General features: G+C 69.5%; 45 protein-coding genes and 1 pseudogene (2 of these 46 cut by a window edge). 22 read left to right on the top strand and 24 right to left on the bottom strand.

Features of this window, described 5'->3' with window-relative positions; all coding sequences use genetic code 11:
* From vanA-Ao2 to ED92_RS35920, 3 genes are all read right to left on the bottom strand, one after another.
* Positions 1-925, bottom strand: the 5' portion of a protein-coding gene (gene vanA-Ao2 / locus ED92_RS35930) for a D-alanine--(R)-lactate ligase VanA-Ao2 (RefSeq protein ID WP_037346376.1). 122 nt of this gene lie to the left of the window's left edge; 925 of the gene's 1,047 nt are visible here — the first part of the coding sequence; the start codon lies at positions 923-925; the stop codon falls past the left edge of the window.
* Position 926: 1 nt separating this feature from the next.
* The gene (vanH, locus tag ED92_RS35925) at positions 927-1,958 is read right to left on the bottom strand and encodes a VanH-AOV family D-lactate dehydrogenase (protein WP_081976009.1); all 1,032 of its coding nucleotides are present in this window, start codon (positions 1,956-1,958) and stop codon (positions 927-929) included.
* A gap of 121 nt (positions 1,959-2,079) precedes the next feature.
* Entirely contained in the window at positions 2,080-2,805 is a 726-nt protein-coding gene (locus tag ED92_RS35920; protein WP_052121090.1) for an alpha/beta fold hydrolase, read from the bottom strand.
* Between the two features lie 68 nt (positions 2,806-2,873).
* Between ED92_RS35920 and ED92_RS35915 the strand changes: the two genes are divergently transcribed.
* Positions 2,874-3,539 carry a TetR/AcrR family transcriptional regulator gene (locus tag ED92_RS35915; protein ID WP_081976008.1) on the top strand — a complete coding sequence of 222 codons (666 nt, stop codon included), beginning with the start codon at positions 2,874-2,876 and terminating at the stop codon, positions 3,537-3,539.
* Here ED92_RS35915 and ED92_RS35910 read toward each other — a convergent pair.
* Positions 3,460-3,924: a hypothetical protein gene (locus tag ED92_RS35910; RefSeq protein WP_037346370.1), complete on the bottom strand. Its 465-nt coding sequence runs from the start codon at positions 3,922-3,924 to the stop codon at positions 3,460-3,462. The two genes, ED92_RS35915 and ED92_RS35910, sit on opposite strands and share 80 nt — an antisense overlap.
* Positions 3,925-4,293: 369 nt before the next feature.
* Positions 4,294-5,646 (bottom strand): hypothetical protein, encoded by a 1,353-nt coding sequence (locus tag ED92_RS35905; protein ID WP_037346368.1) that lies wholly within the window; start codon positions 5,644-5,646, stop codon positions 4,294-4,296.
* 207 nt (positions 5,647-5,853) lie between these two features.
* Here ED92_RS35905 and ED92_RS35900 point away from each other — a divergent pair, with 207 nt between their 5' ends.
* Entirely contained in the window at positions 5,854-7,017 is a 1,164-nt protein-coding gene (locus ED92_RS35900; RefSeq protein WP_037346365.1) for an AI-2E family transporter, read from the top strand.
* An 8-nt stretch (positions 7,018-7,025) separates the two neighbouring features.
* On the opposite strand, the gene ED92_RS35895 is transcribed toward ED92_RS35900, so the two are convergent.
* Together ED92_RS35895 and ED92_RS35890 are read right to left on the bottom strand one after the other, a co-directional pair.
* On the bottom strand, positions 7,026-9,506 hold the full coding sequence (locus tag ED92_RS35895) for a LuxR C-terminal-related transcriptional regulator (protein WP_152611092.1): 2,481 nt from the start codon (positions 9,504-9,506) through the stop codon (positions 7,026-7,028).
* Between the two features lie 113 nt (positions 9,507-9,619).
* Positions 9,620-10,081, bottom strand: a complete 462-nt coding sequence (locus tag ED92_RS35890) for a hypothetical protein (RefSeq protein ID WP_037346360.1) — start codon at positions 10,079-10,081, stop codon at positions 9,620-9,622.
* Between the two features lie 199 nt (positions 10,082-10,280).
* Between ED92_RS35890 and ED92_RS35885 the strand changes: the two genes are divergently transcribed.
* Positions 10,281-10,787: a DUF1269 domain-containing protein gene (locus tag ED92_RS35885; RefSeq protein WP_037346356.1), complete on the top strand. Its 507-nt coding sequence runs from the start codon at positions 10,281-10,283 to the stop codon at positions 10,785-10,787.
* Between the two features lie 23 nt (positions 10,788-10,810).
* Here ED92_RS35885 and ED92_RS35880 read toward each other — a convergent pair whose 3' ends face one another.
* Together ED92_RS35880 and ED92_RS35875 are read right to left on the bottom strand one after the other, a co-directional pair.
* On the bottom strand, positions 10,811-11,065 hold the full coding sequence (locus ED92_RS35880) for a hypothetical protein (RefSeq protein ID WP_235213462.1): 255 nt from the start codon (positions 11,063-11,065) through the stop codon (positions 10,811-10,813).
* Complete coding sequence (locus ED92_RS35875) at positions 11,062-11,406, bottom strand: hypothetical protein (RefSeq protein ID WP_052121089.1); 345 nt, start codon at positions 11,404-11,406, stop codon at positions 11,062-11,064. Before ED92_RS35875 ends, ED92_RS35880 begins: the two co-directional genes overlap by 4 nt.
* Positions 11,407-11,530: 124 nt before the next feature.
* On the opposite strand from ED92_RS35875, the gene ED92_RS35870 reads away from it, so the two are divergent.
* Positions 11,531-14,173, top strand: coding sequence for a LuxR C-terminal-related transcriptional regulator (locus ED92_RS35870; protein WP_152611109.1), 2,643 nt, complete (start codon positions 11,531-11,533; stop codon positions 14,171-14,173).
* Between the two features lie 9 nt (positions 14,174-14,182).
* Positions 14,183-14,599, top strand: a pseudogene (locus ED92_RS43850) (potassium channel family protein); the annotation flags it as partial.
* Between the two features lie 87 nt (positions 14,600-14,686).
* On the opposite strand, the gene ED92_RS35860 reads toward ED92_RS43850, so the two are convergent.
* Positions 14,687-15,994 carry an MFS transporter gene (locus ED92_RS35860; RefSeq protein WP_037346345.1) on the bottom strand — a complete coding sequence of 436 codons (1,308 nt, stop codon included), beginning with the start codon at positions 15,992-15,994 and terminating at the stop codon, positions 14,687-14,689.
* Between the two features lie 138 nt (positions 15,995-16,132).
* On the opposite strand from ED92_RS35860, the gene ED92_RS35855 reads away from it, so the two are divergent.
* The 4 genes from ED92_RS35855 (at position 16,133) to ED92_RS35840 (ending at position 22,005) form a co-directional block, all read left to right on the top strand.
* Positions 16,133-17,947, top strand: coding sequence for a glycoside hydrolase family 15 protein (locus ED92_RS35855; protein WP_037346343.1), 1,815 nt, complete (start codon positions 16,133-16,135; stop codon positions 17,945-17,947).
* An 18-nt stretch (positions 17,948-17,965) separates the two neighbouring features.
* On the top strand, positions 17,966-18,844 hold the full coding sequence (locus tag ED92_RS35850; protein WP_037346341.1) for an AraC family transcriptional regulator: 879 nt from the start codon (positions 17,966-17,968) through the stop codon (positions 18,842-18,844).
* Between the two features lie 160 nt (positions 18,845-19,004).
* Positions 19,005-21,185, top strand: a complete 2,181-nt coding sequence (locus ED92_RS35845) for an RICIN domain-containing protein (RefSeq protein ID WP_037346338.1) — start codon at positions 19,005-19,007, stop codon at positions 21,183-21,185.
* A gap of 151 nt (positions 21,186-21,336) precedes the next feature.
* Positions 21,337-22,005 carry a hypothetical protein gene (locus ED92_RS35840; protein WP_037346336.1) on the top strand — a complete coding sequence of 223 codons (669 nt, stop codon included), beginning with the start codon at positions 21,337-21,339 and terminating at the stop codon, positions 22,003-22,005.
* Positions 22,006-22,086: 81 nt separating this feature from the next.
* Here the strand turns inward: ED92_RS35840 and ED92_RS35835 are convergent, their stop codons facing one another.
* From ED92_RS35835 to ED92_RS35820, 4 genes are all read right to left on the bottom strand, one after another.
* On the bottom strand, positions 22,087-22,383 hold the full coding sequence (locus ED92_RS35835) for a DUF1540 domain-containing protein (protein WP_016331847.1): 297 nt from the start codon (positions 22,381-22,383) through the stop codon (positions 22,087-22,089).
* Between the two features lie 84 nt (positions 22,384-22,467).
* Positions 22,468-23,424, bottom strand: a complete 957-nt coding sequence (locus ED92_RS35830; protein WP_037346335.1) for an alpha/beta hydrolase — start codon at positions 23,422-23,424, stop codon at positions 22,468-22,470.
* A gap of 10 nt (positions 23,425-23,434) precedes the next feature.
* Positions 23,435-24,331, bottom strand: coding sequence for a PDR/VanB family oxidoreductase (locus ED92_RS35825; RefSeq protein WP_200882793.1), 897 nt, complete (start codon positions 24,329-24,331; stop codon positions 23,435-23,437).
* A gap of 4 nt (positions 24,332-24,335) precedes the next feature.
* Entirely contained in the window at positions 24,336-24,965 is a 630-nt protein-coding gene (locus ED92_RS35820; RefSeq protein ID WP_037346334.1) for an MSMEG_1061 family FMN-dependent PPOX-type flavoprotein, read from the bottom strand.
* A gap of 67 nt (positions 24,966-25,032) precedes the next feature.
* On the opposite strand from ED92_RS35820, the gene ED92_RS35815 reads away from it, so the two are divergent.
* Both ED92_RS35815 and ED92_RS35810 read left to right on the top strand, forming a co-directional pair.
* Positions 25,033-25,650, top strand: a complete 618-nt coding sequence (locus ED92_RS35815) for a TetR/AcrR family transcriptional regulator (RefSeq protein WP_037346332.1) — start codon at positions 25,033-25,035, stop codon at positions 25,648-25,650.
* Positions 25,651-25,691: 41 nt separating this feature from the next.
* A complete protein-coding gene (locus tag ED92_RS35810; protein WP_235213461.1) occupies positions 25,692-25,934 on the top strand; it encodes a hypothetical protein in 243 nt (80 codons plus the stop codon).
* 1 nt (position 25,935) lies between these two features.
* Here ED92_RS35810 and ED92_RS35805 read toward each other — a convergent pair whose 3' ends face one another.
* Entirely contained in the window at positions 25,936-26,751 is an 816-nt protein-coding gene (locus tag ED92_RS35805) for an oxidoreductase (protein ID WP_037346329.1), read from the bottom strand.
* Positions 26,752-26,872: 121 nt separating this feature from the next.
* On the opposite strand from ED92_RS35805, the gene ED92_RS35800 reads away from it, so the two are divergent.
* Positions 26,873-27,547: a helix-turn-helix domain-containing protein gene (locus tag ED92_RS35800; protein WP_037346328.1), complete on the top strand. Its 675-nt coding sequence runs from the start codon at positions 26,873-26,875 to the stop codon at positions 27,545-27,547.
* A gap of 47 nt (positions 27,548-27,594) precedes the next feature.
* Here ED92_RS35800 and ED92_RS35795 read toward each other — a convergent pair whose 3' ends face one another.
* Positions 27,595-28,413: a peptidoglycan-binding protein gene (locus ED92_RS35795; protein WP_037346325.1), complete on the bottom strand. Its 819-nt coding sequence runs from the start codon at positions 28,411-28,413 to the stop codon at positions 27,595-27,597.
* 231 nt (positions 28,414-28,644) lie between these two features.
* Between ED92_RS35795 and ED92_RS35790 the strand changes: the two genes are divergently transcribed.
* The 3 genes from ED92_RS35790 to ED92_RS35780 all read left to right on the top strand — a co-directional run bounded on the left by ED92_RS35790 (position 28,645) and on the right by ED92_RS35780 (position 33,375).
* Positions 28,645-29,430 carry an NBR1-Ig-like domain-containing protein gene (locus tag ED92_RS35790; RefSeq protein WP_235213460.1) on the top strand — a complete coding sequence of 262 codons (786 nt, stop codon included), beginning with the start codon at positions 28,645-28,647 and terminating at the stop codon, positions 29,428-29,430.
* 235 nt (positions 29,431-29,665) lie between these two features.
* Positions 29,666-30,217 (top strand): YbhB/YbcL family Raf kinase inhibitor-like protein, encoded by a 552-nt coding sequence (locus tag ED92_RS35785; protein ID WP_037346323.1) that lies wholly within the window; start codon positions 29,666-29,668, stop codon positions 30,215-30,217.
* Between the two features lie 32 nt (positions 30,218-30,249).
* Positions 30,250-33,375: a BTAD domain-containing putative transcriptional regulator gene (locus ED92_RS35780; RefSeq protein ID WP_037346320.1), complete on the top strand. Its 3,126-nt coding sequence runs from the start codon at positions 30,250-30,252 to the stop codon at positions 33,373-33,375.
* On the opposite strand, the gene ED92_RS35775 is transcribed toward ED92_RS35780, so the two are convergent.
* Positions 33,359-34,102 (bottom strand): ABC transporter permease, encoded by a 744-nt coding sequence (locus tag ED92_RS35775; RefSeq protein ID WP_037346317.1) that lies wholly within the window; start codon positions 34,100-34,102, stop codon positions 33,359-33,361. The two genes, ED92_RS35780 and ED92_RS35775, sit on opposite strands and share 17 nt — an antisense overlap.
* A complete protein-coding gene (locus ED92_RS35770) occupies positions 34,099-35,031 on the bottom strand; it encodes a daunorubicin resistance protein DrrA family ABC transporter ATP-binding protein (RefSeq protein ID WP_037346315.1) in 933 nt (310 codons plus the stop codon). The genes ED92_RS35775 and ED92_RS35770 overlap by 4 nt, the downstream gene beginning before the upstream one ends.
* A 133-nt stretch (positions 35,032-35,164) precedes the next feature.
* On the opposite strand from ED92_RS35770, the gene ED92_RS35765 reads away from it, so the two are divergent.
* The 3 genes from ED92_RS35765 to ED92_RS35755 all read left to right on the top strand — a co-directional run bounded on the left by ED92_RS35765 (position 35,165) and on the right by ED92_RS35755 (position 43,838).
* Positions 35,165-36,379: a cytochrome P450 gene (locus ED92_RS35765; RefSeq protein ID WP_037346313.1), complete on the top strand. Its 1,215-nt coding sequence runs from the start codon at positions 35,165-35,167 to the stop codon at positions 36,377-36,379.
* Between the two features lie 243 nt (positions 36,380-36,622).
* Positions 36,623-37,462 (top strand): alpha/beta hydrolase, encoded by an 840-nt coding sequence (locus ED92_RS35760; protein WP_052121087.1) that lies wholly within the window; start codon positions 36,623-36,625, stop codon positions 37,460-37,462.
* An 82-nt stretch (positions 37,463-37,544) separates the two neighbouring features.
* Entirely contained in the window at positions 37,545-43,838 is a 6,294-nt protein-coding gene (locus ED92_RS35755; protein ID WP_037346310.1) for an SDR family NAD(P)-dependent oxidoreductase, read from the top strand.
* Here the strand turns inward: ED92_RS35755 and ED92_RS35750 are convergent.
* Positions 43,795-44,712, bottom strand: coding sequence for an EamA family transporter (locus tag ED92_RS35750; RefSeq protein ID WP_037346307.1), 918 nt, complete (start codon positions 44,710-44,712; stop codon positions 43,795-43,797). The genes ED92_RS35755 and ED92_RS35750 overlap by 44 nt on opposite strands.
* 93 nt (positions 44,713-44,805) lie before the next feature.
* Here ED92_RS35750 and ED92_RS35745 point away from each other — a divergent pair, with 93 nt between their 5' ends.
* A complete protein-coding gene (locus ED92_RS35745; RefSeq protein ID WP_037346304.1) occupies positions 44,806-45,312 on the top strand; it encodes a MarR family winged helix-turn-helix transcriptional regulator in 507 nt (168 codons plus the stop codon).
* Between the two features lie 10 nt (positions 45,313-45,322).
* Here ED92_RS35745 and ED92_RS35740 read toward each other — a convergent pair whose 3' ends face one another.
* Entirely contained in the window at positions 45,323-47,854 is a 2,532-nt protein-coding gene (locus ED92_RS35740) for a phosphocholine-specific phospholipase C (protein ID WP_037346301.1), read from the bottom strand.
* Positions 47,855-48,167: 313 nt separating this feature from the next.
* Positions 48,168-48,560 (bottom strand): hypothetical protein, encoded by a 393-nt coding sequence (locus ED92_RS35735; RefSeq protein ID WP_235213459.1) that lies wholly within the window; start codon positions 48,558-48,560, stop codon positions 48,168-48,170.
* Between the two features lie 206 nt (positions 48,561-48,766).
* Between ED92_RS35735 and ED92_RS35730 the strand changes: the two genes are divergently transcribed.
* The 3 genes from ED92_RS35730 (at position 48,767) to ED92_RS35720 (ending at position 51,562) form a co-directional block, all read left to right on the top strand.
* The gene (locus ED92_RS35730; RefSeq protein WP_037346295.1) at positions 48,767-49,480 is read left to right on the top strand and encodes a Crp/Fnr family transcriptional regulator; all 714 of its coding nucleotides are present in this window, start codon (positions 48,767-48,769) and stop codon (positions 49,478-49,480) included.
* Between the two features lie 76 nt (positions 49,481-49,556).
* Positions 49,557-49,760, top strand: coding sequence for a hypothetical protein (locus ED92_RS35725; RefSeq protein ID WP_200882790.1), 204 nt, complete (start codon positions 49,557-49,559; stop codon positions 49,758-49,760).
* Complete coding sequence (locus tag ED92_RS35720) at positions 49,760-51,562, top strand: HEXXH motif domain-containing protein (RefSeq protein WP_037346292.1); 1,803 nt, start codon at positions 49,760-49,762, stop codon at positions 51,560-51,562. The genes ED92_RS35725 and ED92_RS35720 overlap by 1 nt, the downstream gene beginning before the upstream one ends.
* Position 51,563: 1 nt before the next feature.
* On the opposite strand, the gene fxsT is transcribed toward ED92_RS35720, so the two are convergent.
* The 3 genes in view from fxsT to ED92_RS35705 are tightly spaced (at most 13 nt apart) and all read right to left on the bottom strand, a layout consistent with a single transcriptional unit that may run on beyond the window.
* The gene (fxsT, locus tag ED92_RS35715; RefSeq protein ID WP_081976007.1) at positions 51,564-55,940 is read right to left on the bottom strand and encodes an FxSxx-COOH system tetratricopeptide repeat protein; all 4,377 of its coding nucleotides are present in this window, start codon (positions 55,938-55,940) and stop codon (positions 51,564-51,566) included.
* Position 55,941: 1 nt separating this feature from the next.
* Complete coding sequence (locus ED92_RS35710; RefSeq protein ID WP_037346290.1) at positions 55,942-57,024, bottom strand: MoxR family ATPase; 1,083 nt, start codon at positions 57,022-57,024, stop codon at positions 55,942-55,944.
* A gap of 13 nt (positions 57,025-57,037) precedes the next feature.
* Positions 57,038-57,671, bottom strand: the end of a protein-coding gene (locus ED92_RS35705) for a hypothetical protein (protein ID WP_037346288.1). The gene runs 1,160 nt beyond the window's last position; only the last 634 of its 1,794 coding nucleotides appear in the window; the start codon falls outside the window, past its right edge — the gene reads right to left on this strand; the stop codon is at positions 57,038-57,040.

Below are 57,671 nucleotides of genomic sequence, written 5' to 3'. Positions count from 1 at the left end.
GGGTGTTGACCTCGTTGAGCACGACACTGCCGTCCTCCTTGAGGAACAGGTCCACCCGCGCGAGCCCGCTGCAGCCCAGCGCGCGGTAGATGACCTTGGCCGTCTGCTGCACGAGGTCGCGCGATTCGTCCGGGATGTCCGCGGGGACGATGAAGGTGGAGTTCTCGGAACCGGTCTCGGGGCTCTCCTCCTGGTGGATCTTGAAGAAGCCGTGGGTCAGCGCGACCCGGTCGACCTCGCCCGCGAACAGGTCCTCGCCGTCGCCCAGGATCGAGCAGCCGATCTCGCTGCCGATGACGGCCTCTTCGATCAGGATCTTCGCGTCGTACTGGCGCGCCTCCGCCAGCGCGGCGGGCAGCTCTTCCTTCGAGGAGACCTTGCTGACGCCGAACGACGAGCCGGAGCGGGCGGGCTTCACGAAGACCGGGTAGTTCAGCTCGTCCGGGTCGACGTCCTTGTCCGGCGTGACGATGTGGAAGGTCGGCGTCGCGATACCGGCACCGTTGACGACGGAATAGGTGAGGGACTTGTCGATGCACATCACCGAGCTCGGGAGGTCGCAGCCGACGTAGGGGATGCCGGAGATCTCCAGCAGGCCCTGCATCGCGCCGTCTTCACCGAACTTGCCGTGCAGCACCGGCAGCACCACGTCGAGGGCGATCGTCTCGTACTTGCCCTCGTCCAGGACGAGCAGACCGTGCACCCCGCGGTCCGGCGACACGACGGCCGGGCGGACGTTCCCGTTCTCCCAATCCTCGGCGGGGCCGTCGCACAGCATCCAGGAGCCGCTCCGGGTGATCCCGATGTAGTACGGCTCGTACTTCTCGAGGTCGAGGTTCTTCTGGACCTCACGCGCAGATTTGATGGAGATAGGATGTTCTTCGGAAAGCCCGCCGAACAGAATTCCGATTTTCAGCCTACCCATACTACTTCCCGCTTTCGAATTGGAGACAATTGATGATGGAGTTTTCAACAGTGTCACTCAGTGCGTGGTCCGTGTAATAGGCGGTATGCGGACTGATGAGCACGTTCGGCAGCTTTTCCAGCCGCAGCAACGTTTCGCTCTCGAGCGGCTTGTTCCGGCAGTCGGCGTAGAAGATCCCTTCCTCTCCTTCGACGACGTCCAATGCCGCTCCGCCCAGTTTGCCGTCTTCCAGTGCCGAAATGAGGGCTTCGGTTTCGATGAGCGGGCCACGTCCGGTGTTGATGATGTACGCGCCGTCCTTCATCCGCTCGATGTTCTTCCGGTCGAGAAGATGATAGGTGTCCGTATTGAGCGGCACATGGAGCGTCACGATGTCGCTCTGCTGGAGCAATTCGTCGAGCGGGACGTAATCGGCCGACGCGGTCAGCAGCGTGTCGTAGGCCAGCACCCGGCAGCCGAAACCACGCAGCCGGTCCAGCACCGCGACCCCGATCCGCCCTGTTCCGACCACTCCGACGGTCAGATCGCGCAGCTCTTTCCCGCGCACCTCGTTCAGCCGGTAGTCGTGCACCTCGGTCCGGCGGACGATGGACTTGGCGTCACGCACCGCCATCAGCATCAGCATCAGCGTGAAATCGGCAACGCTGTCGGGCGAGTAGGCGACATTGCCCACGGTGATACCGACGCTCGCCGCGTATTCCACATCGATGTGGTTGAAGCCGATGCTCCGGGTGGAGATGTATTCGACACCCGCTTTGCCGAGTTCGAGAAGAATGGAGTTCGTGACCTTGGTCTTGTGACCGATACTGATGCACCGATTTCCGGAGACCAGCCCGATATTGGCCTCGGATACCGGCTCGTCCACAATGGTCGGAATCACGCCGAAACGAGGAGCCATCTCCCGGAACAAGGCGGCCTCGTCCGATCCGCAACCATAAATCGTGATTCCCCTCGCCAAGACGGCCGAGGAGGAGGCGGACGCCGGCGATCCGGTGCGGGGGGCAGCTGATCGCGCTGGTTCGCTGTGGGTCATGCCCGACATTGTAGGCAGCGCGTTGTTGCCGCTTCTTATGGGGTTTTCGATGCCCCGACAATAAGTTACCAACTGGTAGCGCCGAGTGCACGTCGTTGTCGCTCACCTGCGCCGCACAGCTCTACCGCAGATCTTGCCCACCTCCCCCGGACGCCGGAACCGCCCCGTGACCGATGCCACAAAGCCATCCGGACACGAGGTCCGCGAGGTGTTCGGGGGCGTCCCTGGCCACCAGGTGACCCGCCGACGGGACGCGGACGACGGTGACCTGACGCCCCGCCGCGCGCAGACGGCCGACGTCGGCGTCGCGCAGCGGCGATCCCTGGCCGCCGTGCACCACCAGGATGGGCAGATCCACGGCCCCGGCCGTGGCGAGCAGGGCGGGACCTGAGCCGAGGACGTCGTCCACCAGGCGGGTGTAGCGGCCGGTGAGCCCGTGGAAGTCGAGCCACGAACGCGCCCTGCCCGGCTCCAGGTCGGGTACGACGTCGACGAGCACGAGCCCCGACGCGCGCGCCGCGACGGCGGGATCCGCGAGCGCCGCGATGGCGGCCAGGCCACCGACCGAGGCGCCCACCAGGACGACCGGCGCGGGCTGGCTCGCGATCATCCCGGCCACGTCGTCGGCCAGGGCCCGGAGCGTGGTCGCCCGGCCGGAGCTGTCGCCGTGTCCGCGCAGGTCGAAGGCCACCGACCGGAAGCCGTTCCGGGCCAGCACCGCGGCGACCGGCGTCCAGACCTCGCGGCGCTCCCCGCCCGCGTGGAGCAGCAGGACCGTCGGACCGGCGCCGGTCACCGTGCCCCGCAGGGTGACCTCGCCCAGGTCGAGGCTGATTTCGGTACGCATGGCATCCCCCTTACCTTGGACCGTCAAGGTAACGCAGATACCTTGGCCCATCAAGGTACGATCCGCTCGTGACGACTTCCCGAGCGCGACGGGCACCCGAAGAGGCCCGGCGGCTGATCCTCGACGCCGCCGCTTCCCTGCTCGGCGAGTCCGGCGTCGCCGCCGTCCAGATGCGCGCCGTGGCCGCGCGGGTCGGCATGACCGACGCCGGCGTCGCCCATCACTTCGGCAACCGCGAAAAGCTGCTCGCCGAACTCCTCCGGCACGGCGGCCGCCGTCTCCGGGACGCGCTTCAGGACCTGCTCACCAGCTGGCTGGACCACGACGCGGACCTGCTGGAATTCGTCGAAGCCCTGCACACGCTGTACCGGGACGGCTACGGCGAGCTCGCGGTGGCGCTGCACGCGGCGGGCTGGCGCGACCCGGGGAGCGGGATGCTCGACCCGGTCGTCGACGCCCTCCACCGGCTCCGGCCGCCCGGCGGCTCACTCGACGACACGCGGCTCGCCGTCGCCGCCCTGCACCAGGCGATGGCCACGGAGCCGCTGTACGGGAGCGATTTCCGGCGCAGCGCCGGGCTCACCGGTGCCGCGGCCGACGACTCGTCCGCGCAAGTGCGCTGGTGGGCGCGTCAGCTCCATTCGGCGCTCGGGCTCAGGCCCGATACGGCCCCTGGTCCCCGAGATCCGGGCTCACCCGAGGCGTCCGGCCCTCCTGCCCCGGCACCGGGGTGACCGTCGGCTCCGGCACGGGTTCGACGTCATCGTCCGCGCGCTTCCGCCGCCGCGTGCCGACCGCCACGTCGTCCTCACGCCGCCGGGCGAGCACGGACAGCGTGAGCACGTGGGCCACCGCCATGAGCAGCAGGAACACACCCAGCCTGCCGACGAACGCGGCCGTCGAACCGGACCAGTCCGGGGCCACGACCGCCAGCAGCGCGAGCATCCCGATCGCCGCCAGATGGAAGACCGTCACCACCATCCAGGCCACCGACCCGCTTCCCTCGCGGGCGTCCGGCGCGGTCAGGAAGCGGCGGGCGCCGCGGTACAGGACCTGGCCGTCCGCGACGACGAAGATCAGGCCGATGATCAGGAAACCCGGAAGTTCGTTGTCGGGCATCGTTGCCTCCTCCGTTTCCCGGGGGATACCCGCGGAACGCCGGGAGACGGGCCTCATGCCTCGATCGTGTGACCGGCCGGGTCCGTGAAGGCCCCCTTGAGGGACTCGTTTTGGCGGGCGAATGTCCCCAATGTGGCATTGGGGACGCTGAGCGTCTCCGATGCCACATTGGGGACACACGCATAAGTCCGTGAAGGCCTCCTTGAGGGACTCTGGGTCCCTCAAGGAGGCCTTCACGGACTTGTGAGGCGCCACACGAGCCCCATGAGCACCAGTAGTCACAGCTGCCCCGCGTGAAGGCCCCCTTCCCCAGGTACATGAAGGCCCCCATCCTTGCGCCTAGGTACAGGAAGGGGGCCTTCACGTACTTCAGCGAATGCCCTGCGCCAGCCGTTCCCCCAGGCCTTCGACGTCGTCGAGCGCTGCTCGCAGCTCGGCGGCGTACTCCTCGGCCCCGGCCCGCAGGCCCCGCTCGACGACGTCTACAGCGTCGAACGCCGAGACGTCCCCTCCACTCAGCGCCGCGACGGATTCCTTGACGACGGCGCCGAGCAGCAGTTCTTCGGGAACCCCCGGCGCCCCTTCCAGCGGCCAGACGAGGTCGTCGAGCACGCTTTGCCCGCCGACTTCGCGGACCAGGCCCGCCGCGGTACTCCCCGGCACCCGGAACCCCTCCGGCAGCACCGCGCGGACGCTCATGTTGTGCGAAAGCCAGTACAGCAGCTGCGCGTTCACTTCCAGCTTGACCGGCTTCGGCGCCAACCACAGCGTGAGGTTCACGTAGTACTCGGTGAGGCGGTCGAGCACTTCGCCGCCCTTTTCGAAACCCCACAGGTTGATGTCGAAATAGTGGTGCCAAGTGGCGTCGGCGACGATTCGCCCGACGCCGGCGGCCGCGCCGTCGTACACACAGGACACGCCGTAGACCTGGCCGTTGCGCTTGTCGGTGCCCTGCGCTACGATTTCGGGTTTCGGCTGCCCCGCACGGCCGGTCGGCCAGACATCCGCCGGGAATTGCGCCGGGATGACCAGCTGCCCCTCGTGCATGTGGTCCGGGAAGATCGTGATCGGCCCCCGCCGTCCCTGGAACAGCGCGTGCGGCCTGCCGAACCGCTTCCGCAGGATCAGCTCCTGCGGGTACGGGTCGAGATCGTTCGGAATCGGGTTGTTGATGTCACTGCCCCACGGATCCGGCTGGTGGGTGTTGTGGCTGAACTCGACACTGGCGTCCGGCCGGTCGTTCCAGACCCGCAGCTCACCCGCGCGCGGGACCCGGTGCCCCAGCGCCCGCCCCAGGTTCAGGTAGTCGGGCAGCGACGGGTCCGCGCCCGGCGGACGCGGATTCGAGTGGTCGCCGCAGATGAGCACGCCGCCACCGGCGTCCATCCACGATCGCAGCGCGGCGACTTCCGCGTCCACGAGTTCGTTTTCCGGTTCCCCCGGCATGTTGGACTGCAGGATGCCGAAGAACCACACCTGCTCGTAGCGGCCGAGCACTTCGGAAGTGAGTTTGTTGGCGGCGTGCCCACCCGCGTGCCGGTTGATCAAATCGATCTCGAACTCGGCGAAGAAAGGCTGATTCCCCAAAAGGAGATCACGGATGATTCCCAAGGAGAAGCCGCCGTTACCCGAGAAGCCGACGACATCGGTGTAGAACAGGATTCTGATCTTCGGTTTGGCGAACGGGCTGACTTGATCAGCGACGAGACGCGCGTCGAACATCGGTATTCCCCCTTGCTTGAAGCGCCATGCCGTCCTCCCCGGCGGCGCCCTCCCTTCCACGTATACCGGAAATTCCGATGATCGTGCAGGTACCGGAGCGCGCCCGAAAGGGCGGCCGCGCGCCACTTTTCGCCCGCGCCGGGTGATCTTCGGAAACCGGCGGCCTGCCACCGTGGAACGCCGATCCGTCCTCCCGGAAGGTGCCAGATGGTGCGAATATCGTTCGCCGCATTCCCCGCGTACCGGTTCCGCCGCCGGAAAACCAGCGGGCGACAGAAAACCCGGAGCCTCACGAAACGGCCGCCCCCGATTCCGGCGCCACCTCCCGCGACCGGCACACCGTTTCCCCGCGCGCTGGTGGTGCTGCTGGGATCCGCCGCCGCGGTCGTCGTGCTGGCCGGGCTGAACGCCGTCGCCTGGCTGGCCGGGCCCGTGTTCCTCGCCCTCGTCATCGTGATCACCCTCGACCCGGTGCGGACCTGGTTGCGCGGCAAGGGTTTCCCACGCTGGCTCACGGTCGCCGTCCTGGTCGTCACCGTCTACGCCGCGTTGCTCGCGCTCTTCCTGGTGGTCGTGGTCTCCCTCGCACAGCTTTCCGCCCTGCTCCCCCGCTACGCCGGGCAGGCCGACGAACTGCTCCGTGACGGGACGGCGTTCCTCGGCCGATTCGGGGTCGGCGAGCCGCAATTACGCGAGATCCTGTCCACTATGGACACCGGTAAGCTGATCGGGTTCGCCGGATCCCTGCTCGCCGGACTCGGCGGACTGGTCACTAACCTGGCCTTCCTGCTCGCCTTGATGCTCTTCCTGAGCACCGAATCGGCGTGGGCCGGGCAACGGCTCGGCCGGATCTCGCGCGATCGGCCGTGGGTGGGCGCGGCGTTGCGGCGGTTCGCCTTCGGCACCAGGCGATACCTGGTCGTGACGACGGTGTTCGGCGGGGCGGTGGCGATACTCGACACGATCGCGCTCGCCCTGCTCGGCATCCCGGCGGCCGTGCTGTGGGGCCTGCTGTCCTTCGTCACCAACTACGTGCCCAACGTGGGTTTCGTGATCGGGGTGGCCCCGCCCGCGCTCATCGCACTCCTCGACGGCGGCTGGCGCGCCATGCTCGTGACCATCGCCGTGTACGTCCTGCTGAACTTCGTGGTGCAGTCGCTGATCCAGCCCCGGTTCGTCGCCGAGTCGGTCGGTCTGTCCACTTTGGTCACCGTACTCGCGCTGGTGTTCTGGACCTGGCTGCTCGGGCCGCTCGGCGCCGTCCTCGCCGTGCCGGCGACGCTGCTGGCCAAGGCGCTGCTCATCGACGTCGATCCGCGGGCGCGCTGGGCCGAGGCGCTGCTGTGCTCGCCGGATCGCCGGAAGGGCTGACCGCCCGCTCAGGTCAGGCCGTGGTGGCGCGCGACCACCACGGCCGACCGGCGGTTGTTCACCCCGAGCTTGCCGTAGATCGACCGGACGTGGGTCTTCACCGTGTTGACCGACACCGTCAGATCCGACGCGATCTCGTCGAGCGAACGCTGGGACGGCAGCCGCCGCAGCACCACCTGCTCGCGATCGGTCAGTTCGCTGGGCGGGGTGTTCGGCACGAGACGCCCGCGGACCGTCTGCGCGAAGCGGTCCAGCGAGCCGAAACCACCGGAATGGTCGATCAGCAGGTTCCTGACGCGCGGTTCGGCGAGCGCGAACGGGCGGATCAGCCGTTGCGGCCGCGCGAGGGTGAGCGCGCGGTCGAGCGCCTGCAGCGCCAGGGTCCGCCGGTGGGAACGCAACGCGAGCGCGGTCTCGGCCAGGCGGGTGTCCACCGGCGTGGCCGGCAGCAACGCGGGAGCGGATTCGGTGGCGCGCAGGACCTTTTCGGCGAGATCGGTCTCCTCGACGGCGAGATGGGCCCGGATCTGCAGCAGGGCCAGTTCGGCGGTGCCGGACAAGCTCTCCTGCGCCCAGGCGAACACTTCGGCCGCGTGCAGCCCCTCACCCACCACGAGCGCCGCGTGGTGCTCGACGACCGTGCACATCCCGGTGATCTCGCGGGGCAGTTCGAGATCCGCGAGCCGCCGCCGGGCCGCCCGCATGGCCTGCGAGCCCGCCGTCCGGTCACCGCCGTCGAAGCGGACCATACCTTCGAAGAAACCCCGCAGTGGCCCCAGAACCGGTGCGGAGACGGGCACTTCCGCCCGCGGGGCCCTGTTCAGCTCGCCCGCGGCCGCCACGGGTTCGAAGCGCATCAGATCGTCGTAAGCGAGCATGAGATGGCATTCGGCGACGCCCGGCGAGCGGCACCAGCCGTGCCGCCGGGCGACGGCGAGCGCGCCGATGCACGCGCGCCGCATCGCCGTGTGGTCACCGAGCAATCCCGTCGCGACGGCGAGCGCGAGTCTGCTGTGCAGGACGAGATGTTCGAGCCGTTCCCCGTGCGCGAGGCGCAGCGCGGCTTCGGCACGGGCGACGGCGTGCCGACGGGCGCCCCGGTGCAGCGCCCGCCAGACCAGGTCGACCTTGTCCCACGCGACCGACTCCGGCGACCGCGTCACCGGGCGTTCGGGCGGCCCGTTCCCGGTCACCAGCGCGAGATGGGGCGCGGCCAGCCGTCGCAGTCCGTCGTCACCCAGATCGGTGGCGGCGGCGGTGAACTCCCCGCGCTGGACGTGTTCCAGCGCGGACGCCAGCCGGAGCCGGGGGCTCGCGCTCAACGCCCCCTCGCCCAGATAGGCGAGCGCGCCCCGGACGAGTTTCCCGTCTCCTGCCAGCACTTGGCGCACCGCGTGGTCACGTGCCAGGCGTAAGGCGCCCTGCCGGTCCCGCCCCGCGACGGCGTGCGTCAGCGCTTCCCCGAACCGCCCTTCCCCGGCGTACCAGCGGGCGGCGATCCCCTGCAGCCGCCGTGCCCGCGCCGGGGACCGGCGCGTCAGCTCCGCCTGCAGGAAACCCCGCAGCGGCGCGGGAAGCCGGTAGGTGTCGGCCGGCGTGCGCACGACCAATCCGGTCTCGCGCTCCAGTTCGTCCAGGGTCACCCCGGCGTCCGGCGAACCGGTCAGCCGCGCCGCGAGCGCCGCGCTCACGTTGTCGCAGACACTGACGCACAGCAGCAGATCCGACGTCGCGGACGGCAACCGCGAGAGCACCTCGTCGGCGAAGAACCGGGCCACGGCGAGCTCGTCGCCCCCGACGGCCGCGACGAGCCCGTCCGCGTCCTCGGCCTCGCGCACCGACACCGCGGCCCAGCCGAGCGCGGCGGCCCATCCCGCGGTGCGCTCGGTCAGTTCGCGGACCCGGTCCTCGCCCACCGTGGCCCCGGTGGACCGAAGCAGGTGCGCCGTTTCCTCCACGCTGAAGCGGAGTTCGGCGGCGCCGAGCCGGGAAAGCGCGCCTTCGACCGCCAGGCGGGCCAGCCGCAATTTCGGCTCGACGCGGGTGGCCAGCACCAGCCGCAGCATCGGCGGCTGGTGCCGGGCCAGCGCGGCGAGCGCTTCCACCGGCTCCGGACGGGAGATCTCCTGGACGTCGTCCAGGACGAGCCACACCGGTTCACGCAGTCCGGTGAACACGTCACCGAGATCGGCGAGGAACTCGGTGCGCCGTCCGGGTGACGGTGGCCCGAGCCGGAACTCCGGGAGGCCGAGGTTCCGGCGCAGCGAGAGGAGGACGGCCGACCACAGCCGGCGCTCGTCGTTGTCGTCTTCGTCCAGCGACACCCAGGCCACGTCCCGCCGATCGCGGGCCCAGCAGGCCAATGCGGTGGTCTTGCCGGAACCGGCGGGCGCACGGAGCACGGTCACCGGCCGGGTTCCGGCACGGTCGACCAGGGCCGTGAGCCGGGCGCGCGGGACGAAGATCCCCGGCACCCGCGGCACCGTCACCTTGGCCGAAGGGATCCGCCAGGACCGCGATGTCGTTCGAGCGGGCAAGTCAACCTCTCGATCGTCCGAAGGATCGCGACCCCGGCGAGGCCACGACTGTACTGGTCAGCGGGTCACCAGAGCTCGTCCGAGGTCTCGTCCCCGTGCACGAGCACGGCCCAGATCACCAGGACGTCGAGGGCGATGACGACCACGCCCCAGATCGGGTACGCGGACAGGAACACCAGCTGCGCCAACGCGTTGAACCCGGCGAGCAGGACGGTGACGACGCGGGCCCACGGCGCCCCGGTGAACAACGCGCTCCCCGCGCACACGGCGAGGACCCCGACGATCAGGTGGATCCAGCCCCAGGCGCCGAGATCGAAGACGAGCAGCCCCGACGGGCCGAGCAGGTAGTAGTTCTGTTCGAACAGCGCGACCAGCCCCTCCACCGCGGTGAACAGGCCGGCCATGATGGTGATCGACGCGGCGAACCAGACCCAGCCCGATCGCCGCGACACCCTCGCGGCGTGTTCCGGCGGGGACGACGGGCCGGTGCCCGCCGTGGTGGTCCAGTGATGCGCTCTTTCGCTCATGGTCCCTCTTTTCGGAAGCGGGGCTGCGGACCCGGGCGATCATGGTCGGTCCACCGTGACGGCGGCCTCCCCCGCGCCAGGTGAGATCAGGGCCTCGATCCCGCCGGTCCGCCTCATCCGGCCCGGGCGATGCGGGGATGCCGCCGCCCGGAGCACAGTGCGGCCTCCGAGCACCGATCCCGACCGAGGAGGACACACCATGAGTTCGCTGACCGTATGGGCCTTTCCCACCGCGGACGGCGCGGAGAACGCGCTCGCGCTGCTCGAACGGTTGCAGAAACAACAGCTCATCAAGATCGCCGACGCGGCTTATGTCACCTGGCCCGCGGGCAGGAAGAAGCCGAAGACCAAGGACCTCGGTTCGCTGACCGGCGCCGGCGCGCTCGGCGGCGGGTTCTGGGGACTGCTGTTCGGCCTGATCTTCCTGGTGCCGCTGCTGGGAATGGCCGTCGGCGCGGCGATCGGGGCGCTGACCGGCTCGCTTTCCCGCGTCGGCATCGACGACGACTTCATCGCCGCGGTCCGGGCCAAGGTCACGCCCGGCACGTCCGCGTTGTTCGTGATGGCGGACGGTGCCGTGCTCGACCGGGTGGCCGAGCCGTTCAAGGAGACCGGGGCCGCCTTGGTCACCACGAATCTCACCGACGAGGAAGAGGCGCGGTTGCGTGCCGCGTTCGGCGAGTTCGCCCTCCCCGAACGGCTCTGATCCCGGCCGCGGGTTTTCCCGATTCACCGCGCGATCGGGAAAACCCGCGACGGCAGTTCCCGGACCCGGTGCACGGAGTCCACGCGCATCCCGAGCGCTTCGAGTGCGCACAGAATGCGCGAAACGCTTCTTTGCTCGGTCACCGTGCCGAAGACGATCAGCTCGCTGCCGACCGGGACGACGAACATTCCCCGGAAATCGTCTACCGCCCGGTTCGCCTGTTCGGGGATTCGGCCACTGCCCCGGAAGACGTAATTCATTCCGGCCAACGGGCTCATCGGTTCCCCTTTCCCCGCCCGGCCAGGAACCAGGCCGCGGCGAGTACCGCCAGGTCGATCGCCGCCATGATCGAAGACCAGGTGTGCCACGGCAGGAAGAGCATTCGGGCGAACAGGTCGAGACCGGCCCGCGCGGCGAGCCGGATCGAGGTCACCGAGGTCAGGGCGGCGAGCAGGACGGCGAGCGAGAAGAACCCCGTCTCGGGTCCGACCCGGCCGGTCCCCAGGAGGTCGAGTACCGCGAACTCGGCGGGACCGATCCAGAAGAACTGTGTCGCGACGAATACCGACGTCGGCCGTTTCCGGCCATTCCCTTTTCTCCGGCAATCTCCACGGGCCATCACGCGGCACACGATTCTGGGTGCGCTCGCCCTTTTCCTCGCCCAGCGCGGGTGAGACCGCCGAATTGCCTGGCAGTATCCGATCCGATGATGTGAAACTGACCGCGAAGGAGGCTGGCGCATGATGCAGGATCAGCATATTCCGCCGCGAAGACGGGTTCCGAGGACAAAGGTGACCATCCCCGATCCACCCCCGGATCTCGTTTCCCGGCCGCGTTTGCTCGCCGCTCTCGACGAAGCGGGAGAACACGCGTTGGTGTTCGTCGGTGCACCCGCGGGTCTCGGTAAGACGGTGTTGCTCGCCGAATGGGCGGCCAGCCGTCGCGGGGTGGTGGCCTGGGTGTCCGCCGACGCGGAGGACGACGACGAGCGGCTCTTCTGGTCGGCGGTCCTCGAAGCACTGTGCGGCTGCGACCGGATCCCGGCGGGGAATCCCCTGCGCTCGCTGGCGGTCCCGGAGTCCCCCGGCACGGATCCCGCCTTCCTGGCCACGATCGCCGACGCGCTGGACACGGTGGACGAACCCGTCCTGCTCGTCCTCGACGACGCGCAGGAGATCACTCATCCCGGCACCTGGCGCGGAGTACGTGCGCTCCTGCGGCATCAGCCGTCGGGGCTGCGGCTGGTGGTCTCGAGCCGTCTGGAGCCACCGCTGCCGCTGGTGCGCGCCCGGGTCGCGGGAGGGCTCGTCGAAGTGGGCGTGGACCGGTTGCGCTTCTCACCGGAGGAGGCCGACGCCCTCATCGCGGCGATCGGGCCGGGCATCCCGCCCCATCAGGTGGGGCTGCTCGTGAGCAGGACGGGCGGCTGGCCCGCCGGACTGCGTCTCGCCGCCGCTTCGGCGGCACGTCAAGGAAATCTGGCCGACTTCTTCGCCGGACGGGACCGGGCGGTGCTCGACTACCTGACCGACGAGGTGCTCGCTCCCCTCTCCGCCGTCCACCGGGATCTGTTGCGCGCGATCAGCATCTGCGACGAGGTCCCGGTGGGGCTGGCGGCCGCGTTGACGGACCGGCCGGACGCGGAGGCGCTGCTGCGCGAACTCGGCGAACCCGCGCGCGTGGTCCACACCGGCGGAACCCCGCCGCGCCATCGGGTCCCTCCCCTGCTGCGCACCTACCTCCGGGCCGAGTTGCTGCGCCGGGATCCGGACCGGACGAGATCCCTGCACGCGGCCGCGGCGCGCTGGTTCGCCGAACACGACCAAGCCGCCGCCGCGCTACTGCACAGCGTCCGTTCGGGGAACACCACCCGCGTCGGCGAACTTTCGCGCCGCCACGCGGTGCCGCTGTACCTCGGCGGCGAGCACAACGTCCTGCGGCTCGCGCTCGCCGTCCTCGGCGAACGGCGGGCCGTGGCCTCTCCCCTGCTCGCGCTGGTCTCGGCCGCGCTGTATCTGGAACGGGGTGAACCGACGTCGGCCGAGTCGCAGCTGAGCTGCGCGGACGCGGCCTGGCCCGCCGAACCGGATGCGGAGCTGACCGTGTTGCGGCAACTGGTGCGATCCCGGCTGGCCCAGGTCGATCGCGGCCCCGCGCAGGCCGTCCGCGCGGCGGAACAGGTCGACGAGCGGCTGGCGGCGGACACCCGGCTCAGCGGGCTGGCGACCCTGCACCGGGTGGGTGTGCTGACCGCACGCCGCGATCGCGCCTCCGCACGGGCGGCTTTGGCTCGCGTCGCCGAGTCCGCCGGGAACGCGCGTCACCATTTCCTGGCCACGCAATGCCTTGTCACGCTGAGCGGACTGGCCGGATCGGACGGCGATTACCGCGAAATGGAGGCGCTGGCCCGGCGGGTGCAGGCCCGGCACGCGGCGCACGACCCGCATCGTTCGCTCGAAGGCGCCCAGGTGTCCGCGCAACTCGCTTACGGCTCCTTGCTCCGCGGCGAGGCCGCCGAATGCATCGAACACGCGAAACAGATCGGCCGGATGCTCGGTGACGCGCCTGCCCGCGCGGCCGCGAATCTGGGCCTGATCGCCGAAACCCTGCGTGGCGCGGCGGAATTCGAGCTCGGCGGCTGGCATGCGGGACTGCGCAGGATGCGCCGCGCCCGCACCCGGCTCGGCACCGGGCGGAGTTTCTCGGCCGAACACGCGGCGTGGTGCGCGGTGCTGGAACACCGGGCGGCGCTGCGGCTCGGCGCGGCCGATCAGGCACGGGAGACCTTCCGCTGGGCCCAGCCGATCATCGCCGGTTCCGGCGAACTGCTGCTGATGCGGGCCCGCACCCAGCTGCGGCTCGGCAGGCAGGGCGCGGCGAGTGCCGTGCTGCGCTCGCTGTCGGAGGAGGGCGCGCCGATGCTGTTGCCGTGGTCGGGGATCGAGGCGTCGCTGATCGGCGTGCGGGCGGCGCTCGCGGCCGGTGCGCCGGAACGGGCCGTGCGGTCGCTGGACGACGCCCTGCGCGCCGCCGAACCCGGCGACGTCCGGTTCCCGTTCGTGTTCGCCCCTTCCGACGTCATCGCGTTCCTGACCGCGCGGCTGGGCAAACTCGGCAGCGGTGAGCGGTTCGCCTCCCAACTGCTCGCCCGGCGCCGCGAGTCGCGCACTCCGCCGATGCCGGCGCCGCTGACCGAACGGGAACGCAGTGTCCTGCGCCTGCTGCCGACCCAGCGCTCGATCGACGAGATCGCCCAGGATCTGACGGTTTCGCCGAACACCGTCAAGACCCACGTCCGCGGCATCTACGCGAAACTCGACGTCCGCAGCAGACGTGACGCCGTGGCGATCGCGCTCCGGCGCGGCCTGCTGGACACCGAGTCGTGAGGAGAGATCATGGCGGCCGGCTGGCGGTTCGTCCATCTCGCGGTGCTGCGGCCGCTGCTCACCGTCACCGCGTTGCTGTGCCTGTACTACCTGCTTCCCGTCGACCAAGGGCTGCGTCCCTGGACCGTGGCCGCCTTCGCCTCCGGCCTCGCGATCGTGGTGCTGGTCGTCGTCGGCGAGGTGCGGATGATCCTGCGCTCGCCGTTCCCCGCCCTGCAAGGGATCCAGGCGCTCGCCTTGGTCGTGCCGCTGTTCCTGCTCCTGTTCGCCGACGTCTACTACGTGCTCGGGCAGGACCGGCCCGGCTCGTTCGGCACGGAGCTGACGCGAACCGACGCCCTGTACTTCACCGTCACCATGTTCACGACGGTCGGTTTCGGCGACATCGCGCCGGTTTCGGCGACGGCGCGGATCCTCGTGATGATCCAGATGGTGGCGAACCTGCTGGTGCTGAGCATCGCCCTGCGGGTGATCGTGACCGCCGTGCGGCATCGGCGTTCGTCCACAGTGGACCTATCGCGCGGGCAGCAGCAGCGCGGCGATCAGGCCGATCACCCCGGCCGCGGTCATCGTCGCGAGTGCCCAGGCGAAGCCGTGCCCGGCCGCGCCGGCCAGCACGGAGCCCGCGAGCGCCGTCCCCACCGAAGAACCCAGGTTGGACACACCGCGCGAGACCCCCGAGATGTCGCCCTGGGCCGCGTCCGGGCTGCGCGACTGGACCAGGTTCACCGACGCCGTCAGCATGATCCCGACCCCGGCACCGAGCAGGAACAGCCCCGGAACGGCGCTCGCCACCCCTGAATCCGCCCGTACCAGCAGGAGCACGAGCAGCAGCCCGGCGATGGCGAGCACGAAACCACCGCGGATCAGCCGGCGTTGCGCGTGCCGCCGGGCCATCCGTCCCGCGGCCGCCGAAGCGGCGAGGATGCCGATCGTGGCGGGTGTCAGCGTCAGCCCGGTTTCGACCGCGTCGTACCCACGGGCCTGTTGCAGGAAAACGGCGATCACGAAGAACGAGCCCTGCAGGATCAGCCATTGCACGTGCTGGGTGATCAGGCCGAGCCGGGTGACGCGGTCGCGGAAGAGCGCGGGCGACACCAGCGGTTCGCGGCCGCCCCGTTCCCGCGCGCGGATGTGGAGGTGGAAGGCGACCAGGATCGCGGCGCCGAGTCCGATGAGGAACCAAGCCGGGCGCAGCACACCGGCCACGACGAAGAACAGGCCCGCCGCCGAAAGCACCGCACCGCCGACGTCGAACGCGGCGCGGGCGGGGGTTTCCATCGGTTCCGCGATCCGCAGCGCGAGCAGGACGATCACGCCGACGAGCAGCACCTGGAGGAGGAACGAGGACCGCCAGCCCAGCCACGTCGTGATCAGCCCGCCGAGGAGCGGACCGGCGGCGGCGCCGAGCGCGCCGGCGCCGGAGATCACGCCGAACCGGCGGGCCCTCGTCTCGACGCCGGGACTGGCGACGGTCACCAGGATGTAGATCGGCGGGATCATCAGCGCCGACCCGATGCCCTGCAGCAGGGAATACCCCAGCACCAGCGCCACCGGCCCGTGCGCGACCGAGGCGAGCAGCGCGCCCGCGCCGTAGACGCCGAGGCCGGACACGAAACACCGCTTGCGCCCCAGGACGTCGGTCAGTTTGCCGCCGGGCACCATCAGCGTCGCCATGGTGAGGGTGAACAACGTGATCGCCGTCTGGACGCCGAGCACCGTGGTGCCGAGGTCCGCGGCGAGCACGCTCACGGCCACGGTCATCGTCGTCGCCGCGTAACTGGCGACGAACTGGGCGAGGGCCAAGGGCGGCACGAGCATCGGCGTGGCCTTCCGATCGGGGTGCCGACCACGGTGTCGTGGCCACCACCTGGCCACCTCACCCCGGGCGGATGAGGCGGCGCCCACCCGTCCGGACGACGGTGATCGCCGACCGCACCCGATGCCCGAGGAGGCACCATGCCCGAAACCGCGATCGCCGACCACGGCCTGATCGGCGATCTGCAGACCGCCGCACTGGTCACCACCGACGGGTCGATCGACTGGTTCTGCAGTCCGCGTTTCGACGCGCCGTCGGTCTTCGGCGCGCTGCTCGACGACGAACGCGGCGGCCGGTTCCGGATCCGGCCGAGCGGGCCGCATACGAGCAGGCAGATGTACCACCCGGACACCGCGGTCCTGATCACCCGGTTCTCCGGCGCGGACGGGATCGGCGAGGTGGTCGACTTCATGCCCCCGCGTGACGGCGCCGCGACCGCCCGGCACCGGATCGCGCGCCTCGTCCGCTGCGTCCGGGGCAGCATCACCTTCGAGATGGAGGTCGCGCCGCGGTTCGACTACGGCCGTCGTCCGCACGAGGCGATCCCCTTCGGGCACGGCGTCGTCTTCGTGTCGAGCGAACTGTCGCTGACGTTGCACCCGGTCCGCGAACCCGGCGACGAGCACCTGGCCGAGACGCGGCTCGAAGGCGGCGACGCGCATCTGCGGCTGAGTCTCACGGCGGGACAGGTCCGCGGCGTCGTCCTCGAGACCGACACCGCGGAACCGCCGCGGGAGATCCGGCTCCGCGAGTTCACCGCCCTGTTCGACGGCACGGTGGGCTGGTGGCGTTCGTGGCTGGCCCGCTCCACCTACCGCGGCCGCTGGCGCGAGATCGTGACCCGCTCGGCGATCACCCTGAAACTGCTCACCTACCGGCCGACCGGCGGACTGGTCGCCGCGCCGACCCTCGGGCTGCCGGAGGAACTCGGCGGGGAACGGAACTGGGACTACCGCTACACCTGGGTGCGGGACGCGTCGTTCTCGGTCTCCGCGTTGCTGGCGCTCGGTTTCACCGAAGAGGCCGCACGCTTCGGCGGCTGGCTGGGCGACCGGATCCGCGAAGGCGGCACCGGGGACGGCGGGCCGTTGGCCGTGCTCTACCGCGTCGACGGCGCGACGGATCTCCGCGAGGAGGACCTCCCGCACTGGTCCGGCTATCGCGGGTCGAGCCCGGTCCGGGTCGGCAACGACGCAGCCGGGCAGCTGCAACTGGACATCTACGGCGAGGCGATGGACAGCGTCTACGCCGCCGACCGGGCGGGTTTCGAACTGCCCCATCGCGGGTGGACCGCGGTCCGCGCGGCGCTCGACTGGCTCGGCGAACACTGGGACCAGCCGGAAGAGGGTATCTGGGAGACCAGGGGCGGCCGCCGGTCCTTCACCTACGGCCGGTTGATGAGCTGGGTCGCCTTCGACCGCGGCCTCCGGATGGCGAGCACCCACGGCCGTCCCGCCCCGGTCGAGGACTGGACGTGGCAGCGCGACAGCATCTACGACCAGATCCTGAACCAGGGCTGGCACCGGACGAGACAGGCGTTCGTCCAGCACTACACCGGCGACGAACTGGACGCGTCGCTGCTGCGGATGCCGCGCACCGGTTTCCTCCCTTCGCGGGATCCGCTCTGGCTCTCGACGCTCGACGCGATCGGGAAGGACCTGGTCGTCGACAGCCTGGTGCACCGGTACGACCCGGCCGCGTCGCCGGACGGCCTGGCGGGCACGGAAGGCACTTTCTCCTTGTGCAGCTTCGCCTACGTCGACGCGCTGACCCGGGCGAGCAGGCTGGACGAGGCGCGGGCGGCGTTCGAGAAGATGCTGACCTACGCCAACCACGTCGGCCTCTACGCCGAGGAGATCGCGCCCAGCGGCGAACAGCTCGGCAACTTCCCGCAGGCCTTTACCCATCTCGCGCTGATCGACGCCGCGGTCACCCTCGACGCCGCGTTGGGCTGATTGCGCGAAGATGCGGGGATGGGTTACCGGACCTGGATGCGGTACTTCACACCGTCCGCCGTGCACCGACGGCTGGGCCTGGTGTGCCTCGGGGTCGGGCTGCAGCACGGCGTCCTGCCCGCCGTCGGGCCGCGGGTGCTCGACCATTACGTGGCCGTGGTGGTGTCGAAGGGGCGCGGGTGGTTCGCCGTGACGGGCGGGGAACGGCAGGAGGTCGTCGCGCCCGCGCTGCTGTGGCTCGTCCCCGGGGTCGGGCACCACTACGCGCCCGACCCCGCGCACGGCTGGGAAGAATGCTTCGTCGACTTCGACGGCAGCGCCGTGGACGCCTATGTCGAACTCGGGTACGTCACGCCCGGGACGCCGGTGGTGCCACTGGGCGACGTCGAGGCCGTGCGCGACATCGTGAGCCGGATCGTGCGCTGCGCGCGCGGCGGCAGCCCGCTCGCCCAGGTCGACGCCTCGGCGGCCGTGCATCATCTGCTGGTGGCGTTGCGGCGGGCCGCCGACAGCACCCCTGACGACGGCCCCCTGCTGGAGGCGCTGGCGCAGGACGCCCTGCTGCCGCTCAGCGTCGCCGAGATCGCGGCCCGCCGCGGCATGACCCTGCCCGAACTCCGCACCGCCGTGCGCCGGAGCACCGAGACCGGGCTGAAGGATCACCTGCTGACCCTCCGCCTTAACCGCGCCAAGGAACTCCTCGCCACCACACGGATGCCGGTGCAGGAGGTGGCGCAGGCGATCGGTTACGAGGATGCCGCCTACTTCAGCAGGCTCTTCACCCGCCGGGTCGGTGTCTCTCCGGCACGCTTCCGCGAGTCGCGCGTCCAGGCCGTCCCCGGCGGCTGGAGTTCGCGTGTTCCCCCGGCCGACGACCCGCCGTTGGTACCCGACTGACCGCCTTGGACTTCCGCATCGGGCCGCTTGGACTTTCCGCGCAATAAGTGCATGGCCGACGCTTGAAGTTGACTGAAAGCGTTGACTTACGCGCAATAACGTTCATAACATCGGCGACCGCCCCGCCAACTGTGGTGCGGGTCACCCTTGGGAGAGAGTCATGCGGACCCTGCCTCTTCTCGGCGCCGCGGCCTTGGCCGTGGCGGCGACCACGGTGGTACCGGTGTCGTCCGACGCCGCGCCGCCGGACGCGACGTACACCATCACGGTCGACGCCAAGAAGTCGTTCAGCCCGACCACCGACACCCCGGCGAGTACCTATGTCGACAAGGACGGCACGTTCTACTTCCAGCAGGCGGCCGCGCTCTACGGCGCGGACCAGCCGCGGGAATGGGACTTCTACAGCGGACGCGATTTCGACAGCTTCACCAAGAACCCGATCAGTTCGGCGGTGAACCCGGCGAATCCCGCCGACCGCAACGACGACACCACCTGGCGCTGCAACAACAGCCCCACCGGCAAGGAATCCACCGATCCGCCCGCCGGGTCGGGTTATTCGCAGCGCAATTTCTGCGACCTCGTCGGCACCTGGGTCGATCCGGACACCGGCGACTGGTACGGCCTGATCCACAACGAGTTCACCCCCGAGCCGTTCGGCGCGTACTCGTTCTCCCACTACGACGCGATCGACATGGCCGTCTCGAAGGACCAGGGCAAGACCTGGACCATCAAGGATCACGCGATCACTTCGCCGTACAGCACGAAACGCGGCGACACGGTGGCGTTCCCGCATCAGACGTTCGACTACGGCGACGGCGACCCGCGCCTGTTCGTCGACACCGCCTCCGGCTACTTCTACGTCTACTACGGCTCGCGCATCGTGCCGAAGGCCGGCGCGGGCGGCCCGATGACCGGGCTGGCGCACGTCGCGCGTTCGCCCATCTCGGCCAAGATGGCGTCCGGCTCGTGGCAGAAGTGGTTCGACGGCGGCTGGAGCCAGCCGGGCGTCGGCGGCCGCGAGAGCAACATGGTCCCCGTGTCCGCCGCGGGCGACACCGGCTACACACCCGTCGCGGACGACTACGACCCGGCCAACACCGGCAACGTCACCCAGCAGATCGCCGCGGGACAGCTGCCGAAGAAGTCGGACCTGTTCATCATGAACATCGCCTACAACGCGCATCTCGGGCTCTACATCGGCGCTCCGGAGGCCGTGGACAGCGTCGTGCCCCAGCGCTATTACGTGACCGACGACCTGACGACGCAGAAATGGCGTCTCATCGGCGACACCGGGAGCTACACCAACCAGTCGTGGTACCGCTGGTTCGTCGACGCGGCGAACAAGACGAACTCGACCATCATCGGCAAGCAGTTCCGGTCGTACTGCGCGGTGGCCTGCTCGAACAACGCGGGCGGCGAGTACACCACGCAGACCATCACGTCGTCGGCGCCCGCACCGTCCCCTGTGGACACTTCGCGCAAGTACCGGATCGGTCTCGGGGACGGCCGGGTTCTCGCGCAGGGCACCGGAACCGCGACGACGTCGGTCGCGGCCACGACCGGATCCGACCGCGAAGCATGGCAGTTCTCCTCCGACGGCGACGGCTCGTATCGCATCGCCAACGCAGCCACGGGCCAGCTCCTCGGCGTCGATGCCGTGCAGGCTGGCCGGGCGTGGGGCGCGAAACCGACCGTGACGTCGGCTTCGACGGTCGGGCAGCAGTGGTTCGTCATCCCGTCCACTGTGGACAAGGGAACCTTCCGGCTGGTGAACCGGTACAGCGGCCTCGTGCTCGGACTGTCCGGCAAGGCCTCACGCCTGGCGGAGACCACCCCGCTGCGATCCTGGACCGACACCACCGGGAACACCGTCGGCGGCGGCCGGACCGCGGCCGAGCAGACACTGAGGTTCACCGACGCCGGCGCGGGCACCCTCGACGGCGTCCACACCCTGGCCGCGTCCGGCAAGAACCTCGACGACCCGGACTCGTCGACCGCCGCCGGAACCCCGCTGGTCACCTGGACGCCGAACCAGGGCGCCAACCAGAAGTGGCTGTTCACCCGGCAGTCCGACGGTTCCTACACGCTGACCAACGCGCATTCGAAACTGTGCGCCGACGTCGAAGGCGGGGCCACCACCGCGGGCGCGCGCGTCATCCAATGGACGTGCACCGGCGGGGCCAACCAGCGCTGGAACGCGACCAAACAGTCCAACGGCACCTACAAGATCGCCAGTGTCCGCTCGGGCCTGCTGCTGACCACGGCGTCCACTTCGGACGGTGCGGCCGTGACGCAACGGGCCGACACGGGCTCCGCGCTGCAAGCGTGGGCCATCGGCTGACCCCGCGTGGCCCGCTCCTTCGGGGGCGGGCCGCCCGGGTTGCGTTTGTGTGGCACATCACACTCTCACTGCACGTCCATGATCCGCAACCGTCTCCCTTCATGAGAGCACTTTCGGTGAAAAGTTCACCGGGCGTGGGAGGGAGAACACCATGAAGCACACCGGCATCATCCGCACCACCACCATCACCGGCGTCGTCGCGGCGCTGAGCCTGGCCGCCATCGTCCCGGCGCTGGCGAGCCCGGCTTCCGCAGACCCGGTCACCACCGTGGCCGACCTCGACGGCGACGGGGAGATCGAGACCGTCACCGCGCAGCTCACCGGCCCCGACGACCAGGTCATCTCGGCCACCGTGCACGGCACCTTCACGTCGATCCACCTGGGCGCCGACAGCTCCGTGCCGCTGGCGGCCCCGCGCGTCACCGACCTCAACGGGGACGGCCGCGCGGAACTGATCGTCACCCAGTCCGTCGGCGCCAACACCACGTTCTTCACCGCGCTGCACTACGACGGCCGCAACCTCGCCCAGGTCGTCGGCGACGACGACAAGCCGCTGTCGGTCGCCGAAGGCGGTGGCATCGCCGCCCACCTGGGTTACCAGTGCACCCCGCTCGACGGCGGCGGCCGCACCTTCGAAACCGTCGCGGCCGAGGCCGACGACGTCGGCGCCGACCCGCTCACCTATTCGGGCACACGCACCGTCTACACCCTTCGCGACGGCGCGCTGACCACGCAGAAGACCATCCCGATCACGAGCCGTCCGGTGACCGACCCGGTGCTGGGCACCGACGCCGCCAGCTGCGACCAGCCCGGCGCCTGACGGCCCGTGCCGCCAAGCGCGTGAAGGCCTCCTTCCCTCGGCTGAGCCGAGGGAAGGAGGCCTTCACGCGCAAAATGGTGACTAAGGCGCGTAGGTCAGGCAGTTGGCGGCATGGTCACCCTCGCCCGGTCCCACCCGGACACTCGAAGCGGTGCATTCCAGTGCGGAATTGTGGCGGCAGTCGGACCGGGAGCAGGCGCCCACCTGCGCGGTCACTCGATCGAGTCCGCCCTTGGTATTGAGCGGGACGAACGTTCCGCAATCGGCCGAACCGTTGCCGCCGCCCACCGTGATGGCGAAAGCGTGACAGCCGTCGTGGTTGTACGAACATCCGCTGACCGTGCATTCGTGGACGGCGGGCATTTCGGTGGTGGTCATAACGACTCCTGTACTTCGTGGTGGTGGTGTCGTTCGGTATGACCAGGGTTACACCGGCCCGGTGCGGCGGCAATTCGGGGAAATTCATTCACGTCCGGCGAGCAGCCGGTCCAGCCAGGAATCGCGGGCGGCGAGACACGATCGGGCGACAGCCGTTTCCGGTGCGAGATCGTAAAAGCCGTGGAACGCGCCGCCCCAGACGTGCAATTCCGCCTCTCCCCCGGCCGCCCAGATCGCGCTCGCGTACGCCACGGCCTCGTCGCGGAACACCTCGGCGGCGGCGACGTCGATGAACGTCGGCGGCAGTCCGCCGAGATCGGTCGCGCGGGCCGGGGCGGCATACGGCGAGACGTCGGGGCCGCCTCGCCGGTCGCCGAGGACCATCGTCCACGCCGTCAGGTTGCTGGTCCGGTCCCAGACGCCGACGCCGTCGTACCGGCGCGCGGACCCGGTGTCGTTCCGGTCGTCGATCATCGGGCACTGGAGCAGCTGGCCGCACAGCGCCGGCCCGCCGCGGTCGCGCGCCAGCAGCGTGACCCCGGCGGCGAGGCCACCTCCGCCGCTGCCGCCGAAGATGACCAGCTTGCCCGGGTCGAAGCCCAATTCGTCCGCGTGCGCGGCCATCCACTCCAGGCCGGCGTAGCAGTCCTCCACCGGCACCGGATCCGGATGTTCGGGCGCGCGGCGGAATTCGACGGTGACCGCGACGGCGTCGTACTTCATCGCCCATTCGACGAGCGGTCCCACCGCCGCGAACCGGTCGCCCATCACCATTCCGCCGCCGTGCACGTGGTAGATCCCCGGCCCGCCGCCGCGATGATCCCGGCGCGCGATGACCGAAACGACGATCTCCGGGCCGCCGTATCCGGGGATCGTGTGATCGGTCCAGGTGACCGGGCGATCGCCGATCTGTTCTTCGATCGTCGGGAACGGCAACGCCCGGTACCGCTCCAGCTGATCCGCCGTCATGCCGACCGGCACATTTCCCTTCAGCGCGGGCAGGACGGCGGCGAGTTCGGGATCGTATGCGGGTTCCACCATCCGCGTGAGCTTAGAGGTCGACGTCCAGCCGCGAAGACGCACGCGAGACACAGCAGTACATCCGCCCGTCCGGCGCCCCGATGTCGTCCCGGTGCTCCGGTTCCCCGCCGACGACGCGGATCTCGCAACTCCCGCAAACGCCTTCACGGCACCCGGACGGGATCCGGAACCCCGCGTGGTTCAAGGCGTCCAGCAAGGACTCCTCCGCGGCGACCGGCACCGTCCGGCCCGAACGAACGCAATGCACCTCGAAAGGCACATCGGGCGCGAATTCCTTGGCCACCGGCCGGAACCGTTCGAGGTGCAGGCGGTGCGCGGGGAACGCCGCCTCGGCCGCGTCGAGCATCGACGCGGGGCCGCAGCAGTAGACCAGCGCGTCCGGGCCGAGTCCGGCCGCCAACGCGGCGAAATCGGGTCTGCCGTCCGTGTGCAGGCGCACCCTGTCGCCGTACTCCGCCTTGAGTTCGGCGGCGAACGGCATGGTCGCTTCGGACCTGCCGACGTACACCAATCTGGCCGAGTCACCCGCCGCCGCGAGCATCGGCATGATGGGCGTGATGCCGATCCCGCCCGCGATGAACAGGTACTCCGGGGCGGGCAGCAACGGAAAGTTGTTGCGGGGCAACGAGACATCGAGGGTCCGGCCCGCGCGCAGGAACAGGTGGACGTATTCCGAACCACCCCGGCTCAGCCGGTCGTGGCGGACGGCGACCCGGTAGCTGCCGCGATCCGCCGGGTCCCCGCACAGGGAGTACTGCCGGGTCAGCCAATTCGGCAGGGACAGATCGACATGCGCGCCCGGCTCCCAGGCCGCCAACGGACCCTCGGCGCCGCGCAGTACGAGCGAGACGACATCCTCGGCGACCGGTTCCACGCGGTCGAGAACGGTCTTCTGCGTCAACGGGATCACCTCAGTACAACCGCCGGTAGCCGGTTTCGAGCATGGTCTGCAGCACCGCGGGATCGACGTCGGGACCCATCTGCTCGGCGGCGACCTCGCCGACGGACGGCAATTCGTCCGCCAGCGCCTGACTCGCGGGATCCCAGAGCCGGGACCGGATCAGCGCGCGGCCGCAGTGGAAGAAGGTCTCCACCACGTCGACGACGATCGCCAGAACCGCCGGTTTGCCTTCGGTACGCATCCTGGCGAGCACGTCCGGCTCGTCGGTGGGATAGGCGCGGCCGTTGACCCGGAACACCTCCCGCATGCCGGGGACCACGAACATCAGGCCGATCCCGTCGTTCTCCGCGAGATTGCGGAACGAGTCGGCGAGTTTGTTGCCCGGCCGGTCGGGGATCGCCAGGGTGCGCTCGTCGAGCACCTTCACGAAACCGGGGTAGTCGCCGCGCGGCGAGCAGTCGGGCAGGCCCGTCGCGTCCGACGTCGCCATCGCCACGAACGGGGCATGGGCGATGAACCGGTGGCCGTGCCGGTCGATCCGGTCGTGGACCTTGGCCTTGATCATGGCCTCCGGCTCCCCCAGCCGGGCACGGACCTCTTCGGGCGACAGCCTGCGCGGACGCGTATCAGTGCTGGTCATGGCACAATTATGAGCAATTGTTCAGCCCGCTCGCTACTCGCTTTCACGCCGCTTCACCGGGAGTGTCATGACGTCGGAGCAACGACGGCTTCAACCACGTAAACAGCCTCGCCAGGTCCGGGCCGAGCTCACGAGGCAGCGCATCCTCACCGCGGCTGCTCACGTTTTCGCCGAGTTCGGGTACGCCGCCGGGACGACGAACCGGATCGCCGAACGGGCCCGGATCTCGATCGGTTCGCTGTATCAGTACTACCCGAACAAGGACGCGATCCTGGCCGAGTTGCTGACCCGCCACCTCGACGGCGACCGGGCCACCGAGACGCTGCGCCGGTACAAGGAATCACCGGAGCCGCTCGAAACCGTCATCCGGGATTTCGTGCACACGGTGATCGAGAACCATCTCGACGATCCGCGGCTGCTGCAGATCATGATCGAGCAGGCGCCCCGTTCCGGCGAACTGCTGGACCGCATCACCCGGCTGGAATGGGAGATGATCGGCGATCTGCGGGAACTGCTCCACGGCCACCCCGAAGTCCGCGTGCGGGACAAGGACACCGCCGCCCGGCTCGTCGCGTCGACCGTGGAGCTGACCGTGCACCAGCTCATCGCCTCGCCCGGCTCCATCGACGTCACGCGGCTCGAGAACGAGCTCGTGGCGATGATCACCGGTTACCTCCGGGCCTGATTTCCGGGGGTTGACCAGGCGATGAGCGGGTATCCACCGGTGTGAGCCGACTTGGGGACAGGGTGCGCGGCCTCACCGCCCGGTGGCGGCGGCGAGGCGGCGCACTCGCGCTGATCTGGACATTGATCACCTTCGGCCTGGTCGCGATGCTGTGGATGTCCGGCTTCCGCGCGTGGCCGGTGTACCTGACCGCGGCACCGGGCGCCGTCGTCACCGTCCTGCTGTGGATCGGTGTCGCGCGCACCCGCCACCGGAGGGTCGTCGAGAAACAGCCGAGCGGTTGAGCTACTTCGTCGCGCGCATGGCCAGCTGGTCGAATTCGCGATCCGGCAAGGTCCTGTTGAGCTCCAGGAGCTGCTCGGCGAGGTGACCGACGGCGTACCGCGTCTCCGGTTTCTCGGCCTCGATGGCGCTGCGGATGGCGTCCACGACGACGGACGGGTCGGAGCCGTCGCTGAGCCCGGTTTCCCCGTGCCGCGCCATGGCTTCCGCCATCTCGCGATAAGCCCCGTGGCCGGAGTTCTCCCTCAGCTGCGCGGAAGTCTGGTCCTCGAACTCGGTTTTGATGATGCCCGGCTGGATGATGACGACGTCGATGCCGAAGGGCTCGACCTCCATCCGGAGCGTGTCGGAGAAAGCTTCGAGCGCATGCTTGGACGCGTAGTACCAAGCGCCGAACGGCAAGGAGATCTCGCCGCCGATCGACGAGACGTTGACGATCGTGCCGGATCGCCTGCCCCGCATGGCGGGCAGGACGAGCTGAACGAGCCTGGCGGGCGCGAGGAGATTCACTTCGAGCTGGTCGCGCGCGCTGTCGAGCGGCACGTCCTCGACGGCGCCGTGCAGCACGGTCCCCGCGTTGTTGACCAGGACGTCGATTCGTTGCCGCTCGTCGAGAACGGTGCCGACCGCTCGGCGGAGATCGTCCTCGTTCCGAGCGTCCATCTTGAGCACCTGGCCGCCCGCCGCGCGGAGATCGTCCATCTTCTCCACACGCCTCGCGGCGCCGTAGACGATGTGCCCGGCGCGCAGGAGCTCCAGCGCGGTGGCGTGGCCGATCCCCGACGAAGCTCCGGTGACCAGGCATACCTTGGCCGTCATTCCGTGTGCCCCTCCTGATTTCTTCGCTTACAAAGAAACCGTAGGCTCGTTTTTCCTGCTGCTGCAACACAGAACCTAGAATCGATGCAATGACCATGCAACTGAATGCACCGGAGGACGGGTGCCGGGAAACCGTTTGACCCGCGACGAACGCGGGCAGATCGCGTCGGGACTGTCGGCGGGGCTCACGTACGCCGAAATCGCCCGCCGGATGGACCGCCCCAAATCGACCGTGATCCGTGAGGTGGCGCGCAACGGCGGCGCCCACGGTTACCGGGCGGATCAGGCGCAGCAGGCGACGCGATGGCGGGCGCGCCGCCGCAAACCCGGCCCACCGCCCGGCCAGCCGCAGCCCCCGGAAACGCTGCGCGACTTCGAAACCGAATTCGCCGAGACGATGGCCGCGACCGGCGTCCCGGCGATGATGGCCAGGGTCCTGGCGTGCCTGTTCACCGCGGATACCGGTGGCGCTACCGCCACCGAACTGGTGGCCAGGCTGGAGGTCAGCCCCGCGTCGGTGTCCAAGGCCGTCGGCTGGCTCGAACAACGCGGCCTGATCACTCGCGAGCGTGAGGGCAGGCGGCAGCGATACGTCATCGACGACGACTTCGGCTACCGCGCCTGGCAGACGAGTCTCGAAGCGATGACCCAATGGGCCGAGGTCACCCGGCGAGGCGCCGTCCTGCTCGACGGCCCGGCGGGCGCCCGGCTGGACGCCACCAGCCGGTTCTTCCGGCATCTGCGCGAGGACATGGGTGAGGCGGCCGAACACTGGCGCCGGACCGGCCCGCGCTGACGGGGCGGGCGACCGAAGCCGCCCGCCCCGTCCGGAACGCCGTGGCGTCACCCACGCTTGAATTCCTCCCAGGTCACCTTCTTCACCTTGGGGCCGTCGTCCTTGGCGTGGCTCGCCAGCCCGTTCAGGCCCTTGAAGTAGTCACCGGCCTGGGCCTGCGCCTGCGGCGACATGTCGGTGTCGCTGATCGCGATGCCGTGGATGTGCTCCACCCAGTCGCCCTGGCTCGGCGTGCGGTGCCAGGCGGCGAACCCGACCTCGCGCAGCGCCTTCACCGCGGCGGTCTTGTTCGGGAGATTGTTCACCGAGATGTCGACCGCGCCGCCGCCGTCGTGCGTACCGCCCGAAGCGCCCACCCCGCCGGCGTTGTACGAGCCCTGCGTGATGGTGAACTTGACCCCGGCCTTCTTCTCCGCGGCCGCGATCATGTCGGCCGTGCGCTTGTTGACCGTCTTGCCGTCCAGGCTGGTCTTCGAGCCGACGCCGATCGGCGCGGTCACCGTGTAGCGGCCCTTGCCCAGCTCGGTCAGCGAGCCCTTGCCCGGCAGACCGCTCGCGGCGAGGCCGCTGTGCCCGAGCGACTTCTGGTACTTCTGGTACGCGGTCACCGTCGAGGTGCCGAAGTGCCCGTCGACCTGCTTCTTGTCGAGCAGGTTCTTCGCGGCCAGCGCCTGCTCGACCACCTTGACGCTCTCCCCGGAGCCCGGCGTGATCGACTGGTCGGCCTTGTACGGATCCCACATGGCCGCCTTGACCACGGCCTCCATGTTGACCGAGGGTGCGGCCACCGCGGGCTGTGCCGCCGTCATCCCCAGCGTGGCCCCGGACAGAGCGGCGAACATCGCGGCGGTTGCCACCTTGCGCATGACTGCTCCTTCACTCGATGGCTGCTCCCCGTGAGCAGCTCGTGACCGACACTGGCCCGGAAGCGGTGTCACCCGGAACCGCCTGTACACAACGTCTGACGTCAAAAACCGCAGGTTGACAGCGTTTGACAGCGCCCGAGGCGGGCCGCTTCCGCTGGTCAGCGCGGCGATCCGGACACTCTTCGCGATATAGTCACCAAGCCGCGAAGAGTGACGAAAAACGTTGTCACGGTGGACACGATCGCGAGGGGGAGCGTGCCGGAACCGCGAACAGGAGAACGGGCGCCGGAGCTCGAAGCGTTCATGGAGGAACTGCGGAAGCTCCGGACGCGAGCCGGGGAGCCGTCCTTCCGGAAGATGGCCGCGAAGTCCGGCGCGGTGTCCCACGCGACCCTGCACCTCACCGTCACCGGCAAGCGGTTGCAGCCGTGGGAGACGGTCCGGGAGTTCGTCCGCGCCTGCGACGGTGACGAAGAGGAATGGCACGCCCGATGGCAGGGTGTCCAGCTCGTGCTCTCCGCCGACCGAGAACCGGATCCCGCGCCGCGGTCGCGGTCCAAACTCCTCCTGGTGGCGCTCGCCCTCGTCGCCGTCGCCGCGATCGCCGCCGTCGTGGTCGTCCTGCTGCCGGACGCGCAGGAGCCGTCTGTGCCGCCCCATCCCGGCGACGCGAGCAAGTTCGTCGCCGACGTCACCATCCCCGACGACACCGTGGTCAAACCGGGCAGCCAGTTCGTGAAGGTGTGGGAGCTCAAGAACACCGGCACCGTCGAATGGCGGAAGCGGTATCTGCGCCGCACCGACCTCCCGGTCGCGCCCGGCGCCTGCCGCACCCCGGACCGGATCCCGGTCAACGACACCGCCCCGCAGGGGAACGTGCAGGTGACGGTCACCGTGAGCGCCCCGCCGACCGCGCCCGCCGACTGCAAGGTCTTCTGGAAGATGGTCGACGAGGAGAACCGGGAACTCTTCCCGGCCAGCAGGCCGATCTACTTCTCGGTGCTCGTGCGCGTCTGAGCCGTTTTCGCGTCCCCCCAATTCCCGGTGTGTTCGCCTCCCAATCACGTGAGTTCGCCGTGCAATCACGCGAGTTACGCCTCTGATCACACATGAGACGCGCCTGAGCCCGGGGAAAACACCTCGTTCGGCCGGAAAAGTGCGCTAGCCGCCGCTTTCCGGGCTCCCTACGCTGAATTCCGCGCACGAGAACCACAAACGGCCTCGGGAGACTCCAGTGAGAGCAACGAGAATCGTGTTCTGCGCCCTGTTCGCCCTCGGCGCCGCCTGCCTTTCCCCCGCGGCGTCGGCGGCGCAAAACGCGTTCACGCTGTCCAGCACCGCTTTCGCCAACGGCGGCCTCATACCCAAGGTGCACGAGTGCACCAGCGGCGGCGGGAACGATCCGGCCAAGAAGAACGAGTCGCCACCGCTGGCCTGGTCGGGCGCTCCCGCCGCGGCGAAGAGCTACGCGATCGTCATGCGCGACCTCGACAACGCCAACCTCATCCACTGGGTCATCTACGACATTCCGGCGTCCACGGCCTCGCTCCCCCAGAACGTCCAGCACGTCTACCGGCCGCCGGTGCCCGCCGGCTCCAGGCAGGTCTACTACCGCGGCAGCGCCAGCCTCTACGGCTACCAGGGCCCGTGCTCGCCCTCGACCGTGAACACCTACGAATTCGTCGTGCACGCCCTCGACCGGGCGTCGCTCACCGGCCTGAACTCCGGTTCGTCGACCCAGGCCGCCGCCAGGGCGATCACCGCGGCTTCGATCGGTTCGGCGAGGATCACCGGCGAGTCGTAAGTCCCCTGGTCACCCGTGGCAAAATCGGCCCAATGCGGATCGGGATGCTGGGGCCCTTCGAGGTGCACACGGACGACGGCGGGCTCGCCGACGTGCCGGGCGCGCGGCTGCGCGGGCTGTTGATCGCCCTCGCGCTCGAGCCGGGCCGGGTGGTCCCGAAAGCGTCGCTCGTCGACTGGATCTGGGGCGAGCAGCCCCCGGCCGACGCGACGAACGCCTTGCAGCGCTTGGTTTCCCGGCTGAGGAAGGTGCTCCCGGACGGCGTCGTCGAGGGACAGACCGACGGCTACCGGCTGAAGGTGGCGCCCGAAGACGTCGACGCCGTGCGCTTCGAGCGGCTCATCGAGCAGGCCCGCGGCGACGAGGAGCCGAGGCGGCTGCGCGAGGCGCTCGGGCTGTGGCGCGGGGCGGCCATGCAGGACGTCGGCCTGCAGGACAGCGGCGCGTTCGACGCCGCGGTCACCCGACTCGAAGGGCTTCGCCTGACGGCGCTGGAGGACCGGTTCGACGCGGAACTCGACCTCGGGCACGGCGCGAACCTGGTCACCGAGCTGACCGATCTGGTGGCCGCGCACCCGCTGCGCGAGCGGCTCGTCGCCGCGTTGCTGCGGGCCCTCGCGGCGACCGGCCGCGACACCGAAGCGCTACTCGTCTACCAGCGCACGAGGGAAGCACTGGCCGACGCGCTCGGCGTCGATCCCTCGCCGGAACTGTCCGCGGTGCACGTCCAGCTGCTGCGGGGCGAGCTGGGACGGCGCGAGGAGAACCGCAAGACCAACGTGCGCGCCGAGCTGACCAGCTTCGTCGGCAAGGACGACGACGTCGCCAAGGTCCGCGAGCTCGTCGCCGAGCACCGGCTCACCACCCTGATCGGGCCCGGCGGTTCGGGGAAGACCAGGCTGGCCACGGAAACCGCGCGCACCGTGCTCGGCGACCTCCCGGACGGCGCGTGGCTGGTGGAGCTCGCGGCCATCGGCCCGGATGACGACGTCGCCCAGGCGACGCTCGCGGCGCTGGGCCTGCGGGACGCGCTGCTCGGCGACTCTTCCAACGCCGAACCCGCCGAACGGGTCGTCGCCGCGATCCGCGACCGGGAAGTCCTGCTGATCCTGGACAACTGTGAGCACGTGATCGAGGCGGCCGCGGCCTTCGCCCATCGGGTGCTCGGGGAATGCCGTCGTCTCCGGATTTTGGCGACGAGCCGGGAGCCGCTCGGCATCACCGGCGAGACGTTGTGGCATGTCGTGCCGCTGGCCGTCCCGGACCGGCACGCCGCCCCCGGCGAGATCGAAGCCTCCCCCGCCGTCCGGTTGCTGCGGGACCGGGCGAGCGCGGTGCGCAAGGATTTCGTGGCCGACAAGAGCACTCTCGACACGATGGCGCGTGTGTGCCGGATCCTGGACGGGATGCCGCTGGCGATCGAACTGGCCGCGGCCAGGCTGCGCACGATGTCCGTCGAGCAGCTCGCGAACCGGCTCGACGACCGGTTCCGCCTGCTCACCGGCGGCAGCCGGACCGCGCTGCCCCGGCACCGGACGTTGCGCGCCATGGTCGACTGGAGCTGGGAGCTGCTGTCGGACGCCGAACGGACGGTCCTGTGCCGTCTCTCGGTGTTCTCGGGTGGGGCGAGCCTGGAAGCGGCCGAGCGGGTCTGCGTCGGCGAGGCCGTCGAGGAGTACGAGGTCCTCGAACTCCTCACCGCGCTGACCGAGAAATCGCTGCTGGTCTCCGCGGGCGACGAGGCCCCGCGCTACCGGATGCTCGGCACGATCAAGGAGTACGCCGCGCAACGGCTCGCCGAGGCGGACGGAACGCTGCTGGCACGCCACGCGCATCTCGCGTATTTCACCGGCCTCGCCGAGGCCGCCGAGCCGATGCTCCGCCAGGCCGAGCAGCTGGAATGGCTCGCCAAGCTCAACGCCGAGCACGACAACATCACCGCCGCGATGCGCGGCGCCCTCACGGCGGGCGAAGCGCCGGAAGCGATGCGGCTCGCGGCGGCCTGTGGCTGGTACTGGTGGCTCAGCGGGCACCGCACGGAAGGCATGGAGCTGGTCAGCACGGCCGTCAAAACGCCGGGCGAGGTACCGGAAGAGATCGCGGCCGTCGTGTACGGGCTCGTCTCGCTCTTCGTGAGCTCCGGTTTCGCCGACGAACACACCGCGGCGAAGTGGATCCACGAGTCGTACCGGCTGAGCACACGCACCGAGAAGAAGCACCCGCTGCTGGGCCTCGTCGTCCCGCTGGAACGCATGCTGGCCGGGGACGAGGCGCTGTCCGCGTGGGAACCGGTGCTGTCGGACGAAAACCCCTGGGTCCGCGCGCTGGGCAGGCTGCACCTCGGCAAGATGCGGGTCTCGCTCGGCCATCCCGGCCGGGAGGCGGACGAATACCTCGAGGGGGCGCTCGCGGAGTTCCGGGCCATCGGCGAACGGTTCGGGATCTCGTTCGCCCTGACCGAATTGGCGGACCGGATCGCCACGCGCGGCGAGTTCGCCACCGCGTGCGAGTACTACGAACAGGCGGTCACGGTGGTGACCGAGGTCGGCTCCGTCGAGGACCTCATCCGGCTGCGGGCGCGGCAGGCACAGCTGTTCTGGCTGATGGGCGACGAGGAGGCCAGCGCCGCCGCCGCGGCCGATGCGGAGCGTCGTGCCGAGCGGGTCACATGGCCGGGTGCCCTGGGCATGTTCGCCCTCTCGCAGGCGGAACTCCTCCACTGGCGTGGCGAAACCGAGGAAGCGGCGAAGCAGCTCGATTTCGCGACGACCGTGATGGGCGACGAAGCGGGATTGGGACACGTCCGCGCCATCACCCACGACCTTCGCGGCTACTTCACCGACGATCTCGGCCGGTCCCGTGAACACCGGGAATCGGCCTATCAGGCGGCACGTGAAGTGCAGTACCAGCCCTTGATCGCCCACGTGCTCGTCGGGATCGCGGATCTGGCCCTGCGCCAGGACGATCCCGAACAGGCAGGCAGGCTGCTCGGGGCGGCCGACGAACTGCGCGGGCTGCCGGACCGGTCCCGGCCGGACGTGACCCGCATCGAGGAGACAGCGCTGCGCCGCCTCGGCGAAGCGAAGTTCGCGGAGGCGGCGCGAGAAGGCGCTGCGGCGGACTGGAAACAGCTGGCCGAGGTCACGCTCGCTTCTTGAACGTCGAGGACGCCCACAGGTATCCGGCGAGCGCGATCCCGGCGCACCAGCCCAGGGCCGGGAGCACGTCGCCCGCGGCGGGTGCCCCGTTGAGAAGCCCGCGCAGGGTCTCGATGATCGGCGTGAAGGGCTGGTACTCCGCGAATTCCCGGAGTCCCGGTCCCATCTTCTCGGCGGGCACGATCGCGCTGCTGAAGAACGGCAGCATGACCAGCGGAACCGAGGCCATTCCCGCGGTTTCCGGGGATTTCGCCGCCAGTCCCAGCGCGACCGTGAGCCAGGCCGCCGCGAAACCGAGCAGGACGACGATGCCGACCACGCCGAGCCAGTCGAGGAAACCGGCCGCCGGCGAGAAGCCGAGCAGGAAGGCCACCCCGGTGAGCGCCGCGATGGCGACCAGGTTGGTCAGCACGCTGGCGATGACGTGCCCGGTCAGCACGGCGCCGCGGGAGACGTCCATGACCTTGAACCGGTTGATGATGCCCTTGGTCATGTCGGAGTTCACCGCGGTCGCGGTGGCGCCGAGGCCGTAGCAGACGGCCAGCAGCATCAACCCCGGTGTCGCGTAGTCGATGTAGTCGACGCCGACGCTGAACGCGTCCCCGAAGACGTAGACGAACATCAGCATCATCACCACCGGCATCAGGATCGCGTTGAACACCGAGGTCGGATTGCGGACGAGGTGCTTGAAGTTACGGCGCAACATCACCGTCGAGGGGGAGTTCATCGGGCTGCCTCCGTGTCGTGGCCGGTCAGGGCGAGGAAAACGTCATCGAGATCAGGGGTGTGGACGGAGAACTCTTCGGCTGCGATCGAGTACTCGTCGAGCCGGTCGAGCAGCGAGCGCAGGGATTTCGTCCCGGCGTCGCTGGGGATCCGCAGGTCGAGTTCCTCGTCGTCGCGGGTGGCGCCGGGGAAGATCCGCGCCGCCGCGTCGAGTTCGGCGACGGTGGTGAAGTGGAGCCGGACGTGCGTGCCGGGCATCCGGCGCTTGAGCTCGGCGGGCGTGCCCTGTGCGACCAGGCGGCCCTGGTCGAGGACCGCGATCCGGTCGGCGAGCTGGTCGGCTTCCTCGAGGTACTGGGTGGTGAGGAAGACGGTCACGCCGCCCGCCACCAGCTCGCGGATGATCGACCACATCGTGCGACGGCTGCGCGGGTCCAGGCCCGTGGTGGGCTCGTCGAGGAAGATGATCCGCGGATCGCCGACGAGCGTCATCGCCAGATCCAGCTTCCGGCGCATACCGCCGGAGTAGGTCGACGCCGGCTTGCGCGCCGATTCCACCAGGTCGAAGCGTTCCAGCAGCTCGGACACGACGTTCTTGCCCGCTTTCCCGCGGCTCAGATCCACCATCAGCTGGAGGTTCTCCTGGCCGGTCAGCAGTTCGTCGACCGCCGCGAACTGGCCTGTGACGCCGATCGCGGCACGCACCGCCTTGGCCTCGGTCACCAGGTCGTGGCCCGCGACCTTCGCGGTGCCGCCGTCGGCCTTCATCAGGGTGGTCAGCAGGTTCACCGTCGTGGTCTTACCCGCCCCGTTCGGGCCGAGCAGGGAGAAGATGGTGCCCGCCCGGACTTCGAGGTCTATGCCGTCGAGGACGACCTTGTCGCCGAAGGTCTTGCGCAGTCCGGAGACCGCGATCGCTGTGTCGTTCATGGGCACCACTTTGGAAGGCCGCGCTGACACGGCCCCGCCACGGCGCTGACACGGGTGGTGTCAGCGCCGTGTCAGCCGGATGTCAGGCCTCGCGGGGAGAGTGGCCGTCACAACCACCACGAAAGGCGAAGCGATGACTCAGACGGTTCCCGTCCCGCAGGGCCTCCCGATGGAGCGCGACGCGGGGCCCTTCGACCCGCCCCGCGAGATCACCCGGCTGCGTGAGGCCCGCCCGGTGAGTCCCATGATCTTCCCCGACGGTCACGAGGGCTGGCTCGTCACCGGTTACGACGAGGTGCGGCAGATGATGGCCGACACCCGCTTCAGCTCGCGACAGGACATCGGCATCCTGCACGTGCCGTACGAGACGGGGATGCCCGCCCCCACCGAACCGTCGCCGCCGATGCCGGGCATGTTCGTCGCGATGGATCCGCCGGACCACGGCCGGCTGCGGAAGCGGCTGACCGGCGCCTTCACCGTGAAGCGGATGAAGCAGCTCGAAGAGCACATCGTCGAGATCACCGAACGGCGGCTGGACGCGATGGCGAACCTGACTCCGCCGATCGACCTGGTCAAGGAGTTCGCGCTGCCGGTGCCGTCGCTGGTGATCTGCGAGCTGCTCGGCGTCCCCTACGAGGACCGCGAGAGCTTCCAAGCCAACTCCGCGCAGCTCATGGTCAGGGACCAGACGCTGGAGGAGAAGATGGCCGCGTTCATCGGGATGAACACCTTCCTCACCGAACTGGTCACCCGCAAACGCGAGACGCCCGAGGACGACATCCTGTCCGACCTCGGCCGCCACGAAGACCTCACCATCGAGGAGCTGGCGGGCGCCGCGTTCCTGCTGCTGCTCGCGGGACACGAGACCACCGCGAACATGCTCGCGCTGGGCACCTTCGCACTCCTGGAGCACCCAGAACAGCTCGCCGAACTGCGGGCCGACGCGGAGCTGCTCCCCGGCGCCGTCGAAGAACTGCTGCGCTACCTGTCCGTCGCCGACATCTTCTTCCGGTACGCCACGGAGGATCTGGAGCTCGGCGGCGAAACGATCCCCGCGGGGTCGACGGTCATCATCTCGCTGCTGGCCGCCAACCGCGATCCGCGGCGGTTCGAAAACCCCGACACCTTGGACCTGCGCCGCAACGCCCGCGGTCTGTTGTCGTTCGGGCACGGCATCCACCAGTGCCTCGGCCAGCAGCTGGCGCGGATCGAGATGCGCGCGGGTTTCGAGGGACTGCTGCGCCGTTTCCCGACACTCGCGCTGGCCGTGCCCGCCGAGGAGGTCAAGCTGAAGACCGACATGAACATCTACGGCGTGCACGAGCTTCCGGTCACTTGGACTGCGTAGGCCTACACGCTCGCTCGCCCCTGAAGTCCGTGAAGGCCTCCTTCCCTACCCTGAAGGTAGGCAAGGAGGCCTTCACGGACCTGCGATCAACCGAGGTTGAATAAGTACCCGTATTCATTCCGTTCCACCGATTGTCACCGTTCACAATCCGCCCGCCCGCGATTCTGGGGAACTTCCAGGAAACAACAAGCGCTCCGCTTGGAATGATCACGACATCACTCTTCGAAACCGTTCGGAGACACCATGCGTTCCTTGAGCCGCAGGGCATTGCTGACCGTGCTGGCACTGGCCGTTTCGACGACGGTGGTCCCGCAGACCGCCGTCGCCGCATCGGCCGCCGCCCCGACCAGTCCGCGCGTGTACGAGAAAGCCGGGCCGCACAAGGCGGTCAAGGCGGCGGGCGGTCCGGCGCACACGCTCTACTACCCGGCGGACATCGCCTCGGACGGCACCGAGCATCCGGTGCTGATCTGGGGCAACGGCACGAACGCCACCGTCGACCAGTACGAGCAGCTGTTCACCCATCTCGCGAGCTGGGGTTACGTCGTCGCGGCCGCGAACACCGGCCAGTCGGGGTCCGGCGAGGAGATGCTGGCGGGCGCCCGGTATCTGATCGCGGAGAATTCCCGTGCGGGCAGCGTCTTCCAGGGCCGCGTCGCCACCGGGAAGATCGCCGCCGCCGGGCATTCGCAAGGCGGGGGCGGCGCGATCGCGGCCGGGGCGGACCCGCTCGTCAAGACCACGCTGCCGATCATGCCCGGACCGCAGGGCAACGTGAACAAGCTGCACGGCCCCGCGTTCTTCGTGTCCGGGCAGGCGGACGTCGTCGTGCCCGCCTTCTACGTGCGCGGTCGTTTCCTTGCCTGCGACCAGGTTCCCGCCGTGTACGGCCAGCTGAAGGGCGCCACGCATTTCCTCCAGGGCGAGACCCGCGACCGGGTCATCGGCGCCATCACCGCGTGGCTGCGGTTCCATCTCTCCGGTGACCGGAACGCCGAGAGTGTCTTCTACGGCACCGTTTCCGGCCTCGACCAGGACGACGACGGCTGGTCCGCGACCGAGCGGAACAAAAAGGCCGCCTGATGCGCGATCCGTCGGCGAAAAGTGCCCGTTCGGGAAGGAAAGCACGTCGCCGCGCGGACCCGCGCGCCTATACCTTCGAAGGATGACCGAGATCCGCCCGCTGGTGACCTTGTTACGCGAACGGCAGTCCGCTCGGCCGGCGTTCACCGACGAGCACCGGACCCTGACCTTCGGGGACCTGCTGGAATCGAGCGGCCGGTTGGCGGCGGGGCTCGGGATCGCCCGCGGCGAACGGGTGCTCATCCACGTCGGCGGTCGCGTCGAATTCGCCGAGTACGGCCTGGCGGTGCTGCGGGCGGGCGGGGTCGGCGTTCCGGTGAGCGCGCGGTCGACGGCGGCCGAACTCGCCCGCGTCGCCGACGATTCCGGCGCCGTTCTGCTGATCACGGAAGCCAGGCACGCGGAGCTCGCGCGAAAGCTCCGGCTACGAGTGGTGTTCGTCGAGGACGAGCCGTCGCCCCCGCGGGGTGGACCGCGAGACGATCTCGGCCTCGACGAACCCGCTTGGCTGCTCTACACCTCCGGCACGACCGGCCGCCCCAAAGGCGTGCTGACGACCCAGCGCGCGATGCTCTGGTCGTCGGCCGCCTGCTACGGCCCGATGTACGGGATCTCCGGTGAAGACACCGTTCTGTGGCCGCTTCCGTTGCACCACGCGTACGCGTTGTCGCTGGCCTTCGCCGGGACGATCGCGCTGGGCACGCACACGAGGATCGTCGACCGCGATCTGCGCGGGGCGCTCACTGCGTTCCCCGGCAGTGTCCTCGCCGGCGTCCCGGCGACGTTTCTGAATCTGCGTCAGGAGGTTCGCGGCGTTCTCCCCGCGCCACGACTGTGCCTCTCCGGAGGCTCGCCGTGCACCGCGCCGACCCGCGCCGCCGTCCGGGAACTGTTCGGCATCGAAGTCCTCGACGGTTACGGCAGCACGGAGACCAGTGGCAAGATCGCCGTCCAGCTCCCCGGCGAGGATCATCTGACACCGGTGCCGGGCATGGAGATCCGCGTCGTCGACGAGCAGATCGAGGTGCGCGGTCCCGGCGTGGCGCCGAGCGCAGCGGGGCCGGACGGCTGGTACCGGACCGGTGACGTGGGCGCTCTCGCCGAGGGACGGCTCATCCTCGAAGGCCGCGCCGACGACGTCATCGTCTGCGGCGGCCAGAACGTGCACCCGACGGAGATCGAGGCGGTCATCGCCGAAGTCCCTGGTGTCGAAGACGTTCTGGTAGCGGGAAGACCCGACGAGGTCCTCGGCGCGGTCCCGGTGGCGTTCCTCGTCTCCGGCGAACCGGATCTCGACGCGGTACGCCGCCTGTGCCGCCACCGGCTCTCCGCGTACAAGGTTCCGGTCGCCTTCCACCTCGTCGAACGCCTTCCCCGGACGCCGTCGGGGAAAGCGCTGCGGAAGGATTTGCGCGTTCCGCCGCCCGAGGCGGAAACGCTGGTGCGCGAGGCGATCGCCGAACTGTGCGACATCGGCGAGCGGTGGCGCGACCGGCCGTTCACCGAACTGGGCCTGACGTCGGTGGGCGGCGTGCAGTTGCGGCACCGGCTGGCCGAGGCGACCGGATTGGCCCTCCCCCAAGCGCTCGTCTACGACTTCCCGACCCCGGCCGCGGTCATCGCCGAGCTCGAACGGCTCCTGTCCGGGGAAAGCAGACCCGCCACGAGAAGAACCGTCCCCGTTCGCGGTGACGAACCGATCGCCGTCGTCGCGACCGCGTGCCGGTTCCCCGGCGGCGTGACCTCGCCCGAAGACCTGTGGAACCTGGTGGCCGGCGGCGTCGACGCGACCGGCGACTTCCCCACCGACCGGGGCTGGGAGCACTCCGTCCGCTACGACCCGGACCCCGGCAGGCTCGGCGGTTCCACCACCCGCCGCGGCGGATTCGTGTACGACGCCCTGGATTTCGACCCCGCCCTGTTCGGGATGTCGCCGCGCGAGGCCCTGTCGACCGACCCTCAGCAGCGGTTGCTGCTGGAGACGTCGTGGGAGCTGTTCGAGCGCGCCGGTCTCGACACCGCCACACTGCGCGGAAGCGACACCGGGGTGTTCGTCGGCGTGATGAACGAGGACTACGCCAGCCGGTTCGAAGGGCATCGGATGGAGGGGCGGCTGGGCATCGGGTCCTCGCACGCGCTCGCGTCCGGCCGGATCTCCTACACCTTCGGGCTGAACGGCCCGGCGGTCACGGTCGACACCGCCTGCTCCTCGTCGCTGGTGGCACTGCACTGGGCCGTGCGCGCGCTGCGTGCCGGCGAGTGTTCGCTCGCCGTGGCCGGTGGCGCGACGGTGATGTCCTCCCCGCGCACGTTCCTGGAATTCAGCCGCCAGCGCGGTCTTTCGCCGGACGGCCGATGCCGCTCCTACGCGGCGGGCGCCGACGGCACGGCGTGGTCCGAGGGTGCGGGTGTCGTCCTCCTGGAGCGGCTGTCGGACGCCCGCCGGAACGGGCATCCGGTGCTGGCCCTGCTCAGCGGTTCGGCCGTCAACTCCGACGGCGCGTCGAACGGGCTGACCGCGCCGAGCGGGCGGGCCCAGCGCGCGGTCGTCGCGTCCGCGCTCGCCGACGCCGGTCTGTCCCCGGCCGACGTCGACGCGGTGGAGGGGCACGGAACGGCCACCCCGATCGGCGATCCGATCGAGGCGGAGGCCCTCATCGCCGCCTACGGTGGCGAACGTGACCGGCCACTGTGGCTCGGCTCGGTGAAGGCCAACATCGGGCACACCCAGGCCGCGGCGGGCGTCGCCGGGGTGATCAAGATGGTGGAAGCCTTGCGGCACGGGCATTTGCCGCCGTCACTGTACGCCGACGAGCCGAGCCCCCGCGTCGACTGGTCCGCGGGCGATGTGCGCCTGCTCGCCGAAGGCCGGGAATGGCGTGCCGGACCGAGAACCCGGCACGCCGGGGTCTCCGCGTTCGGGATTGGCGGCACCAACGCGCACGTTCTCGTCTCGGAAGCGCCGCCCTCGCCGGAAAATGGAGCTCCTGCGTCTCTCGGAGCGCCGTGGCTGTTGAGCGCCGCCGGAGACGGCGCCCTGCGAGCCGCCGCCTCGCGGTTGCTGGCGACCGTGGGCGGCCGGGACGAGGACGACGTCGCGTTCACCCTCGCCACCCGCTCCGCGCTGGAGCATCGCGCGCTGGTCCCGTCCGGCGATCTCGCCGCGCTGCGCGCACTCGTCACGGGGGAACGCCGCGGCCGGACCGTGCGCGGGCCGGCGGCCGCGGCGTTCCTGTTCAGCGGACAGGGCGCGCAGCGCGCGGGAATGGGAAAGGAACTGTCGGAGCGGTTCCCGTTGTTCCGCAAGGCGTTCGACGCGGCGTGTGAGGCGCTCGGCGGCGGAGTCCGTGAAGTCGCGTTCGAGGGCGGGGAGCTGCTCGACCGGACGGATCACGCACAAGCCGCCTTGTTCGCCTACGAAGTCGCCCTGTACCGGCTGCTGGAATCCTGGGGTCTCCGGCCCGGCGCGGTCGCCGGGCACTCGATCGGCGAGATCGCCGCCGCACACGTCGCCGGTGTCCTGTCCCTCGAGGACGCCGGAGTCCTCGTGGCCACGCGCGGCCGTCTGATGGCCGCGTTGCCGCCGGGCGGCGTCATGATCGCCGTCCGGGCGGCCGAGGCCGAAGTCGCCCCACTGGTCGGGGAATTCGCCGACCAGGTGGCGATCGCCGCCGTCAACGGCCCTCGATCCCTTGTGCTGTCCGGAGCCACGAGCGTGACCGAAGCGATCGCGGCCCAGTGGCCGGGCTCCACACGGCTGCGCGTCAGTCACGCGTTCCATTCGCCGCTGATCGAGCCGATGCTCGCCGAATTCCACGACGTCGCCGCCGGGCTGACCTACCGCGCACCGGAGATGCTCTTGATCTCCGGCCTGACCGGCCGCGCGATCACCGGCGTCGGCCCGGAGTACTGGGTGCGGCACGCCAGGGAAACGGTCCGGTTCGCCGACGCGCTGGACACCGTCGTCGCGACGGAAACCGCCATCTGCCTGGAGATCGGTCCGTCCGCCGTGCTGAGCAGGGCGGCGGGCGCAGTCCTTCCCACAGTGTCCACTATGGACACGAGCCGGAGCGTCCTGGAAGCGGCGGGCGAGCTGCACACCGCCGGTGTGCCCGTGTCGTGGCGATCGGTCTTCGACGGCAGCGGCGCCCGCCGGGTCACGCTGCCGACGTATCCCTTCCAGCGCGAGCGTTTCTGGCTCGATCCGCGACCGCGCCGGAGCCACGACGGCCATGCGATGCTGGGCCCGGCGCTCGTCGCCCCCGACTCGCCCAGGGTCGTGCACGGCGGCTCGGCGGGCGTCCGCACGCACGGCTGGCTCGCCGACCACGTCGTCGGCGGCGCGACACTGTTCCCGGCCAGTGCCTTCGTCGAACTCGCCGTCCACGCGGGCGGAACGAACGTGGCCGAGCTGACGATCGAGGCACCGCTGCGGCTCGGCCGCTCCGAAGACGTCGCGCTCCAAGTGGTCGTGGACGGACCCCGGATCGACATCTACGCCAAGGATTCCGACACCTGGACGCGGCACGCCACCGGCCGTCTGGGGACCTCCGAGGTCTTCGCGCAACCGTGGAAGGGCGAGTGGCCGCCTCCCGCGACCGAACCGGTCGACCTGGACCGGGCTTACGCGGCCCTCGACTACGGTCCCGCCTTCCGCGCGGTGACCGGACTGTGGCAGGACGGCGACGAACTGTTCGCCGACATCGCGCTCGCCGAAGACGTCGACGGCCGGTTCGCCCTGCATCCCGTGCTGCTCGACGCGGCGGTGCACACCCTCGCGCTGGCCGGAGCGCCCGGAGACGAAGCACGCGTGCCGTTCTTCTGGAGCGGCGTCCACGTGTTCGCCCCCGTCGCGCGCCGGGCGCGAGTCCACTGTGTACGGTCCGGCCCCGGCGAGGTCCGCGTCGAACTCTTCGACCCGGCCGGAACACCCGTCGCGATCGTGGAATCGCTGCTCACCCGGCCGCTGCCCGCCGGGAACACGATGCTCTACGCGCCGCGCTGGATCCCCGTCCCGGCCGCGCGCGCCGACGACGTCCGGATCGTCGAGACCGAAGACGTCCGGAGCGCGCTCACCGCGCTGCAGGACACCCTTCCGCGCGGGGAACGCACCGTCGTCGTGACCCGCGACGCGGCCGATCCGGCGTCGGCCGCCCTCTTCGGGCTCGGGGCCGCCGCGTCGAGCGAGTACCGCGGCCTGGTCACCGTGGTCGACACCGAGCTCCCGGTGGAGAAGGTGCGCGAGCTCGTCGGCGGCAACCCCGAACCCCAGCTGTCGATCCGGGACGGCGTACCGCACGCGTTGCGGATCGCCCGCACCGCGCCCGCGTCCGGCCGTCCGATCGACCCGGCCGGGACCGTGCTGATCACCGGCGGCACCGGCGCGCTCGGCGCGGCACTGGCCCGGCATCTCGTGGCCGCGCACGGAGTCCGGCATCTGCTGCTGGTGAGCCGCCGCGGCCCGGCCGCGCCCGGTGCGGACGAGCTCCGCGGGCTGCCCGCCGACGTACGGATCGTCGACGGCGACATCGCCGATCCGGCCTTCGTCCGGCGACTGGTCGACTCCTGCGATCCGCCGCTCACCGCCGTGGTGCACTCCGCCGCCGTCGTCGCCGATGCCGCCTTCACCGCGCAGACGACCGCCGGGATCGACACCGTCTTCCGCCCGAAGGCCGACGCCGCGGTGATCCTGCACGAGGCCACCCGGCATCTCCCCCTGTCGGCTTTCGTGCTCTTTTCCTCGCTGGCCGGCACTTTCGGCAACGCGGGACAGGCGAACTACGCGGCGGCGAACCGCTACCTCGACGCGTTGGCCATGCGACGGCGGGCGGAGGGGCTTCCCGCGACGTCGATCGCTTGGGGTCTCTGGGATCTGGAGATCGGCCTCGGCTCGAAGATCCCCGAAGCGGCGCGGCATCGCATCCAGACCTCCGGGGTGGCCGCGCTGACCCTGGAGCAGGGAATGGCGCTGTTCGACGCCGCGCTCGGACACGCCGAACCGGTCCTGATCGCCGCCCGGCTCGACCCCACCGCCGCCGGTCTGCCCCCGATCGCCGACGGACTCGGCCGCCCCGCCGCGAGACCCGCGCCGCCGTCACCCGGCCGGCGCTGGCCGGATCAGCCCACGGAGCGGGAACTGCGCGAGCTGCTGCGGGTGGAACTCGCCGAGGTCCTCGGCCACCACGATCCGGGCACGATCCCCGTGGACAAGCCGTTCACCGAACTCGGGCTCGATTCCCTGGCCGTCATCGATCTGCGGACGCGGCTCCGGGAGCTGACCGGCGTCGAACTCCCCGCCCGCGTCCTGTTCGACCACCCGACCGTCACGGAGCTCACCGGGCACCTGCGCGACCGGGCCGGGCGAGGGTCTGGCTGAGCGTCAACGCGGTGAGCGCGACGGCGAATCCGGTGAGCTGCCAGCCGGTGAGGGTCTGATCGAGCACCAGGAATCCCGCGGCCGTGGCGACCAAGGGGTTCGTCAGCGTCAGCAGGGAGACCGACGCCGGGGCGAGCCGGTCGATGCCGCGGAACCACAGCGGGTACGCCAGCGCCGTGGTGACGATGCCGATGTAGCCGTAACCGATCAGGTTCGCCGTCGTCAGCGAGCTCGGGAGCCCTTCGAACAGCAGCGTCGCCGGGGCGAGGACGATGCCGCCGAGGGTCAGCTGCCAGCCGGTCATCGCCAGCGGATACTCGGGGCGGCCCCATTTCTTGGTCAGGATCAGGGAAACGGCCATGAGCGCGACGGCGGTGAGCATGGCGGCCAGGCCGAGCGGGTCGAGCCGGGCTTCCGACGAAAGGGTCAGCAGCGCGACCCCGCCGGCGCCGGCGATCGCGGCGAGCAGGATCGGCGCCGGGGTCCGGACGCGGAGCATCGGGAGCGCGAGCAGCGCCACCAGCAGGGGTTGCAGGGCGCCGAGGGTCGCGGCGACCCCGCCGGGGAGGCGGTACGCGGCGAAGAAGATCAACGGCAGGAAGGCGCCGAAGTTGAGCATCCCGAGCACCGTCGTCTTCCACCACCACGACCCGTGCGGGAGCCGCCGGGTCAGTGCCAGCAGGAGCAGCCCGGCCGGGAGCGCCCGTAGCGCGGCGGCCAGCAACGGCCGGTCCGGGGGCAACAGGGTCGCGGTGACGACGTAGACGGTGCCCCAGCTGGCCGGGGCCAGCGCGGCGAGCCCGGCGTCACGCAGCGTCGGTTTCGCGGCCGCCGGTTCCGCCGGGACGACGGGCCGCTCGGCGATGATCGCCATGATGTCTCCTCACTGATAATCTCAACGTTGAGATAACACCAGCGAGTTCTGTCAATGTCAAGTCTCTTAATGTTGAGACGTTTGGAGGACGTCATGGCCGACGCGGTGGACGCGGTGATCGCGCTTTGGCGACACGAGCGGCCGGACCTCGAAGACAAGCTCTGGCCCGCCGAGGTGATCGGGCGCGTTCAGCGGCTTTCGCGGATCCTCGACCGGAAGCTCAAGGAGTTCAACGCCAAGCACGACCTGGAGTCGTGGGAGTTCGACGTGCTCACCACGCTCCGCCGCTCCGGGGAAGCCGACGGCCTGACGCCCGGTGCGCTGCTCAAGGCCGCGATGGTCACGTCCGGGGCGATCACGAACCGCATCGACCGCATGGAGGCCAAGGGCCTGGTCGAGCGGGTGCGCGACAGCGACGACCGCCGCTCGGTCAAGATCCGGCTGACCGCCAAGGGACGTCAGGTCGTGGACGAGGTCTTCGTCCTCCACCTGGAGAACGAAGCCGACCTCCTGCCCGATCTGAAACCCGCGCAATGGGCCGAACTGATCGGCGGCCTGCGGCTGCTGCTCGAACACTTCGGCGACACGTCACTGGAGTGACCCCGGCGCGTCAGCTCCAGCCGAGCGGGGTGACCTCCGCCGCCGACGTCCACGGCCCGCGTCCACCCGCCTCGGTGAGGGCGCGGAACCGCACGTAGCGCGCCCGGGTGGGCCAGAACCGCAGCGTCTTACGGGCGGCGTCGTCCGCGAAAGTACCTGCGGCGACAGGACTTCCCCAGGCCGAACCGTCCGTGCTCAAGTGGACTTCGTAGCCGCCGACGCGTCCGTGATCGGAGCCGTCCTGACGCGGCAAGTAGGCCAAGCCCGTGACCGTGCGGGCGGCACCCAGATCGAGGTGCAGTTCGTGCGGCAGCGGGTCTTCCCCGCCGGACCACTTGGTGTGCCAATGGGTGGCGGGATTCCCGTCGACGGCGTTCGCGGCGGCACCGTTCTCCCCCACCGTCTCCTGACTGTCGGCCGAACGGACGGTGGCGGTGAGCGGTCCAGAGCCCATCACGGGGTCGCTGATGGTCTCCACGCCCGTCTCGACATGCCCTGCGAAGCGGCGAAGGAAGCCGTCCGGCCCCTGAACGGTCAGGTCGTACCAGCCACCCATGCCGCCTTCGGTGCTGAACCAGTCCTCGACCGTCGCGCCCTGGGCGACCGTGTACGTCCACGGTCCGCCGCCCCGGTTGCCGGTCCGCACGGTCAGCTCGCAAGCGGCGCCGGCGTTGGTCATCTTCAGGTACACGACGCCGGAACCGGGCCGCAGCACGACTTCCGGATTCGGCTTGCCGCCGGTCGCCGCGGTGATCCGGTTGCCCGCGAACCGGCGCAGGAAACCGTTGGGGCCGTGCGCGGTGAGGTCGTACGCGCCGTCCGGGGAACCGGCCTGCCAATAGTCGGAAAGCGTCGCGTTCCCGCCGAGGGTGTAGCGCCACGGCCCGTCGGTCCGGTGCGCGTTGGCGTAGACGTAGAAGTGCGCGCCCGCCGTCCCGGTGTTGGCGAAGTCGATCCAGAATCGTTCTGCGGTCACCCGTCCCGAAGCCGTCAGCCGATACGGCAAGGGGCGCGCGGTCCGCACCCCGGTCTCCGCGACCGGCAGCTTCTGCACGGACGGCGGCTGCGGCTGGGTGTTCCAGGGTCCGCTCGTCGGCACCGGTTTCGTCAGCGCCGGATAGGTCGCGCTCGGCGACGTCGTGTCCAGCGCCGAAGTCAGGTCACCGCAGACGGTGCGCCGCCACGGCGAGATGTTCGGCTCGGCGACGCCACTCCATTGTTCGAGGAAGCGCAACACGGAAGTGTGGTCGAAGACCTCCGAGCACACCTTCCCGCCCCGGCTCCACGGCGAGATCACGAACATGGGCACCCGTATGCCCAGCCCGATCGGCTCACCGGAGACGAATTCGTCGGTCGTGGCGACGGAACTCTTGCCCTCGTCGTCGGAAGCCGGCGGCGCGGGCGGTGGCATGTGGTCGAAGAAGCCGCCGTCCTCGTCGTAGGTCAGCAGGAACAAGGTCTTGTTCCACACCTCGGGTTTGGACGCGATCGTGTCGAGGATCGACTTCACCAGATCGGCCCCGGTGTTCGGGCCCCACGCGGGATGTTCGGTCTGGGATTCCGGCGCGACGATCCACGACACCGACGGCAGCCTGCCCGAGTCGACGTCGCTCTTGAAGGCGCTCAACAATTGCTTCGGCGCGACCCGCGCCAGCCCGCGGTCGTACAACGCGCGTTCGGACGCGGTCAGGGTCGCCACACCGGCCGCCAGTCCGTCGAGTAGCCGGGTGCGCTCGGCGGCCGAAGCCGAATCGAGGGCGTAGTAGAAGTACTCCAGCTTCGGAAAGGCCTTGCCCGCGGAGTCCTTCACCTTCGCCAGCGCCTTGGTGCCGACGGCGAGGAAACTGCTGAAATAGTCCAGCGAGTTGTCGCCGTAATTGTCCCATTCCTGATAGACGCGCCAGCTACGGCCGGCGGCCTGCAGACGCTCGGCGTAGGTCTTCCAGGTGTAGCCGGTGTGCCCGGGGTTCTGCCAGGCGGCGTTGCCGATCGCCCGGGTCGTCCCGTCCGGCTCGTAACCGAGTTTGCCGGTGAACAGGTACATCCGATTCGGGTTCGTTGGCCCCATTTCCGAGCAGTGGTAGGCATCGCAGACGGTGAACGCGTCGGCCAGTTCGTGATAGAACCGCAGCGCCGAACGGGTGTGATAGGTCAGCGACCGGACCCCCTTGGCCGCGCGCCACGCGTCGTGACGGCCCTTGTTCCACGCCCGGTGCCCGCCGGACCAGCTGTGGTCGACGTCGGCCATGAACTGATCGTCGATCGCGTACGGGAGCAGGGTGCCCGTGCCGTCGGGTTGCTGGAAGACCGACGCTCCCGACGGGAGTTTGATCGCGGCCGGATCGTTGAAACCCCGGACGCCGCGCAACGTCCCGAGATAGTGGTCGAACGACCGGTTCTCCTGCATGAACACCACGACGTGCTCGATGACGCCGAGCCCGCCCGTCGGCGCTTCGGCGGCGAGTGCCTGCCGGACGCTCGCCGGGAGCAAGGTGAAGGCGGAAGCCGCACCAGCGGCCTTCAGCAGGGTACGACGGCGCACGGAGCCCTCCAGGAATTGCGTTGAACCCGTTCGATCGTGTTCGAAACTGCACCTTTGACGCGGCTATCGAGCAGATAGAAACATAGGTGCCTGATCGGTTCAAGGGTTCGGCCCAGGGGCTGCATGATCGGAGCAAGAGGACGCGACTTTCGGATGGTCGCGACCCTCATGGGTGGCCGATCGGTACAGGTGGTCGTGAGTGGCGATTCGGGTTAGAACCCGAATCGCCACTCACGAGGCGGGAACCGTGGTGGGGGCCGCCCCCCTTGAGCGTCCCCCACCACGGTTCATCCGGCCGGAAACCGGCCGGACGTCATCTCCTGTCGTCGTCCGGCCGCCCGGACAAGGCCGCCAGGGACAGCACCACGACGACCGGCCAGATCACGGCCACCAGCGCGGCGCCGCCGAAGGTGATCGCCGTGATCGAGACCGCCGTCGCGACCAGCCCGCCGACAGGTGACACGTAACAAAGACCCAACGGACCCAAAAAGAGCGCCCACAGCAACGCGGCCTTCGCCGATTTGGCGGGCGGCCGGGGCACCGGATACCGCCCCGGCCCGACGACCTCGTGGTCGTCACCCCGATACCACCCACCCGACATCAGCGGCGGATGCGGCGCGAAGAACGCCGGTCTTCGGCCGAACGCCTTGGGCGTCCGCAGGTTCTGCCCCACCGGCAGGCGGCGGTGATCCTTCGGTCGTCCCATGACACTTTCCGCACTGTGCATGACACCCTCCCCCGTCGCCGGCCCGAGGCCTGGTGAAGTCACCCCGTGCCTGGCACAATTACCGGTCGCGGTTCGAAACTTCCGGGTCGTTCTGCCCACTGACCATGCTGACGAGTCGGGGGAGTGGCTGATGCGTCAAATGGAACACAGCACCGATCCGGTTCCCGGGGAACCGGAGGGCCAGGATGACCGGTTCCTCCGCGGCTGAAAACGGGAGTCTGGGCACCTGGCGGCGGCTGACACCGGCGGAGCAGTCCGCCCTCCGGCGCGCCGGCCACCTGAAAGTGTGGCGACCCGGCCAGATCCTCGCCCTCCAGGGCAGTCCGCCCACCAGCATGTTCGTCGTCCTGCACGGCTGGGTGAAGATCAGCGCCACCAACTATCGCGGCGAGGACGCCCCCCTCGCCGCCCGCGGCCCGGCGGAAATCGTCGGCGAACTGGCCCCGATCAGCGGACTCCCCCGTTCCGCGACGATGTCGGCGATCGACGAGGTGCACACCCTCGTCGTACCGAGGGACAAATTCCTCGGCGTATTACGCGAGCAACCGCGTATCGCCGAGGAGATCTTCCGGACCGCGGCGATCCGGCTGCAACAATCCGACCGGCTGCGTCTCGAATCCGGCGGCCCGGATTTCCCGCAACGCCTCGCCGCCGTTCTCCTGGAACTCGCGTTGCAGCACGCCGTCGACTGGACGGCCGGGAAACAGGTCGATCTCCGCTTCAACCAAGGGGAATTGGCGGGCTTCGCGCGGGTCTCGCGCAGCACCCTGATCCGTGGCCTCGACGAACTCCGGCGGCTGGGCGTGGTGCGCACCGCACGTCAGCGCGTCACCATCACCAGCCCTCGCGCACTACGGGAATTGGCGGCCGGACGGCCTCCACCGGCCGCCGAGGCCTGATCCGGCACGAAATCTCGGCTATCCTGAGCGAGGTTCAACTCTCGCAACCGTTTCACGGGTGGAGGGAATCGGCACGATGAGTTCTTTCTCGGCAGACACGGAACCGGACATCGAATCGGCGTTGCTCGATCTCGACGCGGTCTCCTTCACCGCGTTACGAGAGCTGGACGGCGAGGCCTTCCGCCGGTCGGCGCATCATGTCGTCGAACGCACCACCCTCGTCCGCGCACGCTACAGAAGCGCAGGCGGCGGCGCTGGGGGCGGCGAGCGGATCGACTGATGCCGCCATCGGCCGGGTCTCGCCCCGCGTTCCACCGGTTGTCGTGGCGGGACTTCGACGCGCTCGCGCGTCTCGACGGCGACGAGGACATGGCGCGGCGGCTGCGGCGGGCCGAACGGAGCCGTCGCAAACTGTTGATCCACGCCTTGCTGACCGAAGCCGCGAAGATACCGGATCATGCGGGCCCGTTGCCGCCGCTGGACTCCGCTTGGGAACTCCTCGCCCGTGCCGAGGCACGAGCACCCCGATCGGTGAACCGGATGCTCACCAATCCGTATACCGGAAGCTGGGCCGGCTACACGACTCGCTTGCTCCGCAACGGAATCGACGGCATTGGTCCTTTGTGGATGCACCTGGGGCACGCGCACGCGATCGCGGCGGCCGCGGCGATCCGGGCCGAGCTCGACTTCGAGACCGTCATCCCGGCGTGGCACGGCGACGCCATGCTCCCTTCACTCGGGATGGCCCGCTTCCCGGACACCGAAACGTTTTCTTCGGTCGTCGTGCGTGGCGTGAACGGCCGGTACTCCGTGTCGAGCGCCGGCACGACGGTTCATCTGCCGGACACACCCGACGCCGACGCCCCGGGCTGGTGGGGAATCCGACGGGTACGGAGTCAGGTCGGCGCGCACCGGTTCTCATTGTGGCTCGACGACCTCGATCCCTACCGTGGACTTTACGAACCGATCCCGCCGGAACGGCTACCGGGAAAAGACCTGGCGAATTGGCAACGGCTGATCGATGAAGCCTGCCGTCTGGTCGCCACCCATCTGCCCGGCCTGGCCCGCATCATGCCGGTGGGATTGGCGTCCTTGGTTCCGAAACCACAGGTGCTCTTCCGGAATCCGAGCGCGTCGACCGGGGAGGCGTTCGGCAGTGCGGTCGTCGGACTGCCCACCGACGGCGCGTCACTCGCCGAAACGCTGATCCACGAGTTCCAGCACATCGTGCTCGGCGGTCTGCTGCACCTCGTCGAGTTGTACGAGCCGGACCCCCGAGAGCGGATCTATGTGGCCTGGCGGGATGATCCACGCCCCCTCAGTGGTGCTCTGCAAGGGGTCTACGCCTTCTTCGGCGTCACCGCCTTCTGGCGCGCCTTGGCCAGGGCCGGGACGAATGCCCGGCGCTCCGGCTTCGAATTCGCCTACTGGCGTGAGCAAACGTGGCACACCCTGCGAGTCCTGCGCGCGGACTCGACGCTGACCGACGCCGGCCGACGCTTTCTCGACGCCATCGCCGAACGCCTCGGGCCCTGGCAGAGCGAGCCCGTCTCGGCGGAGGCGAGCGAACTGGCCACGGCCGCCCGCCGCGATCACGTCGCGGGATGGCGGGCCCGGCACCTGCGTCCGGACCCGTCCGTGGTCGCCGAACTCGCGGCGGCGTGGCTCAGCGGAAGACCGAGGCCTCCCGCGAATCTCGACGCGACAAGCCTTCCTCCGACGCCGATACCGGACGGAGGCTGGTCCCCGGCCAGAACGGACCTCATCCGGCTCTCCCTCGGCGGCGCGGGGCGACCACTGACGGTACCCGGCGCCACCGAAGCTGATTTCGCTTACACCGCGGGCGATCACCTCGAAGCCGTCGAGGGTTACCGGCGGGAGCTCGCCGCGGATCCGGACCGGCCGAACTCCTTGGTCGGGCTGGGCCTCGCGCTCTCCGCCCGAGGCCTCCACCCTGCCGCTCGCGCCTTGCTGCATTGTCCTGAGCTGGTCCGCGCGGTGCATCGGCCCTTGCGATCCGGCACGCGGCCGCCGAGCGTGGAGGAACTCGCCTCCTGGATCGGGCAGCTCGTGCCGGGTTGACTCACATCAGGATCGGGTCGATGTCGCAGTTGGCCCGGGCACCGCGACCGGCGGCCTGCGTTCCCGGGTGGGCCTCGCCCAAGATCCGGCGGTACCGCGCCAGGATCGGGTCGCGGAACGGTGCGGCCTCCTCCGTCCGGCCCAGGGCGGCCAGATCCAGTCCGAGGTTGAACGACGCCGCCAGGACGGTGGGGTGATCCTCGCCGAGCACCTGCGTGCCACGTTCGATCGCGTCTCGCCCCAGCTCGACCACGCGGTCGAGCTCACCCACCGCCACCAGGTCACTCGCCAGGTTGATCGCGGCGATGATGGCATAGGGATGGTCCGGCCCGATGGTGGCACGGAACTGCTCGAGGGCGCGCTCGTCGAGGACGCGGGCGGCCGCGGGGTCGCCCATCAGTCGCAAGGTCACCGCCAGGTCGACGTTCGCCGCGAGGGTGTGCGGATGGTGTTCGCCGAGACCGCTCCGGTATCGCTCGAAGGTCTCCTCACCGAGTTTCTTCGCCGCGGCCAGATCGCCCGAGTGACGAAGATCGATCGAATGGGCCAGCGCGGAGGCCATCGTCGTACCGTGGGCATCGCCATAAGCGAGCCGGAACCGCTTGAGGACCTCCGTGGACACGCTGAGCGCCCCCGCGTGGTCGCCGTCCTTCCTCCTCGCCACTGCGAGCAGGAGCGAGTTACCCGCCGAGTCCAGCTGGTCCGCGCCGAAGCGGGCGATGAAGCTCTCCGTGAGCCTCTCCTGCTGAATCCTGGCTTGGCCGTATTCGCCCGCCTCGCGCAGGTCCACGTTCCTCGCGCTGTTGGCGCTGAAGGTACGGACGTGATCACGGCCGAGGACCTCGATCCGCCGCCGGAGGGTGTCCTGATCCAGTTCCAAGGCTTCCCGGTAGGCGCCGGCCAACCGGAGGCTGATCCCATGCTGGAACGCGGCGTAGAGCGTCTCCGGGTCGTCGTCGCCGAACATCCGCTTAGCCTTGTGCAGGATCTCTTCGCTGAGTTTGGTCGCTCCCGCGAAATCACCCTGCGCCCGGAGATCGATCGTGATGTTCCGCTGAAGCGCGAAGGTCTCCTCGTTCTCCTCACTGGACATCTGCATGCGCAGGGCGAGAGTGCGCTGGTTGAGTTCCGCGGCTTCGGAATACCGTCCGATCGCCCACAGGTAGAGCCCGAGCCTCGACGAGACTTCGAGGGTCTGCGGATGCGTGGGGCCGAGGACGTCGGTGAACCGCTTGCGCGCTTCGAGACCGAGCCGCGCCGCTTCTTCGTGATCGCCGTACTCGAACAGGTAGCGCATCAGGTTGATGTAGAGCTGACGCGGCCAGTCGTTGTCGCAGTCCAGGACATTCGCCGCGTAGGCGTGCGGCAGCAGTTCGCGGTAGCGCGACCAGTGCCTGCTGGACTCGGGATCGTTGGGGTCCAGGGCCGCGAGCAACTGGTGGGCGCCGTGCTGCATGCGCGCGTGCACCTGCCGGGCCATCACCCGGTTGCGCAGCACCAATTGCACCAGCCGGTGCAGCTGAAGCGTGTTGTTCCCGTGGTCGATCTTGGCGAGGCCGTAACGGTTGATGTCCCGGATGGCGCGCGCCAGTTTGATCGGGTCACGGAGCGCGGCGTCCAGCTCGGGCGAGATCGACACCCGGTTGACGCCGGTGAGCAGGTCACGTGAGATCGGTTCCGGGGAGAAGAAGGCGCAGATGTGCAGGATCTGATGAGCCGCCGGGTTGCGGGTCTTCAGCTCCTCGAACGAAACGTTCCACGCCGCGGCGACGGAAACCTCGTTGTCGGGCGCCGAAGCGGTGTCGAGGATTTCCTCGACCGACTCGTCGAACAGACGCAGATACTCCTGCACCGGCATCCCGGTCACCGCGCGCCAAGCCGCCGCCTGTTCGACGGCCAGTGGCAGATCACCGAGCTTCTCGGCGAGTTCTTCGGCGTCGGCCGGGTCGATCTCCGGGCCGCGGCGGCCGAGCAGCTCGACGCTTTCCTCTCTTTTGAACACCGCGAGTTCCAGCGGGCGCGCGATCCCCGCCCAGTCGGAGTTGCGCGAGGTGATCAGGATTTCGCCGGGACCGTTGCGCGGGAAGAACGGCAGCACGGTCTCCGGGCTTTCCGCGGCGTCGAAGACCAGGAGCCAGCGGCGGAAGGGGCGCCCGGTCCGGAGCGCCTCGATGACCGCGGGGACCGCGACGCTGGCCTCGGAAGCGCCCTGAAGTCCGAGAACACCGGCGAGTTCGGTGAGACCGGCGCGGATCTGGGTGGTGTGCGCGGCGTCGATCCACCAGACGAGGTCGTAATCCTGGAGATGCCGGTAGATGTATTCGGCGGCCATCTGGGTCTTGCCGATACCACCGAGACCGTGCAGCGCCGAGGGAAGCACGGCGGTGGTACCACTGCTCAACCGCTTCGTGAGCTGGTCGAGCAATTCGTCGCGGCCGGTGAAGTTGGGGTTCCGCGGGGGGACGTTGCCGAAGACCAATGGCGGGTCGTCGGCCTGACGGTCCGGGAAGTTCCGGGAGGTTTCCGCCGCCGAAGGGTGCACGATCCGGGTCGTCGGCTCGTTCGCTTCGGGCTCATTGAGATAAGACGAGCGTCCCTGTGTCACAGGCGTCGAGGCAGGTGGACGTTCGGCCGTCTCGGGCATCGTTGAGCTCGCAGTCTTTGATTCAGATACGTGTATGGGGAGGACTTGGCTTGCCGCGGCGTTGCGCAGCCGATCCGCACGGGACAGGTACGGCCCGGAAAGGGCGCGCATGAGCGCGGTTTCCAGCTCCACATCGGCCGGGGACTCGTGGGTGAGGTCTGGGTCCGGTGTGTTGTTCGGGTCGGCGATGGCGTCTCGGAGGTGGGAGATCAACCGGATCCGGTCACCGAAATGGGTGGCGGCCACTCGGACGACCTTGGCCGTCTCCGACCGCCGCGCGCCGCTGAGCAGCAGTTCCCGGACTGCCTCGGGAAAAGCGAAGACCCCGTCTGTGTCCCAAGTGGACTTGCCCTCCCTGAGTGCGGGAGCGTACATCATCCCCGAAAGCAAAAGTTCGAGGAGGTGTTCCGGGCCCGCTTCCGGAACGAATTCCTGTCCCACCAGCTTCGCCACGTCGAGACGGACCGGTACCGCCGCGAGTAACTGCGCCAAGCGTAGCGCCGGCGGCGACGCAACACTGCGAAATCGTTGCACTCTTTCGGCGGGTGACAAAGTTACCGGCGGGTCATCGAAATCGGACTGGGAAATCCGTTCCGTGGCGAGTACGACGGTTCCTTCCACGGATTCGTCGTTTCCGCCGGTCATCAGTCCGGCCCACCAGCCCAGCGACGTCGGCCGCAGTTCGAGGACCGGTACCGGGACGAGATGAGCGGGCACTTTCGAGCCCGGTTCGAGCCAGGCGTCCGCGAGGTCGCATTTCCAGCTGGCGTTGGGCGCCACCGCGTTCGGCACGCGCAACCGGGCCTTGTGCGGGCTCATCCCACACCGGCCCCACAGCCAGTGCGGGAGCAGGTGCACGATGCTCACCGGCATCTTCCTGCCCCACCGGGCCAACATCGGGTAGAGCGCGTCCTTCTTCTGCCAGGCGTCACCCACTCCATCGGTCACCAGCAACACCACGCGCCGTCCCGACGAATCGAGGATCTCGTCCGGATCGCGGGCGGGCGCGCCGGGCGTGCCACCACGCAGAACGAGGTTTTCTTCGGTGTCCTTAGCGGTTTCCAACAGGCGGACCTGGATGGTCCGGAAAGCACCCACTTGCCGGAGCAATTCGACGAAAGCCGACACCCTGGGGCGCCACAAGGCCATCGACGGACCGTTGTCGAGGACGAGCGTCAGGTCCAGCCAGCGCTCTTTTCTCGATCGGGTGACCGGCCACCACCGGCCGGTCTCCGCGACCCGGACGGCGGTCGCCACTTCGTCCAGGACCACATTGTTGTGTCGCCGCGAGGCCATCTCTCGTTTCAGTGTTCTCAGTGCGCGGAAGTACTCCAGCGATTCGAGGAGTACCGCTCCCCCTGGCCCGGCGCCGTCCACCGCGGGTTCCGGCAGCTCACCGGGTACGGCTTCGATCGCGACGACCTGATCGTCCTCTTCCGGCTCCGGCGGGACGTCCACGAGGCGGGACGGCCCCGGCTCGGGAAGTTCCGGGATTTCCCCCCGGTCGGCGGGTGCGTTACGGATCCGTACTTCCTCGGGCGGCTCCTCGGCAGGCGCGGACCTTTCCTCGGCCTGCCGCGGCGAGATGGCCGCGGCCAGCCACACGATGTCGGCGACGTCGGTCCAGTTCAGGTCCTCGAATCCGAACCGCTTGCCCCCACGCGGAAAACCGGTGTCCCGCCGGTCCGCCACCGGGGCGGAACGCGAGTCGGACACACCGCCCGGCCCGTCCATGTCACCGCACCGTCAGTCGTTGCCACAGGGCGTCCACCAGCCGCGGCCATGCCTCCTGATCCGGCTGGTACGCGCCCGACGTCGCGAGATAGACGGCGTCGAGCAGCCGGTCGGTGGGGAGCCCGCCTTCCGCCTTGCTCCGTTCGGCGAATTCCCGGATGAGCCGGTCGCGGTGTTCACCGTTCTCGCCGACCAGATGACCGGCCACGATCGCGGCGAGCTGCTCCTCGTCCGGGTTCTCGATCCGCAACTGCAGGCACCGGCGCAGGAACGCGGGCGGGAACTCCCGCTCCCCGTTGCTGGTCATGACGACGATCGGGAAGGCGTGACAGGCGATCCGGCCGTCGCGGACCACGGCGGTGCGCTGCGGGTCGGCGGTGTGCACGGTGACTTCGGGATGCCGGTTGCGCACACGGGTCAATTCCTCGATGGAGAATTCGCCGTCCTCGAAGATCGAAAGCAGATCGTTGGGGAGATCCGCCTCGGATTTGTCGAGTTCGTCGATCAGCAGGACGCGCGGCAACCTGCTGGGGAGGAACGCGGTGCCGAGCGGGCCGAGCCGGACGAAATCGCCGATCGGCGGTTCCTCCACCTCGTCCCCGCGCTGGGCCTGACTGGTCGCGGCCGCCTGGACCCGGCCGATCGCGTCGTAGCCGTACAACCCGGAACTCAGCGCGGTATGACTGGTGATCGCCCAGCGCAGCACCCTGCCCAGCCCCAGTTCCCTGGCGATCCGGTACGCGAGGCTGGACTTCCCGGTGCCCGGGTTCCCGGTGACCAGCAACGGGCGCCGCAGATACAGGGCGGCGTTGACCATGTTCAGTTCGGCGGCGTCGGCGTCCTGCTCCGAAAGCGTGAACGCGGTACCGAGACGGCGTTCCGCCTCGCCGTCGTCCGGCGGCGGTACGTCGTTCTCCGGCGGCGGATCACCGCGATAGGACCGCCACGGTGGTGGCGCGGGCAGCAACTGCGCGAGATCGATGTCGTGAATGGGCATCCCGGTGCCCCGGTAGATCCACCAATCGGGTGCGTCGAGCCGAGGGGTCCGGCCGTCCACGGCCGCGTCCTGATCGTTCCCGCTCATCCGCGGTATCCCCTTACAGTCGAGTCGGGATCAACGGCTGGTCCAGAACGATCACGCGTTTGGGGTCGTCCCACATTACCACCAGATCGTGAGCCAGAGAATTCTTGAACGGTACCGCCATACCGGAATTCGCCAGTTTGCGACGATCCGGAAGTTCGTTGAAACCGCTCTCCGCGGCCAATACCCAGTCGAGCAACTCGCGCAGGGTCTCCGGCTCGGCGTCCGGATGCCAGAGCACGACCGGGAGGCCGCTGCGGAGCGCGCTCGTCAGTTCGTCCGGCGGCCCATCCGGTTTCGCTTGGGGCGACGGGGGTTTCGCCAATACCAGACCGACCCAGTGCTCGTCGCTCAGGATGGCGTCGATCGGGTGATCCTCGACCTCCGGGCAACCGGAATAGTGCAGCCGGTCGGCGGCGGGGTCCTTCACCATCGAATCCCAGCGAACATGCCATGCGCGATGCCAATGCCTCGCCCGCATCCTCTCCAAAGAGCGTATTCCGAGACGGTACCCGTAGCGCAACGGCTGGGGCTGACCGGTCTCATGCTCCTTCGCCCACCGCTGCACCGGCAAATTGATCAATGTCCTGGGCAGGAGGAATTCCACCGACGCGGACATGCTCTGACCGGACCAGACCGCCTCGGTCTCC

The sequence above is a fragment of the Amycolatopsis sp. MJM2582 genome (assembly GCF_000754115.1).
Taxonomy (GTDB): domain Bacteria; phylum Actinomycetota; class Actinomycetes; order Mycobacteriales; family Pseudonocardiaceae; genus Amycolatopsis; species Amycolatopsis japonica.
Note: the sequence above shows the minus strand (reverse complement) of the source record. Positions and strands in the feature narration are given on the sequence as shown.

Coding starts and splice junctions, on each gene's coding strand:
- ED92_RS35820 (WP_037346334.1), bottom strand. CDS start 24,965: ATGACCAGCACTGATACGCGTCCGCGCAGGCTGTCGCCCGAAGAGGTC.
- ED92_RS35855 (WP_037346343.1), top strand. CDS start 16,133: ATGCCCGAAACCGCGATCGCCGACCACGGCCTGATCGGCGATCTGCAG.
- ED92_RS35760 (WP_052121087.1), top strand. CDS start 36,623: ATGCGTTCCTTGAGCCGCAGGGCATTGCTGACCGTGCTGGCACTGGCC.
- ED92_RS35885 (WP_037346356.1), top strand. CDS start 10,281: ATGAGTTCGCTGACCGTATGGGCCTTTCCCACCGCGGACGGCGCGGAG.
- ED92_RS35835 (WP_016331847.1), bottom strand. CDS start 22,383: ATGACCACCACCGAAATGCCCGCCGTCCACGAATGCACGGTCAGCGGA.
- ED92_RS35725 (WP_200882790.1), top strand. CDS start 49,557: ATGAGTTCTTTCTCGGCAGACACGGAACCGGACATCGAATCGGCGTTG.
- ED92_RS35770 (WP_037346315.1), bottom strand. CDS start 35,031: ATGAACGACACAGCGATCGCGGTCTCCGGACTGCGCAAGACCTTCGGC.
- ED92_RS35890 (WP_037346360.1), bottom strand. CDS start 10,081: ATGAGCGAAAGAGCGCATCACTGGACCACCACGGCGGGCACCGGCCCG.
- ED92_RS35795 (WP_037346325.1), bottom strand. CDS start 28,413: ATGCGCAAGGTGGCAACCGCCGCGATGTTCGCCGCTCTGTCCGGGGCC.
- ED92_RS35745 (WP_037346304.1), top strand. CDS start 44,806: ATGGCCGACGCGGTGGACGCGGTGATCGCGCTTTGGCGACACGAGCGG.
- ED92_RS35755 (WP_037346310.1), top strand. CDS start 37,545: ATGACCGAGATCCGCCCGCTGGTGACCTTGTTACGCGAACGGCAGTCC.
- ED92_RS35880 (WP_235213462.1), bottom strand. CDS start 11,065: ATGAGCCCGTTGGCCGGAATGAATTACGTCTTCCGGGGCAGTGGCCGA.
- fxsT (WP_081976007.1), bottom strand. CDS start 55,940: ATGGACGGGCCGGGCGGTGTGTCCGACTCGCGTTCCGCCCCGGTGGCG.
- ED92_RS35735 (WP_235213459.1), bottom strand. CDS start 48,560: ATGGGACGACCGAAGGATCACCGCCGCCTGCCGGTGGGGCAGAACCTG.
- ED92_RS35805 (WP_037346329.1), bottom strand. CDS start 26,751: ATGACGGCCAAGGTATGCCTGGTCACCGGAGCTTCGTCGGGGATCGGC.
- ED92_RS35875 (WP_052121089.1), bottom strand. CDS start 11,406: ATGGCCCGTGGAGATTGCCGGAGAAAAGGGAATGGCCGGAAACGGCCG.
- ED92_RS35765 (WP_037346313.1), top strand. CDS start 35,165: ATGACTCAGACGGTTCCCGTCCCGCAGGGCCTCCCGATGGAGCGCGAC.
- ED92_RS35845 (WP_037346338.1), top strand. CDS start 19,005: ATGCGGACCCTGCCTCTTCTCGGCGCCGCGGCCTTGGCCGTGGCGGCG.
- ED92_RS35710 (WP_037346290.1), bottom strand. CDS start 57,024: ATGAGCGGGAACGATCAGGACGCGGCCGTGGACGGCCGGACCCCTCGG.
- ED92_RS35860 (WP_037346345.1), bottom strand. CDS start 15,994: ATGCTCGTGCCGCCCTTGGCCCTCGCCCAGTTCGTCGCCAGTTACGCG.
- ED92_RS35730 (WP_037346295.1), top strand. CDS start 48,767: ATGACCGGTTCCTCCGCGGCTGAAAACGGGAGTCTGGGCACCTGGCGG.
- ED92_RS35775 (WP_037346317.1), bottom strand. CDS start 34,102: ATGAACTCCCCCTCGACGGTGATGTTGCGCCGTAACTTCAAGCACCTC.
- ED92_RS35900 (WP_037346365.1), top strand. CDS start 5,854: ATGGTGCGAATATCGTTCGCCGCATTCCCCGCGTACCGGTTCCGCCGC.
- ED92_RS35750 (WP_037346307.1), bottom strand. CDS start 44,712: ATGGCGATCATCGCCGAGCGGCCCGTCGTCCCGGCGGAACCGGCGGCC.
- ED92_RS35780 (WP_037346320.1), top strand. CDS start 30,250: ATGCGGATCGGGATGCTGGGGCCCTTCGAGGTGCACACGGACGACGGC.
- ED92_RS35815 (WP_037346332.1), top strand. CDS start 25,033: ATGACGTCGGAGCAACGACGGCTTCAACCACGTAAACAGCCTCGCCAG.
- ED92_RS35840 (WP_037346336.1), top strand. CDS start 21,337: ATGAAGCACACCGGCATCATCCGCACCACCACCATCACCGGCGTCGTC.
- ED92_RS35850 (WP_037346341.1), top strand. CDS start 17,966: ATGGGTTACCGGACCTGGATGCGGTACTTCACACCGTCCGCCGTGCAC.
- ED92_RS35720 (WP_037346292.1), top strand. CDS start 49,760: ATGCCGCCATCGGCCGGGTCTCGCCCCGCGTTCCACCGGTTGTCGTGG.
- ED92_RS35830 (WP_037346335.1), bottom strand. CDS start 23,424: ATGGTGGAACCCGCATACGATCCCGAACTCGCCGCCGTCCTGCCCGCG.
- ED92_RS35870 (WP_152611109.1), top strand. CDS start 11,531: ATGCAGGATCAGCATATTCCGCCGCGAAGACGGGTTCCGAGGACAAAG.
- ED92_RS35920 (WP_052121090.1), bottom strand. CDS start 2,805: ATGCGTACCGAAATCAGCCTCGACCTGGGCGAGGTCACCCTGCGGGGC.
- ED92_RS35910 (WP_037346370.1), bottom strand. CDS start 3,924: ATGCCCGACAACGAACTTCCGGGTTTCCTGATCATCGGCCTGATCTTC.
- vanH (WP_081976009.1), bottom strand. CDS start 1,958: ATGACCCACAGCGAACCAGCGCGATCAGCTGCCCCCCGCACCGGATCG.
- ED92_RS35905 (WP_037346368.1), bottom strand. CDS start 5,646: ATGTTCGACGCGCGTCTCGTCGCTGATCAAGTCAGCCCGTTCGCCAAA.